57 protein-coding genes and 2 other annotated features (2 of these 59 cut by a window edge) are annotated in these 57,671 nt (G+C 39.6%); of the genes, 51 read left to right on the forward strand and 6 right to left on the reverse strand.

Features of this window, described 5'->3' with window-relative positions; translation table 11 throughout:
* Both lon and yihA read left to right on the forward strand, forming a co-directional pair.
* Positions 1-2,099: the 3' portion of an endopeptidase La gene (gene lon, locus AC3ANV_RS06645; protein ID WP_488312850.1), read on the forward strand. Its footprint begins 247 nt before the window's first position; the window shows 2,099 of its 2,346 coding nt (coding positions 248-2,346); its start codon lies beyond the left edge, outside the window; the stop codon is at positions 2,097-2,099.
* Positions 2,096-2,677, forward strand: a complete 582-nt coding sequence (gene yihA / locus AC3ANV_RS06650; protein WP_488312851.1) for a ribosome biogenesis GTP-binding protein YihA/YsxC — start codon at positions 2,096-2,098, stop codon at positions 2,675-2,677. Before lon ends, yihA begins: the two co-directional genes overlap by 4 nt.
* Positions 2,678-2,709: 32 nt before the next feature.
* Here the strand turns inward: yihA and AC3ANV_RS06655 are convergent, their stop codons facing one another.
* Positions 2,710-3,198 carry a LiaI-LiaF-like domain-containing protein gene (locus AC3ANV_RS06655; protein ID WP_488312852.1) on the reverse strand — a complete coding sequence of 163 codons (489 nt, stop codon included), beginning with the start codon at positions 3,196-3,198 and terminating at the stop codon, positions 2,710-2,712.
* A 223-nt stretch (positions 3,199-3,421) separates the two neighbouring features.
* Here AC3ANV_RS06655 and hemA point away from each other — a divergent pair, with 223 nt between their 5' ends.
* From hemA to ysxE, 9 genes are all read left to right on the forward strand, one after another.
* Complete coding sequence (hemA, locus tag AC3ANV_RS06660) at positions 3,422-4,765, forward strand: glutamyl-tRNA reductase (RefSeq protein WP_488312853.1); 1,344 nt, start codon at positions 3,422-3,424, stop codon at positions 4,763-4,765.
* Between the two features lie 12 nt (positions 4,766-4,777).
* Positions 4,778-5,611: a cytochrome C assembly family protein gene (locus tag AC3ANV_RS06665; protein WP_488312854.1), complete on the forward strand. Its 834-nt coding sequence runs from the start codon at positions 4,778-4,780 to the stop codon at positions 5,609-5,611.
* A gap of 16 nt (positions 5,612-5,627) precedes the next feature.
* Positions 5,628-6,563 (forward strand): hydroxymethylbilane synthase, encoded by a 936-nt coding sequence (gene hemC, locus AC3ANV_RS06670; RefSeq protein WP_488312855.1) that lies wholly within the window; start codon positions 5,628-5,630, stop codon positions 6,561-6,563.
* Positions 6,560-7,342 carry a uroporphyrinogen-III synthase gene (locus AC3ANV_RS06675; protein WP_488312856.1) on the forward strand — a complete coding sequence of 261 codons (783 nt, stop codon included), beginning with the start codon at positions 6,560-6,562 and terminating at the stop codon, positions 7,340-7,342. Before hemC ends, AC3ANV_RS06675 begins: the two co-directional genes overlap by 4 nt.
* The gene (gene hemB, locus AC3ANV_RS06680; protein WP_488312857.1) at positions 7,343-8,323 is read left to right on the forward strand and encodes a porphobilinogen synthase; all 981 of its coding nucleotides are present in this window, start codon (positions 7,343-7,345) and stop codon (positions 8,321-8,323) included.
* Between the two features lie 25 nt (positions 8,324-8,348).
* Positions 8,349-9,641 (forward strand): glutamate-1-semialdehyde 2,1-aminomutase, encoded by a 1,293-nt coding sequence (hemL, locus tag AC3ANV_RS06685; protein ID WP_488312858.1) that lies wholly within the window; start codon positions 8,349-8,351, stop codon positions 9,639-9,641.
* A gap of 373 nt (positions 9,642-10,014) precedes the next feature.
* The gene (locus tag AC3ANV_RS06690; RefSeq protein WP_488312859.1) at positions 10,015-11,178 is read left to right on the forward strand and encodes a serine hydrolase domain-containing protein; all 1,164 of its coding nucleotides are present in this window, start codon (positions 10,015-10,017) and stop codon (positions 11,176-11,178) included.
* A 197-nt stretch (positions 11,179-11,375) separates the two neighbouring features.
* Entirely contained in the window at positions 11,376-12,395 is a 1,020-nt protein-coding gene (spoVID, locus tag AC3ANV_RS06695) for a stage VI sporulation protein D (protein ID WP_488312860.1), read from the forward strand.
* Positions 12,396-12,488: 93 nt separating this feature from the next.
* On the forward strand, positions 12,489-13,529 hold the full coding sequence (gene ysxE, locus AC3ANV_RS06700) for a spore coat protein YsxE (protein ID WP_488312861.1): 1,041 nt from the start codon (positions 12,489-12,491) through the stop codon (positions 13,527-13,529).
* 9 nt (positions 13,530-13,538) lie between these two features.
* Here ysxE and AC3ANV_RS06705 read toward each other — a convergent pair whose 3' ends face one another.
* Complete coding sequence (locus tag AC3ANV_RS06705; RefSeq protein ID WP_488312862.1) at positions 13,539-13,730, reverse strand: hypothetical protein; 192 nt, start codon at positions 13,728-13,730, stop codon at positions 13,539-13,541.
* A 170-nt stretch (positions 13,731-13,900) separates the two neighbouring features.
* Positions 13,901-14,138 (forward strand) — a binding site (T-box leader).
* 67 nt (positions 14,139-14,205) lie between these two features.
* Between AC3ANV_RS06705 and AC3ANV_RS06710 the strand changes: the two genes are divergently transcribed.
* The 23 genes from AC3ANV_RS06710 to pheA all read left to right on the forward strand — a co-directional run bounded on the left by AC3ANV_RS06710 (position 14,206) and on the right by pheA (position 35,030).
* Positions 14,206-16,851: a valine--tRNA ligase gene (locus AC3ANV_RS06710; RefSeq protein WP_488312863.1), complete on the forward strand. Its 2,646-nt coding sequence runs from the start codon at positions 14,206-14,208 to the stop codon at positions 16,849-16,851.
* Between the two features lie 72 nt (positions 16,852-16,923).
* Positions 16,924-18,249 (forward strand): bifunctional folylpolyglutamate synthase/dihydrofolate synthase, encoded by a 1,326-nt coding sequence (locus tag AC3ANV_RS06715; protein ID WP_488312864.1) that lies wholly within the window; start codon positions 16,924-16,926, stop codon positions 18,247-18,249.
* 67 nt (positions 18,250-18,316) lie between these two features.
* Positions 18,317-18,484 carry a hypothetical protein gene (locus AC3ANV_RS06720; RefSeq protein ID WP_488312865.1) on the forward strand — a complete coding sequence of 56 codons (168 nt, stop codon included), beginning with the start codon at positions 18,317-18,319 and terminating at the stop codon, positions 18,482-18,484.
* 406 nt (positions 18,485-18,890) lie between these two features.
* Positions 18,891-19,055, forward strand: a complete 165-nt coding sequence (locus tag AC3ANV_RS06725) for a hypothetical protein (RefSeq protein WP_488312866.1) — start codon at positions 18,891-18,893, stop codon at positions 19,053-19,055.
* The gene (locus AC3ANV_RS06730) at positions 19,055-19,810 is read left to right on the forward strand and encodes a prepilin peptidase (protein WP_488312867.1); all 756 of its coding nucleotides are present in this window, start codon (positions 19,055-19,057) and stop codon (positions 19,808-19,810) included. Before AC3ANV_RS06725 ends, AC3ANV_RS06730 begins: the two co-directional genes overlap by 1 nt.
* A 179-nt stretch (positions 19,811-19,989) precedes the next feature.
* Complete coding sequence (locus AC3ANV_RS06735) at positions 19,990-21,081, forward strand: hypothetical protein (RefSeq protein WP_488312868.1); 1,092 nt, start codon at positions 19,990-19,992, stop codon at positions 21,079-21,081.
* A gap of 241 nt (positions 21,082-21,322) precedes the next feature.
* On the forward strand, positions 21,323-21,895 hold the full coding sequence (locus AC3ANV_RS06740; RefSeq protein ID WP_488312869.1) for a Maf family protein: 573 nt from the start codon (positions 21,323-21,325) through the stop codon (positions 21,893-21,895).
* Positions 21,896-21,939: 44 nt separating this feature from the next.
* The gene (gene radC / locus AC3ANV_RS06745) at positions 21,940-22,629 is read left to right on the forward strand and encodes a RadC family protein (RefSeq protein ID WP_488312870.1); all 690 of its coding nucleotides are present in this window, start codon (positions 21,940-21,942) and stop codon (positions 22,627-22,629) included.
* Between the two features lie 160 nt (positions 22,630-22,789).
* A complete protein-coding gene (locus AC3ANV_RS06750; protein WP_488312871.1) occupies positions 22,790-23,815 on the forward strand; it encodes a rod shape-determining protein in 1,026 nt (341 codons plus the stop codon).
* 30 nt (positions 23,816-23,845) lie between these two features.
* Positions 23,846-24,721 (forward strand): rod shape-determining protein MreC, encoded by an 876-nt coding sequence (gene mreC / locus AC3ANV_RS06755; RefSeq protein WP_488312872.1) that lies wholly within the window; start codon positions 23,846-23,848, stop codon positions 24,719-24,721.
* A gap of 2 nt (positions 24,722-24,723) precedes the next feature.
* On the forward strand, positions 24,724-25,236 hold the full coding sequence (gene mreD / locus AC3ANV_RS06760) for a rod shape-determining protein MreD (protein ID WP_488312873.1): 513 nt from the start codon (positions 24,724-24,726) through the stop codon (positions 25,234-25,236).
* 207 nt (positions 25,237-25,443) lie between these two features.
* Complete coding sequence (gene minC / locus AC3ANV_RS06765; protein ID WP_488312874.1) at positions 25,444-26,124, forward strand: septum site-determining protein MinC; 681 nt, start codon at positions 25,444-25,446, stop codon at positions 26,122-26,124.
* A 1-nt stretch (position 26,125) separates the two neighbouring features.
* Complete coding sequence (gene minD, locus AC3ANV_RS06770; RefSeq protein WP_307403874.1) at positions 26,126-26,929, forward strand: septum site-determining protein MinD; 804 nt, start codon at positions 26,126-26,128, stop codon at positions 26,927-26,929.
* A 130-nt stretch (positions 26,930-27,059) separates the two neighbouring features.
* On the forward strand, positions 27,060-27,842 hold the full coding sequence (locus tag AC3ANV_RS06775) for a peptidoglycan DD-metalloendopeptidase family protein (RefSeq protein ID WP_488312875.1): 783 nt from the start codon (positions 27,060-27,062) through the stop codon (positions 27,840-27,842).
* Positions 27,835-28,701, forward strand: coding sequence for a M50 family metallopeptidase (locus AC3ANV_RS06780; RefSeq protein ID WP_488312876.1), 867 nt, complete (start codon positions 27,835-27,837; stop codon positions 28,699-28,701). Before AC3ANV_RS06775 ends, AC3ANV_RS06780 begins: the two co-directional genes overlap by 8 nt.
* Before the next feature lie 44 nt (positions 28,702-28,745).
* A complete protein-coding gene (locus AC3ANV_RS06785; RefSeq protein WP_488312877.1) occupies positions 28,746-30,233 on the forward strand; it encodes an Rne/Rng family ribonuclease in 1,488 nt (495 codons plus the stop codon).
* A 47-nt stretch (positions 30,234-30,280) separates the two neighbouring features.
* Positions 30,281-30,362, forward strand: a sequence feature (ribosomal protein L21 leader region).
* Positions 30,363-30,375: 13 nt separating this feature from the next.
* Positions 30,376-30,684 (forward strand): 50S ribosomal protein L21, encoded by a 309-nt coding sequence (rplU, locus tag AC3ANV_RS06790; protein WP_307403881.1) that lies wholly within the window; start codon positions 30,376-30,378, stop codon positions 30,682-30,684.
* 15 nt (positions 30,685-30,699) lie between these two features.
* A complete protein-coding gene (locus tag AC3ANV_RS06795; RefSeq protein WP_488312878.1) occupies positions 30,700-31,044 on the forward strand; it encodes a ribosomal-processing cysteine protease Prp in 345 nt (114 codons plus the stop codon).
* Positions 31,045-31,338, forward strand: coding sequence for a 50S ribosomal protein L27 (gene rpmA, locus AC3ANV_RS06800; protein WP_307403885.1), 294 nt, complete (start codon positions 31,045-31,047; stop codon positions 31,336-31,338).
* A gap of 281 nt (positions 31,339-31,619) precedes the next feature.
* Entirely contained in the window at positions 31,620-32,171 is a 552-nt protein-coding gene (locus AC3ANV_RS06805; protein WP_488312879.1) for a Spo0B C-terminal domain-containing protein, read from the forward strand.
* Positions 32,172-32,314: 143 nt separating this feature from the next.
* A complete protein-coding gene (obgE, locus tag AC3ANV_RS06810; RefSeq protein WP_488312880.1) occupies positions 32,315-33,604 on the forward strand; it encodes a GTPase ObgE in 1,290 nt (429 codons plus the stop codon).
* Between the two features lie 31 nt (positions 33,605-33,635).
* Positions 33,636-34,091, forward strand: a complete 456-nt coding sequence (locus AC3ANV_RS06815) for an ACT domain-containing protein (protein ID WP_488312881.1) — start codon at positions 33,636-33,638, stop codon at positions 34,089-34,091.
* 87 nt (positions 34,092-34,178) lie between these two features.
* Positions 34,179-35,030 carry a prephenate dehydratase gene (gene pheA, locus AC3ANV_RS06820; protein ID WP_488312882.1) on the forward strand — a complete coding sequence of 284 codons (852 nt, stop codon included), beginning with the start codon at positions 34,179-34,181 and terminating at the stop codon, positions 35,028-35,030.
* 142 nt (positions 35,031-35,172) lie between these two features.
* Here pheA and AC3ANV_RS06825 read toward each other — a convergent pair whose 3' ends face one another.
* Both AC3ANV_RS06825 and AC3ANV_RS06830 read right to left on the reverse strand, forming a co-directional pair.
* The gene (locus tag AC3ANV_RS06825) at positions 35,173-35,712 is read right to left on the reverse strand and encodes a 3H domain-containing protein (protein ID WP_488312883.1); all 540 of its coding nucleotides are present in this window, start codon (positions 35,710-35,712) and stop codon (positions 35,173-35,175) included.
* A gap of 42 nt (positions 35,713-35,754) precedes the next feature.
* Positions 35,755-36,903 (reverse strand): IscS subfamily cysteine desulfurase, encoded by a 1,149-nt coding sequence (locus AC3ANV_RS06830; RefSeq protein WP_488312884.1) that lies wholly within the window; start codon positions 36,901-36,903, stop codon positions 35,755-35,757.
* Positions 36,904-37,014: 111 nt separating this feature from the next.
* Between AC3ANV_RS06830 and nadB the strand changes: the two genes are divergently transcribed.
* The 13 genes from nadB to yajC all read left to right on the forward strand — a co-directional run bounded on the left by nadB (position 37,015) and on the right by yajC (position 49,598).
* The gene (gene nadB / locus AC3ANV_RS06835) at positions 37,015-38,595 is read left to right on the forward strand and encodes an L-aspartate oxidase (protein ID WP_488312885.1); all 1,581 of its coding nucleotides are present in this window, start codon (positions 37,015-37,017) and stop codon (positions 38,593-38,595) included.
* Positions 38,564-39,412 (forward strand): carboxylating nicotinate-nucleotide diphosphorylase, encoded by an 849-nt coding sequence (nadC, locus tag AC3ANV_RS06840; protein WP_488312886.1) that lies wholly within the window; start codon positions 38,564-38,566, stop codon positions 39,410-39,412. Before nadB ends, nadC begins: the two co-directional genes overlap by 32 nt.
* 1 nt (position 39,413) lies before the next feature.
* Positions 39,414-40,517, forward strand: a complete 1,104-nt coding sequence (gene nadA, locus AC3ANV_RS06845; RefSeq protein WP_488312887.1) for a quinolinate synthase NadA — start codon at positions 39,414-39,416, stop codon at positions 40,515-40,517.
* 325 nt (positions 40,518-40,842) lie between these two features.
* Complete coding sequence (gene safA / locus AC3ANV_RS06850) at positions 40,843-42,564, forward strand: SafA/ExsA family spore coat assembly protein (protein WP_488312888.1); 1,722 nt, start codon at positions 40,843-40,845, stop codon at positions 42,562-42,564.
* Positions 42,548-43,528, forward strand: coding sequence for a phosphotransferase (locus AC3ANV_RS06855; protein ID WP_488312889.1), 981 nt, complete (start codon positions 42,548-42,550; stop codon positions 43,526-43,528). Before safA ends, AC3ANV_RS06855 begins: the two co-directional genes overlap by 17 nt.
* A gap of 102 nt (positions 43,529-43,630) precedes the next feature.
* The gene (locus AC3ANV_RS06860) at positions 43,631-44,311 is read left to right on the forward strand and encodes a YhcN/YlaJ family sporulation lipoprotein (RefSeq protein WP_488312890.1); all 681 of its coding nucleotides are present in this window, start codon (positions 43,631-43,633) and stop codon (positions 44,309-44,311) included.
* Positions 44,312-44,566: 255 nt separating this feature from the next.
* Positions 44,567-45,043, forward strand: a complete 477-nt coding sequence (locus AC3ANV_RS06865; protein WP_488312891.1) for a BofC C-terminal domain-containing protein — start codon at positions 44,567-44,569, stop codon at positions 45,041-45,043.
* 183 nt (positions 45,044-45,226) lie between these two features.
* Complete coding sequence (ruvA, locus tag AC3ANV_RS06870; protein ID WP_488314152.1) at positions 45,227-45,841, forward strand: Holliday junction branch migration protein RuvA; 615 nt, start codon at positions 45,227-45,229, stop codon at positions 45,839-45,841.
* Positions 45,842-45,852: 11 nt separating this feature from the next.
* Positions 45,853-46,854, forward strand: coding sequence for a Holliday junction branch migration DNA helicase RuvB (gene ruvB, locus AC3ANV_RS06875; protein WP_488312892.1), 1,002 nt, complete (start codon positions 45,853-45,855; stop codon positions 46,852-46,854).
* Entirely contained in the window at positions 46,851-47,057 is a 207-nt protein-coding gene (locus tag AC3ANV_RS06880) for a DUF2905 domain-containing protein (protein WP_488312893.1), read from the forward strand. The genes ruvB and AC3ANV_RS06880 overlap by 4 nt, the downstream gene beginning before the upstream one ends.
* An 18-nt stretch (positions 47,058-47,075) precedes the next feature.
* Positions 47,076-48,104, forward strand: a complete 1,029-nt coding sequence (gene queA, locus AC3ANV_RS06885) for a tRNA preQ1(34) S-adenosylmethionine ribosyltransferase-isomerase QueA (RefSeq protein ID WP_488312894.1) — start codon at positions 47,076-47,078, stop codon at positions 48,102-48,104.
* Positions 48,105-48,131: 27 nt separating this feature from the next.
* Positions 48,132-49,271, forward strand: a complete 1,140-nt coding sequence (gene tgt, locus AC3ANV_RS06890; protein ID WP_488312895.1) for a tRNA guanosine(34) transglycosylase Tgt — start codon at positions 48,132-48,134, stop codon at positions 49,269-49,271.
* A 30-nt stretch (positions 49,272-49,301) separates the two neighbouring features.
* The gene (yajC, locus tag AC3ANV_RS06895; protein ID WP_488312896.1) at positions 49,302-49,598 is read left to right on the forward strand and encodes a preprotein translocase subunit YajC; all 297 of its coding nucleotides are present in this window, start codon (positions 49,302-49,304) and stop codon (positions 49,596-49,598) included.
* 48 nt (positions 49,599-49,646) lie between these two features.
* On the opposite strand, the gene AC3ANV_RS06900 is transcribed toward yajC, so the two are convergent.
* Positions 49,647-50,006, reverse strand: coding sequence for a TIGR04086 family membrane protein (locus tag AC3ANV_RS06900; protein ID WP_488312897.1), 360 nt, complete (start codon positions 50,004-50,006; stop codon positions 49,647-49,649).
* 248 nt (positions 50,007-50,254) lie between these two features.
* Between AC3ANV_RS06900 and AC3ANV_RS06905 the strand changes: the two genes are divergently transcribed.
* Positions 50,255-50,914 carry a DUF421 domain-containing protein gene (locus AC3ANV_RS06905; RefSeq protein WP_488312898.1) on the forward strand — a complete coding sequence of 220 codons (660 nt, stop codon included), beginning with the start codon at positions 50,255-50,257 and terminating at the stop codon, positions 50,912-50,914.
* 318 nt (positions 50,915-51,232) lie between these two features.
* Here the strand turns inward: AC3ANV_RS06905 and spoVB are convergent, their stop codons facing one another.
* The gene (spoVB, locus tag AC3ANV_RS06910; protein WP_488312899.1) at positions 51,233-52,786 is read right to left on the reverse strand and encodes a stage V sporulation protein B; all 1,554 of its coding nucleotides are present in this window, start codon (positions 52,784-52,786) and stop codon (positions 51,233-51,235) included.
* A 147-nt stretch (positions 52,787-52,933) separates the two neighbouring features.
* Between spoVB and AC3ANV_RS06915 the strand changes: the two genes are divergently transcribed.
* The 3 genes from AC3ANV_RS06915 to recJ form a co-directional block, all read left to right on the forward strand.
* Complete coding sequence (locus AC3ANV_RS06915) at positions 52,934-53,230, forward strand: post-transcriptional regulator (protein ID WP_488312900.1); 297 nt, start codon at positions 52,934-52,936, stop codon at positions 53,228-53,230.
* A gap of 149 nt (positions 53,231-53,379) precedes the next feature.
* A complete protein-coding gene (gene secDF, locus AC3ANV_RS06920; protein WP_488312901.1) occupies positions 53,380-55,644 on the forward strand; it encodes a protein translocase subunit SecDF in 2,265 nt (754 codons plus the stop codon).
* A 94-nt stretch (positions 55,645-55,738) separates the two neighbouring features.
* Positions 55,739-57,671 carry the 5' portion of a single-stranded-DNA-specific exonuclease RecJ gene (recJ, locus tag AC3ANV_RS06925; RefSeq protein WP_488312902.1) on the forward strand. 431 nt of this gene lie beyond the right edge of the window, so 1,933 of the gene's 2,364 nt are visible here — the first part of the coding sequence; its start codon is at positions 55,739-55,741; its stop codon lies beyond the right edge, outside the window.

The following is a 57,671-nucleotide window of genomic DNA, read 5'->3' on the forward strand; positions in this document are numbered from 1 at the left end:
AAATGCTAAAACTACCTAATGGGACAATTAGAGTTTTGGTTGAAGGATTAAACAGAGCTGAAATCGTAACATTTCATGATGATGACGATTATTACTCCGTTACTATTAAAACGTACGAGGATCCCGATACAAAAGATGTCGAAGACCAAGCGTTGATGAGAACAATGCTTGAATATTTCGAGCAATACATAAAATTATCAAAAAAAATCTCAGCTGAAACGTTTGCATCCGTTACAGACATCGAGGAACCCGGGAGAATGGCTGATATCATCTCCTCTCATTTGCCGATTAAGCTGAAGGATAAACAGGAAATCCTAGAAACCATCGACGTTAAAGAGAGGGTAAACCGTGTCATTGATACCATTCATAATGAAAAAGAAGTATTAAATCTTGAAAAGAAAATTGGCCAACGTGTTAAACGGTCCATGGAAAGAACGCAAAAAGAGTATTATTTACGGGAACAAATGAAGGCCATTCAGAAGGAATTAGGCGATAAAGAAGGAAAAACAGGGGAAATTGCCGAACTAACAGAAAAAATTGAGCAAGCAGGCATGCCCGAACAAGTTCATCAAACCGCACTTAAAGAGCTGGACCGTTATGAAAAAGTCCCATCAAGCTCCGCAGAAAGTGCTGTAATCAGAAATTATATTGAATGGTTAATTACTTTACCATGGTCGAATAAGACTGAGGATGACATTGATATCCTCCGTGCCGAGAGAATTTTAGATCAAGATCATTATGGACTTGAAAAAGTAAAGGAACGTGTATTGGAATTTTTAGCTGTTCAAAAATTGACCAACTCCTTAAAAGGACCTATTCTATGTCTTGCCGGACCTCCGGGGGTCGGGAAAACAAGCCTTGCCAGGTCGATCGCGACATCCCTCAATCGTCATTTTGTTCGCGTTTCACTTGGCGGTGTTCGCGATGAGTCGGAAATTCGCGGCCATCGGAGAACATATGTTGGAGCGATGCCTGGCCGGATCATTCAGGGGATGAAAAAAGCAGGAACGATAAACCCTGTATTTTTATTAGATGAAATTGATAAAATGTCAAACGATTTCCGGGGAGACCCCTCCGCGGCAATGCTGGAAGTATTAGACCCGGAACAAAATCATAATTTTAGCGATCATTATATTGAAGAGCCGTACAATTTATCAAAAGTCATGTTCATTGCCACGGCCAATAACCTGTCAACCATTCCGGGACCGCTGTTAGACAGAATGGAGATTATTACTATTGCCGGCTATACAGAGCTGGAAAAAGTTCATATTACCAGAGATCATTTGTTGCCGAAGCAAATTAAAGAGAATGGACTGACAAAAGGAATTCTTCAAGTTCGTGAAGATGCAATTCTGAAAGTTGTCCGCTATTATACCCGCGAAGCAGGGGTCCGCAGCCTTGAGCGCCAGATGGCGACGATTTGCCGTAAAACGGCGAAGATTGTTGTTTCCGGAGAGAAAAAGCGGGTTGTCATCACAGAAAAGAACGTAGAGGAATTTTTAGGGAAACCAAAATTCCGCTATGGTCAAGCAGAAACCGAGAACCAGGTTGGGGTTGCAACAGGTTTAGCCTATACCACTGTCGGAGGAGACACACTGCAAATCGAAGTTTCGTTATCACCCGGCAGAGGTAAGCTTGTCTTAACAGGCAAGCTTGGAGATGTAATGAAGGAATCCGCTCAAGCTGCATTCAGTTATGTCCGTTCCAAAGCAAAGGAACTTGGAATTGAAGATAACTTCCACGAGAAATATGATATTCATATTCACGTTCCTGAAGGCGCTGTACCAAAGGATGGGCCTTCAGCGGGTATTACGATTGCGACTGCACTTGTATCGGCATTATCCGGAAGACCTATCCGCCGTGAAGTAGGAATGACAGGAGAAATCACGTTACGTGGCCGGGTCCTTCCAATTGGCGGATTAAAAGAGAAAACACTTAGTGCTCACCGTGCGGGGTTAACCAAGGTGATCCTTCCAAAGGATAATGAAATGGATATAGATGATATACCGGATAGCGTAAGAAATGAAATGGAGTTTGTACTTGTTTCTCATGTAGATGAAGTATTAAAACATGCCCTTTTAGAAGGTGGCGTGAAATGAAAGTAATAAGTTCAGAAATTGTCATCAGTGCAGTTAAGCCGGACCAGTACCCGGAAACGGATCTGCCTGAATTTGCATTAGCAGGTCGCTCGAATGTGGGCAAATCTTCGTTTATCAATAAAATGCTCAATCGAAAAGGTCTAGCCCGTATATCATCAAAGCCCGGGAAAACACAAACGCTTAATTTTTATGTTATTAATGAAGTTCTTCATTTTGTTGATGTACCAGGGTATGGATATGCAAAGGTATCTAAAAGTGAGCGTGCAGCCTGGGGGAAAATGATTGAAACGTATTTAACGACTCGGGAGCAATTAAAAGCCGTTATCCAAATTGTTGATTTACGGCATCCGCCAACCGAAGATGATGTAATGATGTATGATTTTCTTAAGCATTATGAAATCCCGTGTATCATTGTGGCGACAAAAGCTGATAAAATCCCTAAAGGGAAATGGCAGAAACATTTGAAGATAACTCGTGAAACACTTAATTTTGATAAAAATGACCATATGATTCTTTTCTCATCAGAAACAGGCTTGGGAAAAGATCAGGCATGGGCAATTCTAGAAAGTTATATGTAAAAAAATAAACGCCGTGGCTTAGCCGCGAGCGTTTATTTTTTCTTTTTTAACAAAAAATAAATACCAATAATAATGATGAGAGCGGGCCAAAATTTCAATATTTGTGACATGCCGTTTTGCACAATTCCAAGGTACCCGGCAATTTTATCATAAAATAAAAGCAATAATGCCCAGACTAAAAAGAGGAAAGCTTGAAATAATCCTGTTCCTGTTTTTTGGAAACGCAGGAAAAAACCAAGGGATAGGATTAATATAAATGGTCCAATATTATTATCAGGCCAAAAGGTTAAACGGCCCGCAATATGAAAATGAAGACCAAAACCAAGTAAAATAACACCGGGAAGAATGGCTTCGTAATCCTTTGCCACATAGCCTTGAGCTAAGAAAGCAATTCCCGTAATAATAATTAAGGTCGGCCAAGTATAAAAATTCTGAAACAAGGTAATGCCTGATTGCTGCAAAAAAAAGTAGGCGCCAAAGCCAATTAGAATAATACCGGGAAATATCCGCTGATTTTTCATCCAAAACACCACTTCCAGAAAGGTTCACTTGAATATATTCTCATTTTTTGATACTGTACATAAGGAAGTATTTGTCGATAATTATAACAAAACACTTTTCATTTTCTAATATTATCATAATAGTTTCATTATCTGGTCACATTTCTTAAGCGAAAATTAAAAAAGCCCATGGTATAATCAGACTAATTATTTATGTAATTTTTATTTGGGGGTGTTCTTTTCAATGCATATATTAGTGATCGGTCTAAATTATAAAACTGCCCCTGTTGAAATACGTGAGCGGTTGACCTTTAATGAATCCGATCTTTTGGATGCCATAAAAAAGTTAAACGCGAAAAAAAGCATCCTGGAAAATATCATTTTATCTACATGTAACCGTACAGAAATTTATGCGGTCGTCGATCAGTTACATACTGGCCGCTACTATATTAAAGAATTTCTATCAGAATGGTTCGGACTTGAACAAGCGGAGTTTTCTCCATATTTATTTGTATATGAAGAAGATGGCGCAGTTGAGCACCTGTTTAACGTGACTTGCGGACTCCATTCGATGGTATTAGGTGAAACACAAATTTTAGGTCAGGTCCGTTCCAGCTTTATCTTAGCTCAAGAAGAAGGTACTACCGGCACCGTGTTTAACCATTTATTTAAGCAGGCCATAACCTTGGCAAAACGAGGCCACTCCGAAACTGATATTGGTGCGAATGCTGTTTCTGTCAGCTATGCGGCAGTGGAATTAGCGAAGAAAATATTTGGTTCTCTTGACAATAAGCATGTTTTAATTTTTGGAGCGGGAAAAATGGGCGAGTTAGCAGCCCAAAACCTGCATGGCAACGGTGTTAAAAAAGTTACCGTGATTAATCGAACCTTTGAAAAAGCAAAAGAACTTGCGAATCGTTTTGGCGGAGATGCAAAAACAGCGGATGAACTGCAAAGATCTTTAGCGGATGCCGATATCCTCATAAGCTCGACAGGGGCGAAGGATTTTGTTATTTCAAAAGAGATGATGATACAAGTAGAAAAAATGCGCAAGGGCAAGCCATTATTTATGGTTGATATTGCAGTGCCACGCGACTTGGATCCGAAAATTGCAGAGATTGAAAACGTATTTTTATACGATATCGATGATTTAGAAGGGATTGTTGAGGCCAATCTGCAGGAGCGTAAGAAGGCCGCAGCTAAGATCAATCTCATGATTGAAAAAGAAATTGTTGAATTTAAGCAGTGGCTTGGAACGCTCGGAGTCGTCCCTGTGATTACGGCTCTTAGGGAAAAAGCCCTGGCAATCCAGTCGGAAACTATGGTCAGCCTTGAGCGCAAGCTTTCCCATTTATCCGACCGTGATTTAAAAGTCTTAAACAAGCACACAAAGAGTATTATAAATCAACTTTTAAAGGACCCTATTTTACAGGCAAAAGAATTGGCTGCCAGACCTGATGCGGAACAGGCATTGGACTTATTTATGAAGATATTTAATATTGAAGAACTTACCCGAGATCATTATTTGAAAGCAGCCGAAACCGATAAAATTATGGTTCATGTTCCGCAGGCTTCTTTTCAGCCGTAAGGGGTTGTGTCTATGTTTAGTATCCATGTGACACGGCTGCATGAACTAACAGTTGTTCTATATGCCTTTAGCGTGTTGTTATATTTTTTTGATTTTCTCAACCATAACCGGAAGGCAAACCGAATTGCCTTCTGGTTACTTGCATTTGTTTGGATTTTACAAACAGGATTTTTATTTTTGTATATGGTGAAAACAGGAAGGTTTCCTGTTCTGACCATTTTTGAGGGTCTTTATTTTTACGCATGGGTATTGGTCACTTTATCACTTGGGATCAATCGATTACTCAGAATTGACTTTATCGTCTTTTTTACGAATATACTCGGATTTATTGTTATGGTTATTCATACATTTGTTCCGGAACAATATGGTTCTCATGTTGTTGGCAAGCAGCTCGTTTCTGAACTATTGTTAATCCATATCACAATGGCGATTCTCTCATATGGAGCTTTTTCTCTCTCCTTTGTTTTTTCTCTATTATATCTTCTCCAATACGACTTATTGAAAAGGAAGAAATGGGGAAAAAGACTATTAAGGCTTGCCGATTTAAATAAGCTTGAGCGATCATCATACATATTGGCTGTTATTGGTGTTCCAATGCTGATACTAAGCCTGATTTTAGGCTTACAGTGGGCTTTTCTCAAAGTTCCCGGAATGCCCTGGTACGATATGAAAATCATTGGTTCCTTTCTGTTATTAACGGCCTATAGCATTTACTTGTATTTGCATATTGTCAAAGGGTTTGCAGGAAAGTCATTGGCATTATGGAATGTAGCTTCATTTTTAATCGTGTTAATTAATTTTTTCTTATTTGGTAAATTATCATCCTTTCATTTTTGGTACGGGTAAAACTTAGGAGGCAGTCATGAGAAAAATTATTGTAGGTTCCAGAAGAAGTAAGCTTGCTTTAACACAAACTAATTGGGTAATCGAACAGCTAAAAAAGCTTGGGGCTCCATTTGAATTTGAAGTAAAAGAAATTGTGACAAAAGGGGACAAAATTCAAGATGTAACCCTTTCAAAAGTAGGCGGTAAAGGGTTATTTGTTAAAGAAATCGAACAGGCCATGCTAAATAAAGAGATTGATATGGCTGTTCATAGTATGAAAGACATGCCTGCAGAATTGCCTGAGGGGTTAACGATCGGTTGTATTCCTTTCCGTGAGGACCATAGAGATGCTTTAATTTCCAGAGGCCATATTAAGTTAAAGGATTTAAAAAAGGGTGCAATTATTGGTACGAGCAGCCTGCGACGCAGTGCCCAGCTTTTAGTCCAGCGCCCGGATTTAGAGATTAAATGGATCCGCGGTAATGTTGATACAAGATTAGCTAAATTAGAAGAAGAAGAATACGATGCCATCATATTAGCCGCAGCAGGACTTTCCCGCCTTGGCTGGGCATCTGATGTAGTGACTGAATTTTTAGATGCGGATATTTGTATACCCGCTGTTGGTCAGGGAGCATTATCAATCGAATGCCGCGAGAACGACCGGGAGCTTTTAGAGGTTTTTGAAAAATTCACCTGTAAGAAAACGGAAAGAGCGGTAAAAGCGGAGCGGGCTTTCCTGCAAAAAATGGAAGGCGGCTGTCAGGTGCCAATTGCCGGTTTCGCTCATGTGGATGATAATGATGAAGTGGTTTTAAATGTTTTAGTCGCTTCCCCTGAAGGACAGGAGATTTACAAAGAGGAACTTAGGGGACAAAACCCGGAGGAGCTGGGGGTTAAGGCTGCAGATCTTTTAATTCAAAAAGGTGCTAAAGATCTGATTGAAAAGGTGAAACGGGAGCTTGAGGGTCAATGATCAAATCATTTCCTCTGCTGGAAAAAAAAGTTCTTGTTCCAAGGGGAGAAAATCAAGCGAAACCCTTTTCACAGCTCATTGAAAAATATGGAGGGATTCCGATTGAAATCCCTCTTATTGCCTTTCGCCCGATTGAGATAAATCAACGCCTTCAAACCATTTTGATGGCACTTAATACATATGACTGGATTATTTTTACTAGCAATGTAACGGTAGAAACATTTTTTTCTTTTTGTACAATCGCTGATTTGGAGACTTTTCCAAAGATCGCTGTGATTGGAAAAAAAACGGAAGAAGGACTGCTGGAGAAAGGATTAATGCCTGAGTTTGTACCATCGGCATATGTTGCCGAATCATTTGTCGAAGAGTTTTTGCCCAAAGTTAATAAAGGTTCGAAGATATTAATTCCAAAAGGGAATCTTGCCAGGGAATATATAGCGGCTTCTTTAATAGAATACGGAGCCCATGTTGATGAAGTAGTTATTTATGAAACGTTTATGCCCAACGAAAGCTGCGAGAAATTAGCTGGAATGCTTGTCAAAAAACAGCTTGATATTTTACTGTTTACAAGCCCGTCAACGGTTGATCACTTTATGGAAACGGTGTCTCGGTATAAGCTTGATAACCTTCTAAAAGATTGTATATTCGGCTGTATTGGACCATCTACCGAGAAAAAATTACGTGCATATGGATTACCCGTCCATGCTTCACCAAAAGAATATACAGTAAAAGAAATGGTTAAGAGTACGATTGCATACTTAGAAATGGAGGAATTATAAATGGAACTTCAATTTAAGCGTCATCGCCGTTTACGTTCAAGTGCAAGCATGCGTGCACTTGTCCGGGAAAATCACTTGAAAGCGGAAGACTTTATTTATCCGCTGTTTATTTATGAAGGTGAAAACATTCGAAATGAAGTCTCATCGATGCCAGGGGTATTCCAAGTATCCATGGACCATCTTCAAGCAGAAATGGAAGATATTGCAGAACACGGAATTAAGTCTGTTTTATTATTTGGGATTCCTTCCACCAAAGATGAGTGCGGTCAGCAAGCATATCATGATCATGGCATTGTACAAGTTGCGACCCGTTTTATAAAAGAAAAATTCCCGGAAATTATTGTTGTTGCGGATACATGCTTGTGTGAATATACAAGCCACGGTCACTGCGGGGTTGTTGAAGGCGAGAAAGTCTTAAACGATCAATCGCTTGATTTACTTGTGAAAACTGCGGTGGCGCAAGCTAGAGCAGGAGCAGATATTATTGCTCCTTCTAACATGATGGATGGCTTTGTTGCCGCCATTCGTGCAGGTTTAGATGAAGCCGGTTTTACTGAAGTGCCAATAATGTCATATGCGGTTAAATATGCTTCAGCTTTTTACGGTCCATTCCGTGAGGCAGCAGAAGGTGCGCCGCAGTTTGGCGATCGTAAGACCTATCAGATGGACCCGGCAAACCGGATGGAAGCATTTAGAGAAGCCGAATCCGATGTTGCGGAGGGAGCAGACTTTTTAATTGTAAAACCTGGTATGCCTTATCTTGATATCGTTCGGGATGTGAAAAATACCTTTAACCTTCCTGTTGTCGTGTATAACGTGAGCGGTGAATATTCAATGATAAAAGCAGCAGCAGGGAACGGCTGGATTGATGAGAAAAAAACTGTACTGGAAATGCTCGTAGGTATGAAGCGTGCAGGAGCAGATCTAATAATTACGTATGCTGCCAAAGACGCCATTCGCTGGTTAAAAGAAGAAGAATAATCATTAATGGAAAAGAGGGAATAGGATGCGTTCGTATACGAAATCGATTGAAGCATTTAAAGAAGCCCAAACCCTTATGCCAGGCGGAGTAAATAGCCCGGTTCGCGCCTTTAAATCCGTGAAAATGGATCCGATTTTTATGGAAAGAGGGAAAGGGTCCAAAATCTATGATATTGATGGAAATGAATATATTGACTATGTATTGTCATGGGGACCGCTAATCCTCGGGCATACAAATGACCGTGTGGTCGAAGCGATAAAGAAGGTAGCAGAGCTTGGAACGAGCTACGGTGCCCCAACTTTGATGGAAAATGAACTGGCAAAATTAGTAATTGAACGCGTGCCGTCGATTGAAATTGTCAGGATGGTATCATCTGGAACGGAAGCAACGATGAGTGCTCTTCGTTTAGCAAGAGGATATACAGGTCGAAACTTAATTTTGAAATTTGAAGGCTGCTACCATGGTCATGGTGATTCATTATTAATCAAAGCAGGCTCCGGCGTAGCCACACTTGGATTGCCTGACAGCCCCGGTGTACCGGAGGGGATAGCAAAAAATACCATTACTGTACAGTACAATGACCTTGACGGTGTGAAATATGCATTCGAGCAATTCGGTAAAGATATTGCAGGTGTTATTGTTGAACCGGTAGCTGGTAACATGGGAGTTGTTCCACCGCTGCCGGGATTTTTAGAAGGTCTCCGTGAAATTACAACTAAATACGGGGCTTTACTCATTTTTGATGAAGTGATGACGGGATTCCGTGTTGGTTATAATTGTGCACAAGGCTATTTCAATGTGACTCCTGACCTTACTTGTCTTGGAAAAGTAATTGGCGGAGGACTTCCTGTTGGTGCCTATGGCGGAAAAGCAGAAATCATGGAAAGAATTGCTCCAAGCGGTCCAATCTATCAAGCGGGTACTCTTTCAGGAAATCCACTTGCGATGACTGCAGGATACGAAACATTAAGCCAATTAACTCCTGAACATTACAGCGATTTTATCCGTAAAGGAGATTTGCTGGAAAAAGGATTAAAAGCTGCCGCTGATAAATATGACATTCCAATTACCGTTAACCGTGCGGGATCAATGATTGGCTTCTTCTTTACAAATGAAAAAGTTATTAATTATGAAACAGCAAAAACTTCAAATCTTGAATACTTTGCATCCTATTATCGGGAAATGGCTGAGCAGGGAGTATTTTTACCTCCTTCACAATTTGAAGGTCTTTTCCTTTCTACAGTACATTCCGATGAAGATATTGAAAAAACGATTCAAGCTGCGGAAATTGCTTTTTCTAAATTAAGGCTGTGTTAAAGGCCATTGTTGATTTCGTAACTTGTTGATTGGAGCGGAAGGCGCGAGACTCCTGCGGGAGAACGGTTCAGGGGAGACCCCACAGGCGCTTTAAGCGCCGAGGAGGCTCCCCGGACCGCCCGCGGAAAGCGAAGCGCCTGGAGCGCAAATCAACAGGCAAGTTTAACGCAGCCTAAATTAAAATAAAAGGAATAGCACACTCATCAAAAAACGGTGAGTGTGCTTTTTTATAATTGAAAAAATAGTAAAAAAGGGAAGTTTAAGTCCGGATCTATTCCAAAAGGTACTTATATTTGTCACATCTATATGCTATAATAATCCGAACAAATCGAGCATTTGTTAAAGGAAGATGAGTGAAAGTTGAGTGGCGGATATGAATTATAAGAAACTTGGATTGTTCTTACTAGTAGCTGTACTTGCTACCAATTTACTTGGATGTGAAAATCAGTTTTTCCAAAAAAGTAAAAGTATAACTAAAGAAACTGCCAAAGTAAAAGCCAACAAAGAAAATTTACAAACCGTAGAAAATCAAAAGAAAATAGAAATGCTTCGAAAAAATGAAGCCATATTGCAAAAAAAAATTAGAGACTATTTAGTTGCGAATAGCTATAGTGGCAGTTTTTTTGTGGAACAAAACAACCAAATTCTTTTTAAAGAGGGCGTTGGTTATGCCAATGTGGAGAAAAAGGTTTTAAACGAACCGTCAACTACGTATCCAATCGGTTCGATTACGAAAATATTTGTCGCAACAAGCATTATGAAACTGCAAGAACAACATAAATTAAATATTCAGGATCCGGTTTCTAAGTATATCCCAAATTTTCCTGACGGCAATAATATAAAGTTATATAATTTTTTAACGCATACATCAGGGATTGCAAAACCTCATTGGAGTAAGGGCGATACAACACCGCGGAGTCTGCTGAAAGATATTGAAAAAATGCCGTTGAAATTTAAGCCAGGTGAAAAATGGGATTATCAAGATGTAAACTATATCGTTCTTGGTAATATCGTGGAAAAGGTTACAGGAAAGCCGCTTCATGATTTTATCCGGAAGAATATTTTGGACAAGGTACCATTAGAGGAAACAGGATTTATTACTCACGAAGATCCTGTTCCATATACCTCAGTAGGTTATTTCACCAAGAACCAAAAGGTCCAAGAAACCAAATACCTAAGTACCAACTCCCTTTATGCATGTGGGGATATTTACGAAACAGCTTCGGATTTATCTAAATTTGATCAAGCTTTAATGGATGGAAAACTGGTTTCGAAAGATACTCTCCATCAAATGCTTACCTCGTCGGCCAAATCAACCTATGGACTGGGCCTTTATAATAATGGAAATGCAGTTTACAGTATTGGGGTACTAGGCGGTTGGATTACGATGCACTCTTATTATAATGATAAAACATCGATTGTCGTTTTTTTGAATGCCCGGGAAAAAGCAACCACACATATAGATACGATCTCTTCTGACATTTATCAAATGGTTAAAGATACCTTTAATCCTGTTGGAACATCGCCTAAATCTTAAATAATACACAATGATTCCACACTCATCAAAATGGTGAGTGTGTTTTTCTTGATACTTAATTGCTTTTTTATCATAAAAATTTCTGATTCCTCATAGAGTGTAAGTGACATAGTGATTTTGCGTGAAAGGAAACGAAAGGAGGAGTCGCTTTGTCTCAGGAAAATCAATCGTGCCTACGATTTTCCTTGGAGGAATCCTTGTGGTTTAGAAAAGGACAGGAAGTCGAAGAACTTGTCTCCATTTCTCTAGACCCGGATATCACCATCCAGGAAAACGATCAGTACGTAACCATACGAGGTTCGCTGGAATTAACCGGCGAATATAAAAGTTACGAAGCTAGCTATGAAAGTGAAGAAGAAAACGGTTCTACGCAAAAGTTTGTAGAAAGGGTAGAAGAGCAAGAAGCCGGAAGCTGTGAATTCTCACATCGTTTTCCAGTCGATATAACGATTCCTAATAATCGGATTCAGAGTATTTATGATATTGATGTCCTTGTGGAATCGTTTGATTATTCATTACTTGAGCGCAGCTGTTTGAAATTATCAGCAGAGCTGACCATTAGTGGTTTATATGGTGGCCAGCAGCAGGAAGAAACGTCAGAGCCTGAGCTTGAGCTTGAGGTACTTCATCGTGCTGAGACCGAGGAGGTTTTGGATGAATCTGAACAAAATCAATATGAAGATTCATTCTTGTTTGAGGCAGAAGCACGAAAACAGCAAGAAGAGGAAAACGTCGAGGTATTTCCGAAGTTCCCAACCTTCAACTATCAGGCTCAAGTTGACCATGAATATGAACAAGAGCCTTCGTGGCTCTTCCAGGAAGCAAGAAGTGAAGAAAACAAGCCAATCGAGTTTGCAAGCGAGCAGGAAGAGACCGTCGGAGAATTGCCGGACGATCAGATCCATTTCGAAGAGGATGTAAAGGCAGTCGATGAAAGCTCCTCCTCATCTGAAGCAGCACCAAAGCCGGAAAAGAAGAAGAAACCTGCGAAAAAGAAAAGCATGACACTGACAGAGTTTTTTGCCCGTAAGGAAGAAAATGCAGAACAGGCGAAATTAAAGGTATGTATCGTTCAAAAAGGAGATACCATTGACAGTCTTGCCGAACGGTACGATGTAACAATCCAAAATCTCCTTCGCGTGAACCATCTGGAAATCAATCAAGACGTTTATGAAGGTCAAGTATTATATATCCCGGTTATATTCGCAAAAAAATAACAGTCTAAAAAAAGAAGATGAGCGGGTTTTCATACCTGCTCACCTTTCTTTCTAATGTTTTTTCTTTCCTTTGAAAGAGAGTTGAGTTTTATTATGAGTGATTCGAACCGTTTGGCAGAAGTAACACCTATTTTAAAAAATTATCTCGTTGAACCTTTTTTTGTTGAAGATTATGGCAGCATTCAAAAAATTTATTCGAACAAGGGAACTTTTGCGTTGAAAAAAATTGTTCCCGCGACAGGAACGGATTTTATTCGCCATGTTCATCATTTATACCAAAAAGGCTATAATCGCATTGTACCCATTTATCCAACCATGGATGGCAGGTATGCAGTCCTCAGTGATAAAGACCTATATTATTTGATGCCGTGGATGCCAAATGAAATTAAAGAAGAACGGCAGCATAAAAACCAACAGTTAATCAGAGAGTTGGCGAGACTACACACTCTTTCCGCCAAAGAAATCACTGTAAATAAAGAAGAACGTACTGAGCATTATGAAAAAACTATCCAGCAATTGGAAAAACATCAGGAATTTCTCGATGGTTTCGTCGATGAATGTGAAAAAAGGACCTATATGTCTCCATTCGAATTGCTATACTGCATGTATTATAATGAAATAAGTCAGGCATTACGCTTTTCAAAAACTAAATTAGAAGAATGGTATGAAAACACGAAAGAAAATGATAAGGCACGGATGGTGATCACTCACGGGAAATTATCTTCTGAACATTTTCTTTATGATGAAAGAGGGTACGGGTATTTTATCAATTTTGAAAATGCTCGATATGGGTCACCGATTCATGATTTATTGCCATTTTTATCGCGCACATTAAATACGAATCCGAAGAGAAATGATGAAGCCGTAGATTGGATTTATCATTATCATAAATACTTCCCGTTCAAGCAGGATGAAAAGTTGTTGTTTTATAGCTATTTAGCTTATCCGATTCCAATTATCCAAGTAGCAGAAAATTATTATCGCAAACAACAGACAAAAAATGAATTAAAATTTGTTCGTCAGCTGCAGCGGAAATATTGGCATTTAAAAAACAATGAATATGTGGTCATGAAAATGGTTGAAATGGATGCACAAAAGCAAGCAAAAGAAGGAGCCCAGCAGCAATCAAGCTAGATGGGCTCCTTAAATTATTTCAAAAAAAAGAGATATGGCGATTATAAAGAAAAATGTTAGTAAGAGAACATCGAAGAAGGTGGGTAATAGAATGGTTCGAATCAGTTGAAAGATTAAAAACGGAATAATGAATTGCGCGCATACCCTCCTGCAGCTTCTATACCAGGGATGGTAGGAGTATTTTTTGAACTTTCCTTTCATCTAATCCTCTCCCTTTCCAAAATAACATTTATTTATATATATTCGTTATCTCCTATGTATTCCCCTAAATTATGAACCATTTTTTCAGGACGTGTATAAAATATAAAAAAAAAGGTTATCATTATTGACGACAATCCCCTTATTGGGTAGTATAACTATATAATTTAATGAACAAAGCATTGACAGGGAAGAGTACGGTGTCAGCCTGCTTTAAGAGAGGGAAATCAAAAGCTGGAAGATTTCCTAAGCAGAACGCCGGAATGTCGCCCTTGAGCTTCTTCTGCAAAAGGATAGAGATGTCCGATTAGTTGAAGACGGACCCGAATCCGTTATCCTATTTGAGAGCCAACTATATTTAATGGTTGGAAAAAAGGTGGTACCGCGAAGCAAACTCCATTCGTCCTTTTATGGCGAATGGGGTTTTTTATTTTTTTAGCTGCCTTGGATTACAAATAAATAAAGGAGGAACACTTAGATGGAAACGAAAGAATTAACAATGCCGACCAAATATGACCCGCAAAGTATTGAACAGGGCCGTTATGACTGGTGGTTAAAAGGAAAGTTTTTTGAAGCAAAAGATGATGAGGGGAAACAACCGTACACGATCGTCATTCCTCCGCCAAACGTAACAGGAAAACTGCATTTAGGGCATGCATGGGATACCACTTTGCAGGATATTCTTACCCGTATGAAACGGATGCAGGGCTATGATGTTCTCTGGTTACCCGGTATGGACCATGCAGGAATCGCAACGCAAGCGAAAGTAGAAGAAAAGCTTCGCAGTGAAGGAATAAGCCGTTACAATTTAGGCAGAGAAAAATTCGTTGAGGAAACATGGAAATGGAAGGAACAGTATGCGTCCCATATTCGCGGTCAGTGGGCAAAGCTTGGCTTAGGCCTTGATTACAGCCGTGAGCGCTTTACTCTTGATAAGGGTTTATCCGATGCTGTTCGTGAGGTATTTGTTACTCTTTATAAAAAAGGTCTTATTTACCGCGGAGAATATATTATAAACTGGGATCCGTCCACAAAGACGGCATTATCCGATATCGAAGTTATTTATAAGGATGTTCAAGGCGCTTTTTACCATATGAAGTATCCGCTTTCCGATGGTTCCGGCCATATTGAAGTTGCCACTACTCGACCGGAAACGATGCTCGGCGATACGGCAGTTGCGGTACACCCGGAGGATGAACGCTACAAGCATTTAATTGGGAAAACAGTCATTTTGCCAATCGTTGGCCGCAAAATTCCGATTGTTGCTGATGATTATGTTGATATTGAATTTGGTTCAGGTGCTGTAAAAATTACGCCAGCGCATGACCCGAACGATTTTGAACTTGGAAACCGCCATAATCTTGAACGAATTCTCGTTATGAATGAAGACGGCTCAATGAATGAGAAAGCTGGTAAATATCAAGGTCTGGACCGCTTCGAATGCCGTAAGCAAATTGTAAAAGACCTACAGGAACAAGGGGTTCTTTTCAAAATTGAAGAGCATCTGCATTCAGTTGGCCATTCGGAACGAAGCGGTGCTGTTGTTGAACCATATCTTTCAACACAATGGTTTGTTAAAATGCAGCCGCTCGCAGACGAAGCTATTGCTTTGCAAAATAAAGAGGAAAAAGTGAATTTCGTTCCTGACCGCTTTGAAAAAACATACTTGCACTGGATGGAAAATATCCGTGACTGGTGTATTTCCAGACAGCTATGGTGGGGCCACCGCATTCCTGCTTGGTACCACAAGGAAACCGGTAAGGTTTACGTCGATCATGAGCCCCCTGCAGATCTTGAGAATTGGGAACAGGATACGGATGTTTTAGATACTTGGTTCAGCTCTGCGCTTTGGCCGTTCTCAACAATGGGGTGGCCAGATAAAGAAGCAGCTGATTTTAAACGCTACTTCCCGACCGATGCACTTGTAACCGGGTATGATATTATCTTTTTCTGGGTATCAAGAATGATCTTCCAAAGCATTGAATTTACCGGTGAACGTCCATTTAAAGATGTTCTCATTCATGGCCTCGTTCGTGATGCGCAGGGGCGTAAAATGAGTAAATCATTAGGCAATGGTGTCGACCCAATGGATGTAATCGAAAAATATGGAGCAGATTCACTCCGCTATTTCCTATCTACCGGAAGTTCGCCAGGACAGGATTTACGTTATAGTACGGAAAAAGTGGAAGCAACCTGGAACTTTGCGAATAAAATTTGGAATGCATCCCGTTTCGCATTAATGAATATGGACGGTATGACCTTTGAAGAAATTGATTTTAGCGGTGAAAAATCAGTTGCCGATAAGTGGATTCTAACAAGATTAAATGAAACCATAGAAAATGTAACAAGACTATCAGCCCGCTACGAGTTTGGTGAAGTGGGCCGGGCACTGTATAACTTCATTTGGGATGATTTCTGTGATTGGTATATTGAAATGGCGAAGCTTCCACTATATGGTGAAGATGAGGCAGCGAAGAAAACGACCCGCTCGATTCTAGCTTATGTGTTAGATCAAACAATGCGCCTGTTACATCCGTTTATGCCTTTTATTACAGAGGAAATTTGGCAAAACCTTCCTCACAAAGGGGAATCGATTACAACTGCAAAGTGGCCGGAAGTAAATCCTCAGCTTTCAGATGAGCAAGCGGCACAGGATATGAAGCTGCTAATGGAAATGATTCGTTCGGTACGGAATATCAGAGCTGAAGTAAACACACCAATGAGTAAAAAAATCAAAATGATTGTTAAAGCCAAGGATGAATCCGTTCTAAATGCAGTTGAAAAGAATCGTGCCTTTATTGAAAAGTTCTGTAATCCTGAAGAATTACAGCTTGGAATTAATATTGACGCTCCCGAAAAAGCAATGACGGCTGTAATCACGGGATTGGAAATCATTCTTCCGCTGGAAGGCTTAATTAACATTGAAGAAGAGATTGCCCGTTTAGAAAAAGAATTTGATAAATTAAATAAAGAAGTCGAAAGAGTTCAAAAGAAATTGGGCAATGAAGGCTTTATGAAAAAGGCCCCGGAAAATGTAGTGGCTGAAGAACGTGCAAAAGAAAATGATTATCGCGAAAAGAGATCAGTAGTCGAAGCAAGGATTAAGGAATTAAAAGGTATATAATAATGCAAGGCGAATCCATTAAACGGGTTCGTCTTACCCATTTTAAATAACAATAAAGACGGGGTGGCATGAATGTTTTCATCATATAAAGAAGCCCTTGAATGGATCCATGCAAGGTTAAGACTTGGTATCAAGCCCGGTTTAAAGCGGATGGAATGGATGATGGAGAAACTCGGAAACCCGGAAGCGAACTTAAAAGCTGTCCATATTGGCGGAACGAATGGTAAAGGATCGACAGTAACCTTCCTTCGGTCAATTTTACAGGCAGCAGGATACACGGTTGGGACCTTTACTTCTCCTTATATCGAACAGTTTAACGAGCGAATCAGTGTTAATGGGAAATCGATTAGTGATGAAGAGGTACTCCGTTTAGCAAATATCATTCGCCCGCTTGCTGATGAATTAGAGGAAACCGAGCTTGGAGGACCAACTGAATTTGAAGTGATCACAGCGATGAGTTTCTATTATTTCGCTGAAGTCAACAAGGTTAATATGGTTCTTTTTGAAGTCGGGCTGGGCGGAAGATTTGATTCCACCAATATTATTCAACCAATAGCTTCGATCATCACGAACATCGGGCTTGACCATACAAATATTTTAGGTCATTCCTATGAAGAAATTGCCTTTGAAAAAGCGGGAATTATAAAGGATAGGACACCGATTTTTACAGCTGTTAAGCAGTCTGAAGCACTAAAAGTCATTGAGAAACAGGCAAAAAAAAGACATGCCCCGCTTTCACGGATAAATCAGGAATTTTCGATTACCTGTAACAGATCGCTTGAAAAAGGTGAAATGTTTACACTAAAAACCGGGCTTCAAACAATAGATCAATTAGAAATTTGCATGATTGGCAAGCATCAAACAGAAAATGCCTCACTAGCTGTTATAGCAGCACAATATTTAAATCAACAAGGCTCTATTGTTCTTTCAGATCAAGCTATACGATCCGGTTTGAAAAATGCCTATTGGCCCGGCAGGTTTGAAATCCTCTCTGAAAATCCGCTCATCATTATTGATGGGGCTCACAATGATGAAGGTATTACAGCACTGGTACACGAATTGTCAACGCGTTATGCTGATCGTTATATTCATATTGTATTTGCTGCTTTGAAAGATAAAAAACTGGATCAAATGATTTCCAAACTGGACGACCTGGCCAATCAAATCTCATTTGTCTCGTTTGATTTTCCACGCGCGGCTGATGCGAAGGATTTGTTTGCGTTGAGCAGTTCAGAAAATAAAATAGCGGTTGAAGATGGTTGGAAAGCTTATTTAAATGAAGCAATTAAAACCATGGAACCGAACGGTGTTCTTGTCATTACCGGTTCACTTTATTTTATTTCTGAAGTAAAACCGTATTTATTCAAATTTCTAAAAAACACCATAATAAGTTTATGACAAGCCCATTTATATTTGCTAAAATTGTTTTATTATTATATTAATTAAAGATGGGGAGGGGAGTTTGATGGGTGTTAGACCACAGGTGAAAAGTGCTTTATTTCTTGTCTGGATTTTAATTGTACCAGGCGGAATGTGGTTAACCTATAACGCTTTTTCTCATCAAACTCCGGCAATTGGGTGGACATGGATTACACATATCCTTCAAGTAGTTGATGATAACGAACATACCTAATACGCAGAATTGAAGTCAGAGAGGTAATGACTGTTGGAATTCCGCATTAAAATTAATGAAGGCATAGCGGCTTAGTTAGGTCAAGGATAAAGTCCATTTTATTTAAAGCAAAGAAGGAATGGAGCCATATTACAAAGGGGTATCTTCCGTGTGATAAAGGGCTGGAAGAATTCGGGTGGCGGAGTATTCAAAATAAATCCATTATTGCTGTAAAGAAACCAATCTCCATTTGAACTTGATTAATTTCTATAATTAATGGATAAATTTGTGAATTGGTAATTAAAAATCTACAATAATGTAAATGAAGAGACAAAACTCACTTTAATTCTCTTTTTAATTTAGTATGATTATTATAATCTCATAGATAAATAATAATAGATTAAAAGAACCAAAAGGAGATTGGAAAATGGTAAATACATTAAGATTAAAGTTAAAAGAACCAAAGGGTTTTACTTTAATTAAATTATTGGCTTTAGGTAATTACTCTTATGATTTAGGTGGTGTACATCTATCTATACCTTTAAATCTTTCATCCATTTCTGAACAAGACCTTATTACTGCAGTTCAATAATGATTTATACCCTATTGTTTGTTTACGGTGTAGTTCTCGGCTCCTTTTATAATGTAGTTGGTTTTCGTGTTCCCATAAATAAATCAATTGTCACACCTAGATCTGCTTGTTCTACATGCGGGCATCAGTTAAAAAATTACGAACTCATCCCAATTGTTTCTTATATAATTCAAGGGGCAAAATGCCGCGGCTGTCATTCGAAGATTTCTCCTATATACCCGATTATGGAATTGCTTACAGGAATTCTTTTTGTAACAGCACCGCTGATTGTTGGATGGACTGGAGAATTATTGGTTTCATTGTCATTGATTTCACTGTTTATCATTATTGTAGTTTCCGATATTCGATATATGATCATCCCTGATAAAATTTTAATCTGGTTTACGGGGATTTTTTTATTGGAACGAATCATTTGGCCGTTAACGCCATGGTGGGACAGCCTATTAGGTGCTTTAAGCGGGTTTATTCTCCTTCTTATCATCGCTTTTGTCAGCAATGGCGGGATGGGCGGCGGTGATGTGAAGTTGTACGCACTGCTTGGAATGGTGTTAGGTTTTAAACTTGTCTTACTTTCATTCTTTCTGTCCACATTATACGGTGCTGTTCTTGGTGGACTTACCCTTCTTTTTAAAATTGTAAAAAGACGTCAGCCGATACCATTTGGACCGTATATTGCTGCAGGAACGCTTTCAGCCTATTATTGGGGATCGGAAATAATCGATTTATATATACGTTTTCTTAATCACGGATTTTAATTAAGGGGTTTGTAATATTGCTTTTAGATATATCAACAAAGTCTAATTAACCTCATGCGAAGGAACGATTAATTTGGCGAAATCATTCGATAACAAGACGACAAAAGTCTTGTTATTTTTTTTTGCCGTTATGATAGGATTAAACAAATTAGCCGTCTTAAGAGAAAGGAGTACGTAACTTGGACAAGCCAAAAAACGGCAATACGATTACAATTAAATTAAATGGTGAAAAACAGACTTTCGTAGATGAGTCTAAGGAAAAGGATCTGGAAACTGCCGGCAATCAATATCCAACTGTGATCATCGATTCCAACTCTTTAGATCAGGAAGGATTATTAGAAACGGCGGCTGCAAAGGAATCTGTTGATGAAAGCTTTGACTGGATTATTCCTGAATCATCCGAAAATGATATAGAGGAATATAAAATTGTTAGCAGCGAAAGCCAGAAATCCTCTAAAAAGGGGAAAGTTAATATATCCTCTTTTTCTACAAAATCATTAAAGGCCAATGGCAGTGCATTAAAATCCAGCGTTTTTTCAGTGATTTTTGCTATTATACTTGGAATTGGTTTCGGCTTTCTGATGCTAAAACTTGTCATAAATGGTCACAGCCCTAAAACGGCGGCAACAGCCACCAATCCTAATGTAGCCGTACAAACCAATACAGAAAATAATAATACAGATAAAACGGAGACAAACTCTAGCACTAAAACAATAAAACCGATGAGCTTCTTTGTGGTACAGGGCGGATTTTTTTCAACAAAGGATTCGGCCAACGGGACAGTAGAGAAAATGACAGGTCAAGGTATCCCTGCTGAAACCTTGGGAATGAACGGCAAGGAATATTTGTTCTTAGGTGTTGCCGAGTCCATTGATGCAGCCAAACAACTGGTTAGTTATTATAGAGATAAAGGACTTGATGACCCTTTTGCTAAAACAATAACATCAAAAGAGAAAACTGTATCCCATCTAACCGAAGAGGAGACAAGCTTTTTAGAAGCATCTCTCGATGTGTATCAAGACCTTTCAAAAGTAACAGCTGCTGCAATTTTAACGAAAACGCTAGAAAGCGATACGGTTAAAAACGCTGAGGATCACCTTAATAATATCGAAGATAAGAAAATTAAGAATGACAATGTAAAAAAGCTAAAAAACGATTTGGTATCTGCGGTTGATAAAATAAAAGCCTATCAAAAATCGAAAAGCACCAAAAGCCTTACAGAGGCACAGCAGAAACTATTAAATTTTCTTTCCACCTATTATTCCATGTGAGTAGGCGACAAAAAGGAACATCATTCGGTATTTTCCGGGAAATACAAATCTAATCAGGCCTGCCTGAAAAATGGGCAGGCTTTTATTATGCTTGTATATTATTTTCGGTAACAAAACAGAACTTTAGAATAATTTGTCATATTTAATCAAACTTTAATTATATAAAAATTGTTTGAATCGACAATTTCTGATACGATTAACATGTATCTCCCTAATGAAAGCAAAAAGGTAAGGTGATAGAATGCAGAACCTCATTTTAGCCTCTTCTTCTCCGCGGCGAAAAGAACTTCTAGAAAACCTCCGTTTAACATTCGAGATTTCAAGCAGTGAAGTAGATGAAAGCTTTGACCCGGGTCTTTCACCTGAGGAAGTAGTTATGGAGCTTGCTGATCGCAAAGCGCAGGTTATTTTTCAGGAAAATCCGCAAGCTTTTGTGATTGGAGCTGACACCATTGTTGTGGCTAATGGTCAAATCTTAGGTAAGCCGACGAATGAGGCAGACGCCATAGGCATGCTAAAAATGCTTTCCGGAAAAAAGCATGATGTTTATACAGGTGTTTCAATTATGAATCCAACAGGTTCTACCCGTTTTTACGAAAAAACTGAAGTTTGGTTTTGGGAGTTAACGGACGAGGACATAAGAGCCTATGTGCAAAGTGGTGAACCGCTTGATAAGGCAGGTTCATATGGAATTCAACAGCTCGGAAGCATGCTTGTCAAGAAAATTAATGGAGATTACTTTGCGGTTGTCGGTCTGCCCGTAGCGAGGACGGTTCGGGAATTAAAAAGGGCAGGTTACCAATTACCCTATTAGTGCTCATTCTTAGTTCTTAACTCCCGATAAAGGGAGGATAAAGAGTGTCCACAAATACATTAATGATCCGTGATTTCCCTCAAGACGAACGCCCTAGAGAGAGATTTATTCAACACGGTCCCCAGAGTTTATCGAATCATGAACTCATTGCAATTCTGCTGCGAACCGGGACAAAAGAAGAATCGGTTCTTCAATTATCTAACCGGTTACTGACTCATTTTGAAGGATTACGCCTTTTAAAAGCGGCAACCTTAGAGGAGATTACTTCCATTAAAGGGATTGGGTCAGCAAAGGCAATTCAAATCCTTGCAGCTGTAGAAATAGGGAGAAGGATTGCCAATTTAAATTATAATGATCGGTATGTGATCCGTTCCCCTGAAGACGGAGCCAATTATGTGATGAACGATATGCGATTTTTGTCTCAAGAGCATTTCGTTTGCCTGTATTTAAACACCAAAAATCAAGTGATCCATAAACAAACCGTTTTTATCGGCAGTTTGAATGCCTCTATCGTCCATCCGCGGGAAGTCTATCGCGAAGCATTAAAGCGTTCAGCAGCTTCCATCATCGCCATCCACAATCATCCCTCGGGAGATCCCTCACCAAGCCGTGAGGATATAGAGGTGACAAAGAGGCTTATGGAATGCGGTAAAATAATTGGCATCGATTTGCTTGATCATCTGATTATTGGTGAAAATAAATTTGTTAGTTTAAAGGAAAAAGGATATTTATAACACTATGTTTTTATTTGACGTTAGGATATAATATTGGTTATGATTTTTTAGGATTGCTATCGAATTTACTAGTTAAAATAGCATAAAAATTACACAATAAAAGGTAATGACTTTACCTTAAGGAATGATTGCATTTCGTATCAGAAAGGGAGATACACGTATGTTTGGAATTGGTGCCAGAGACCTTGGGATTGACCTGGGGACAGCTAATACGCTTGTTTTTGTTAAAGGAAAAGGAATTGTTTTAAGAGAGCCATCTGTTGTGGCAATGCAAACTGATACAAAAAGTATTGTTGCAGTTGGCAACGATGCAAAAAATATGATTGGCCGGACACCGGGGAATGTTGTTGCCCTTCGGCCAATGAAGGATGGCGTAATTGCTGATTTTGAAACAACTGCTGCGATGATGAAATACCATATCCGTATGGCTACGAAAAACAACAAAGGTCTTTTCTCAGGAAAACCGCATGTAATGGTTTGTGTTCCTTCAGGAATTACGGCGGTGGAGGAAAGAGCCGTAATTGATGCCACCCGTCAAGCCGGAGCAAAGGATGCATATACAATAGAAGAACCCTTTGCGGCGGCAATTGGTGCCAATCTGCCTGTTTGGGAGCCAACCGGAAGTATGGTTGTTGATATTGGCGGCGGAACTACCGAGGTGGCAATTATTTCTCTAGGCGGGATTGTTACCAGCCAATCGATTCGGGTTGCCGGTGATGAAATGGATGAATCCATTATCTCCTATATTCGAAAAACGTATAATTTAATGATTGGTGAGCGCACATCAGAAACGATTAAAGTAGAAATCGGTTCAGCCGGTGATTCTGAAGGTATTGAGAATATGGAAATTCGCGGCCGGGATTTATTGACCGGGTTGCCAAAAACAATTGAAATCGCAGCAAAAGAAATAGCAACGGCCTTACATGACACAGTTTATGCGATCGTCGAAGCTGTTAAAAATACACTTGAAAAAACACCTCCTGAACTTGCGGCTGATATCATGGACCGCGGGATCGTTTTAACAGGAGGAGGGGCGCTGCTTCGAAATTTGGACAAGGTTATTAGTGAAGAAACAAAAATGCCGGTCCTTATTGCGGAAAACCCGCTTGACTGCGTAGCAATTGGCACAGGAAAAGCATTAGAGCATATTCATTTATTTAAAAACAAAGCAAAAGATTCCAGATAAAACAATTAGAAAAAATAGAGGTGTATAATCATGCCACAGTTCTTTTTGAATAAACGACTGATTATCTTGCTTGTCAGCATTATCGTTCTCGTGGCATTGATTGGGTTTTCTTTAAGGGAGAGAAGTAAACTATCCTGGCCGGAGCAGTTTGTAAAAGACACAACCGGCTGGGTTCAATCCCTGGTATCAAAGCCTGCCCATTTGGTTGCAGGTTTTTTTGGAAGTCTCCAGGATTTACAAAATACATATCAAGAGAATAAAGAATTAAAATCGCGTATCGAAAATCTCGTTAGCCTTGAAGCTCAAGTTCAAGAGTTAAAAAAAGACAACAAAGATTTGCGTAACATTCTTGGTGAAAAAAAGACTCTGGCAGACTCTAAACCATTACCGGCTACTGTTATTGGCAGAAACCCTGATCGTTGGCATGAAATGATTATTATCGATAAAGGTAAAATAAATGGCATTAAACAAAATATGGCTGTTGTCACGGCAAATGGACTCATTGGAAAAGTAAAAAATGTGAACCAATTTAGTTCGACCGTTCAATTATTGAGTTCAATGGATCCGAAAAATCGAATTTCTGCAGTCATTCAAGGCGATACCAATGTTTACGGCCTTGTTGAAGGCTATGATAAAGATAAAAAAGAGCTGCAAATAAAGGCTATTCCTTCCAGTGCAAAGATTCAAAAAGGACAAACAGTGATTACCTCCGGATTAGGTGGTTTTTTCCCAAGTGGTCTCTTGATTGGAAAAGTAGTAGATGTGAAGCCTGATCAATACGGTTTAAATCAGACAGCCCTGGTCAAACCAGGAGCAGACTTTTATGATATTCAAAATGTTATGGTTATCCAAAGAAATATGATGCAGCCGGATACGAGTGCACTAAGTGATAGTAAGGGGGAGTGATTGTGAAAAAATTCCTTCTTCCTCTTTTATTTTTGATACTTTTTCTTTTGGAAAGTCTTTTTGCTCAGTATTTACCTGATGATATATTTGGAAAAACGTGTGTCCCTCATTTTCTTTTTACCGGCCTCCTCTTTTTAACAATTTATGTTGGTAGGAAACAAGGTATCATCTATGGCGTTATCTTTGGAATTTTGTTTGACATAGTCAATACAGAAATTATCGGTATTTACATGTTCTTGTTCCCTTTTGTTGCCTATCTTGTTTCAAAAATGATGAACGTGATGCAGGCAAATTTCATCACTGTCTTTCTTGCTTCCCTTATCGGCATAGGATTATTAGAAGTTGGTGTTTATGAAATGAACGTTTTAATCCATGTGACCGACATGGATTATATGAGCTTTTTCAAAATGCGTTTCTATCCAACCCTAATACTTAATGCGATTTTTATCATCCTGGCAGGCTACCCTTTGAAAAGACAAATTGAAAAAATTGCTGCTTCACTAAAAGAAGATTAATCCGGTTGGCTTTCTTTTAAAAAGAGGAGAATGAACGGAACGTGTCGAATTCTTTTAAGAAGGTGTCTAATTTTTTTCGGGATAAGTATGAGGACATACGGTTTTGTTCCCTATCGTAGTGGTTGGTGATAGGAAATATTTACCCATGGTCTCATACTTGCTCCGAAATTGATTCCGCTTTTCTTATTTTAGAGGTGAAAATTCTCCATGAAAAAACGGCAAAATGTTACAATAAAAGGAACAAAGGATGGAATTGTCCTTCATCTTGATGATAGCTGTTCCTTTCTGGAATTAACAAAAGAGCTAGATGAAAAACTATCCGAAAACTCAGGAACACAGGATGAACGCCATTTAACTCCTGTTAAAGTTGAAATAGGAAATCGGTTTTTAAATGAGGAACAGAAAGAAGAATTAAAAGAACTGATTCGGCAAAAAAAGAATTTATTAGTTGATGATATTGAATCAAATGTGATTACGAAAAAAGAAGCAGAACGACTGAAAGCCGAAGCGGAAGTGGTGACTGTTTCCAGAATCATTCGTTCCGGACAAGTATTGGAGGTCCCGGGTGATTTGTTATTGATTGGTGATGTAAATCCCGGTGGAACCGTAATAGCCGGAGGAAATATTTTTATTATGGGTACACTTAAAGGCGTGGCCCATGCGGGATACTATGGGAATGATGAAGCGGTTATCGCCGCATCAAACATGAAACCGTCACAGCTAAGAATCAACGATTGCTTAAATCGGGCTCCTGACATTGTTCCAAATAATGAAAAACGTGAAATGGAATGCGCATACATAGACGAAAATCGTCAAATTATTGTTGATAGATTGCAAGTTTTAATTCATTTAAGGCCTAATTTAACGAGATTAGAAGGGGGACATTAGTGTGGGAGAAGCAATTGTAATAACATCCGGTAAGGGCGGCGTCGGCAAAACCACGACTTCCGCTAATATTGGTACAGCGTTGGCCCTTCAAGGAAAGAAAGTCTGCTTGGTAGATACAGATATTGGCCTTCGAAATTTGGATGTTGTCATGGGGCTTGAAAATAGAATTATTTATGATCTTGTTGATGTAGTGGAAAAAAGGTGTAAGGTTCATCAGGCGTTGGTAAAGGATAAAAGATTTGAGGATTTATTGTACTTGCTCCCGGCTGCACAAACCGTTGATAAATCTGCGGTTAAACCGGAGCAAATGAAGGAGCTTATTGAAGATTTAAAACAAGACTATGATTATATCATAATAGATTGTCCTGCAGGAATTGAACAGGGCTATAAAAACGCTGTGGCCGGTGCTGATAAAGCCATTGTCGTTACAACTCCTGAAGTCTCTGCCGTGCGGGATGCGGACCGCATCATTGGTTTGCTTGAAAAAGAAAAAAACATGGAACCGCCAAGATTAATTATTAACCGGATCAGAAATCACATGATGAAAAACGGCGACATGCTTGAAATTGAAGAGATTACCCACCATTTATCCATTGAGTTGGTCGGAATTGTAGCTGACGATGAAGAGGTAATTCGTGCCTCAAATCACGGCGAACCTATTGCTTTGAATCCAAACAGCAAAGCTTCCATTGCCTATCGGAATATTGCGAGAAGAATTCTCGGAGAATCAATTCCGCTTCAGCCGCTTGAGGAAGCAAACCAAGGGGTATTTACAAAAATTAAAAAGTTTTTTGGCGTTAAGTAATAATAGGTCTGTCCTCTAAACTTGGGGACAGACTTTTTATTTTTCCATCGTCCAACTTTAAAATGTAAAGTCATACTCTATAAGTTCTGCTCATAAACTTGTACAAAAAGCGGGAAAAGGGTTGATGGGTATGGCACGGTCTACACCGGAAGAAATACGGCGACGAATCGCCAAAAGGAAAGGAACGCCGGGAAAAAGTCCAAATAATAATATGTTATTGCCCGGTGATGAAGAAAAGTACGGATATAATCCACTATCATCCTTTGAAAGCGAACATGATGATGGTGGGCATCCATTATTTAAAAAAGAGGTATTTCTATTTAAAATCTTGGCTTCAGTCTGTCTTTTCTTAATCATTGCTATTTTATTTCGTAATCATTCTTCGACATTTGCCCCTGCGAGAACGTGGGTTTTAAAATCAATGGATACAGATTTTAAATTTGCTGCAGTTTCAAAGTGGTACGAGGATAAATTCGGAAAACCATTGGCTCTCCTTCCTTTTACAGAAAAAGATAAAACAGGTACGAGTTCAGTAACTAAGACACAGCAAGGCTTGGCTGTTCCGGCTTCAGGAAAAATCCTCGAGAACTTTGAAAAAACCGGGCAGGGGATCATGATTGAAACAGGAAAAGGAGAATCTGTTGAAGCGATGAATGGAGGAATTGTTCAGTTTGCAGGAGTAAAAGACGGATTGGGAAAAACGGTCATTATTCAGCATGCCGACCAAACCGAATCCTGGTACGGGAATCTTGATGAAATCAAGGTTAACCTATATGAATATGTGGATAAAAGTAAAGTGGTAGGTACTGTTTCAGCCTCAACAGGTGAGGATAAAACAAAGGGAAAATATTATTTTGCCATTAAAAAAGGCGACTCTTTTATCGACCCGAATCAGGTGATCCGCTTTGACTAGAGTGAAATATTTACTGCAACATGTCCACATCCATCCGCTGTTATGGATTGTTATCGCAATTTCTATTGCCACAGCACATTTTCTTGAGGTCTGTTTCCTTTTAGCCATTATTTTTATACATGAGATGGGGCATGCAGCAGCGGCTTCATTTTTTTCATGGAGGATAAAAAAAATCACCCTGCTGCCGTTCGGCGGTGTTGCTGAAATGGATGAACATGGAAATCGGCCGTTAAAGGAAGAAGCAATTGTTGTTATTGCGGGGCCGCTTCAGCATATTTGGATGATGGGGCTGGCATATGTATTGAATTCCTTGAATTTAATACCTGAAACTTTATTTGCATTATTTATTAATTACAACATTATGATCTTACTATTTAATCTCTTTCCGGTTTGGCCTCTTGATGGCGGAAAATTGATTTTCCTGTTGTTTTCATTGCAAAAATCATTTCCGGAAGCACATCGGCTGACCTTAATTATTTCGTTTTTTAGTCTCAGTATCTTTTCTCTTTTAATTTTAGTAACGGCACCTGCACATTTAAACGTCTGGGTTGTAATTGCCTTTTTGTATTTCTCTCTCTATCACGAATGGAAACAGCGCCGCTTTATTTTTATGAGATTTTTATTAGAACGATATTATGGGAAAAAAGCTGACCTTGGTCAGTTAAAACCGATTCAGGCGAATGAACAGGATTTGCTCATCGATGTTTTAGAAAAATTCCAAAGGGGCTGCAAGCATCCCATTATTATTGAAAGCAATGGCAAAGAAAAAGGCATGTTAGATGAAAATGAATTACTTCACGCCTATTTTTCCGAAAAACGATTAACCGATAAAATCAGTGACCTTCTCTTTTCATATTGAAGAGGTATAATAGAATCAAATCAATAAAAGTGAGGAAACCGGTTTTGGAAACATTGATTATTAATTATTCTTCAAGAGAAAAAAGATTTGCCTTCCTAAGGGATCAGCAGGTAGAAAAAATCCATTTTGACCGACCGGAACATCGTTCTCTGGTCGGTAATATTTATTATGGGACTGTTACGAAAGTATTACCCGGGATGAATGCCGTATTCATCGATATCGGCGAAGAGAAAAATGCTTACTTGCATCGTGATGTGCTTTCATCATTTGTTCTATCAGCTGAAAACCCGCAAGAAAGAGAGATAAAGAACATCACTAACTTTGTTCATCAAGGGGAGAAATTACTTGTACAGGTGGACAAGGATGCCACAGGCACAAAAGGTCCGCGACTAACAGGAATTATTGAGGTTCAAGGAACAAACCTCATTTACATGCCGCAAGGGCGCTATATAGCAATCTCCAAAAAAATAGCTGATGAAAAGCAAAAAGCATCCCTCCGCAGTCTGGGAAATCGATTGAAAGAAGCAGATGAAGGAATGATTTTTCGAACCTCCAGCATTTCTTGCACTGAGGAGGAAATTCTACAAGAACTTAATGATCTGCGCAAGCAATGTGAAGGAATTCTCCAAAAAGCTGCTTCGTTGAAAAAGCCCGGTCTACTTTTTCAGAAAGATACCTTTCTCAATACGATTCTCGAAATGGTTGCCAACCTGCACACCGGAGAAGTGATCGTTGATGATTTAGCTTTAAAAAAATGGCTCGAACAAAGCAGTGTGCTGAATAAAAAAGTCAACCTAACCTTTTATAGCGGGAAAGAGAATATTTTTTCCGTAAATAGAGTAGAACATGAGATTGAAAAAGCGCTCAAAAGAGTGGTATGGCTTGATAATGGGTCCTATCTTATTTTTGATGAAACGGAAGCGTTAACGATCATTGATGTGAATACCGGTAAGTATTCCGGAAAAAGCGACTATCAGGACACTGTCCTAAAGACGAATCTGCTTGCGGCCCGGGAAATAGTTCGTCAGCTGCGGCTCCGTGATATTGGCGGTATCGTTCTGATCGATTTTATCGATATGAAACGGGAAAAAGACAGGCTATTTATTTTGGATACAGTTGAAACGGAATTAAAGAAGGATGAAAAAAGAACGAAAATCATTGGTTTTACACCGCTTGGGATTCTCCAGCTAACGAGGAAAAAAACGAAGGTCACTATATCAGAGGTTTTACAGGAGAAATGTCCTGTTTGCCATGGGACCGGGAAAATCATGAGTGCTGAAACAATTGGCTTTAGGCTCGAGCGTGAGTTAATCGAGCATAGGCATTCTGAATATGAAGCAGTCCTAATCGAAACAACTGAAGAGGTAAAAGCGGAGTTTTCCGGTCCAAATCAAAGCCATAAGGAAGCAATCGAAGAATTGGTCCATTTAAAAATATATTTTTCAGTGATTCCTTCTGTTGAGCCTTATTATATATTGAAACAATTTGGAGATGAAAGTGAGATATCCCAAAAATCCGGCGAATTCTATTGACACTATGATCGATCTTATGGTAGGATTTTAATGTTATGTTTGTAGCACCCGTGCTACAACCGCACAGACCAGGTAGTAAGTTTTGTGCAAAAGCATAAACGCCTGTCACTGGCGAGTCTGAGTTTATAAGGAGGTGCAGTTCATGTACGCAATTATCGAAACTGGCGGTAAACAACTTAAAGTCGAAGAAGGCCAAGCTATCTACATTGAAAAGCTAAATGCAGAAGCTGGTGAAACAGTTACTTTTGACAAGGTTCTTTTCGTTGGCGGTGAAAATGTAAAAGTAGGAAGCCCTGTTGTTTCTGGTGCTACTGTTACAGCTAAAGTTGAAAAGCAAGGCCGTCAAAAGAAAATCATCGTTTTCAAGTATAAAGCGAAGAAAAACAACCGTAAGAAGCAAGGTCATCGTCAACCTTACACTAAAGTAATCATCGAAAAAATCAACGCGTAAGGTGTTGGATTATAGATGATTGACATTAGAATTAATCGTACTGAATCCGATTCTATTCTGTCATTTGAAATTAGCGGTCATGCTTTTTTTGCCAATCGCGGACAGGATATCGTCTGTGCCGGCGTATCCGCAGTAACCGTTGGGACAATCAATGCAGTGCATGCCCTAACAGGTGTCACTCCACTGATTGAACATCGTGAAGACGGTTTTCTCCGCTGCGAGCTTCCGAATGATCTTTCGGAAAACGTTTATGAGAAAATCCAGCTTCTTCTCGAAGGTATGGTCGTTTCATTACGAACGATTGAAGAAGAGTACGGAAAGCACATAAAAATTACCTTCAAAAAGCAGGAGGTGGAATAAATGTTATTAAAATTAGATCTTCAGTTGTTTGCATCTAAAAAGGGAGTAGGTTCTACAAAGAACGGACGTGACTCTATCGCTAAGCGCCTTGGTGCTAAGCGTGCAGACGGACAATTTGTAACCGGTGGTTCAATCCTTTACCGTCAACGCGGTACAAAGATTTACCCGGGTGAAAACGTTGGCCGCGGCGGTGACGACACTCTTTTTGCTAAAATCGACGGCGTTGTGAAATTCGAACGTTTTGGTCGTGATCGTAAAAAAGTGAGCGTTTATCCAGCAGCTCAAGAAGCTTAATAGGCAATCGGAAACTCTAACCTGACCGGTTAGAGTTTCTTTTTGCTAAAGGAATGGAAATTTTTCCAAATGGGTAAGATACCCGGAGTTTTTTTGTTGTTTTGTTGAATTTAAGTATAAAACAAGGAGTTTGCGGATTGCTCCAGAGGTAATTCCCTCCAAAAAGCCTCTTAATTTACCTCTTAAAAAACAACATTCTCATAAAAAAGGCTTACTCATGCTGGCTTTTTTGATATACTATCAGCAAACAGTTTTTAAGGCACTTGGGTAGGAGTGTAGGTATGAATAAAGAATGGGATATCGTGGAAGTGCTCAGGCACTCACGGCATGATTGGTTAAATAGATTACAATTAATAAAAGGAAACTTGGATCTAAATAGATTTGACCGGGCAAAAGAAGTGATTGATGAAATTGTGATTGAGGCTCAGCATGAGTCAAAGCTATCCAATTTAAACTGCCCATTGTTCGCCTCATTACTCTTAAAATCAAATTGGGAGGGCCATTCCTTTCAACTTGAATATGAGGTCCTTCAAGAGTCCGAATCCTTAACAATTAACGATTTAGTTCTAACAAATTGGACAAACTCACTTTTTGTATGTTTGAATTCGGCGATAGAGCCGTTCCAAGAAAACCATTTGTCGATCACAATTGACTTGCAAAAAGATGGTGTTCGTTTCTTTTTTGATTTTAGCGGGATAATAATTAAAAATGAACTGATTGAACAATTCCTTAACGATCCACAACCAAATAAGATGGATATTGCGGTCAAGGAATTCTTTGAAAACGAACTCGCATTAGAAGTTTTTATGCCTTTTATAATAAGAAAAGGGTAAAGCTGCGATTCTCGTCGTGACATCAGTTAATTTAATGGATGCAGTAGAAGTGTGTTACTTTATTTATGTTTAGCTTCAGCGCCTGGCGAATATGTACTTCGCTAAACAAGCGCTTACGCTTTTCTATTGACGGGAGGAATTAAATGTTTGTCGATCAAGTTAAGATATATGTAAAAGGTGGAGATGGCGGCAATGGAATGGTCGCGTTTCGCCGTGAAAAATATGTTCCGAATGGCGGACCCGCAGGCGGTGACGGCGGAAAAGGCGCCAATGTGATTTTTGAAGTTAACGAGGGTTTACGTACTTTGATGGATTTCCGTTATCAGCGGCATTTTAAAGCACCTCGTGGTGAACATGGAATGTCAAAAGGCATGCATGGGAAAAATTCAAAGGATATGATTGTCAAAGTGCCGCCTGGAACGGTTGTCATTGATGCCAATACCCAGGAAGTCATTGCTGACTTGGTTGAAGATGGCCAGCGCGCGGTTATTGCAAAAGGCGGTCGTGGCGGAAGAGGAAATACCCGATTTGCCACTCCTTCTAATCCCGCACCGGAGATTTCGGAAAATGGAGAGCCGGGACAAGAACGTGATGTCGTTCTTGAATTAAAGCTCCTAGCGGATGTTGGCCTTGTCGGATTTCCGAGTGTTGGAAAATCCACTTTATTATCGGTAGTTTCATCAGCAAAGCCGAAAATAGCCGAATACCATTTTACGACGATCGTTCCGAACCTTGGGATGGTTGAAACCGAGGATGGCAGGAGCTTCGTTATGGCGGATCTTCCCGGACTGATTGAAGGGGCTCACGCGGGTGTCGGTCTTGGACATCAATTTTTACGTCATATTGAGCGGACAAGAGTCATTGTTCATGTTATAGATATGGCGGCAACAGAAGGCAGAGATCCATTTGAGGATTACCTGACGATTAATAAAGAATTAAAAGAGTATAATCTGCGCTTGACGGAGCGTCCGCAGATTATTGTTGCAAATAAAATGGATATGCCTGATGCGGAAGAAAATTTGCAGAAATTTAAAGAACAGCTTCAAGAGGATTATCCCATTTTTCCAATCTCGGCAGTTACACGAAAAGGATTGCGTGAGCTATTGTTTGCAGTTACGGATAAGTTGGAGGAGACACCTGAATTCCCGCTTGAACACGAGGAAGAGGAAGCAGGAGTACATCGAGTTCTTTATAAACACGAAGCAGATCCGGAAGCATTTACGATTACAAGAGACCCGGATGGTTCATATGTAATCTCCGGTGAAAAGCTTGAGAAATTATTTAAGATGACAGACTTCTCAAGAGAAGAATCCGTCAGACGTTTTTCAAGGCAGCTTCGCGGGCTTGGTGTTGACGATGCTTTAAGGCAAAGAGGAGCAAAAGACGGGGATATCGTTAAATTACTAGACTTTGAATTCGAATTTATTGAGTAGCCTTCCCTGGATCCGGAGGTAGAGTACAAAGATGAAAATGGATAAATCAGATAAAAAATTTTACTTGGTCCGTGAGGATGTTTTACCGGAAGCGATGAAAAAAACGCTTGAAGTAAAAGAAATGCTTGAAAGAGGTAAGGTAGAATCTGTTTGGGAAGCTGTCCGCCAGGTTGATTTAAGCAGAAGTGCTTTTTATAAATACCGGGATACAGTTTTTCCGTTCTCGACGATCAAAAAGGAACGATTGGTCTCACTTTTTTTCCATCTGGAGGACCGCTCAGGGACATTGTCTAAATTGCTGGGTGTTGTTGCTTCGTCAGGATGTAATGTACTGACCATTCACCAAACGATCCCATTACAAGGAAGAGCGAACGTAACACTTTCGTTAAATACATCCGATATCCATATGGAAATTGAGGATTTACTTAATGAATTAAGAAAACTGGAGTTTGTAGAAAAAGTGGAGGTGCTGGGAACAGGTGCATAAAGAACAGAAATGTTCAATATGCCCGGCTGGTCTCAGCTTTCTTTTTTGAGATGTTATATATAGAGTATATAGAGAGTGGGGAGAGCAATGAAAGTCGGATATTTAGGGCCAAAGGCTACATTCACTGAATTAGCGGTGAAGCGGGTTTTTCCGGAATTAGAGTTTGAACCGTATCGAACAATACCGGAATGCATAGATGCTGTTGTGGAAAAACAGGTGGAACTGGCAGTTGTTCCCGTAGAAAATGCTCTTGAAGGTTCCGTTAATATAACGCTTGATTATTTGACACATGAGGTTCAAATTCCAATTATTGGTGAAATCACAATCCCAATACGACAGCATCTAATGGTTCATCCATCAAATAAGGAAGATTGGCGGAATGTGAGTAAGGTGTATAGTCATTCACATGCGATTGCCCAGTGCCATAAATTTTTACATACTCAGTTTAAAGGAATTCCCTTTGAAAGTGTGAGTTCAACAGCTGCGGCTGCTCAAATGGTAACGGATCATCCTGAAATGAAAACAGCTGCGATTGCTAATGAATTAGCAGCAAATGAATACGGGCTAACTATCGTTCAAAGAGACATACATGATTTTGATTATAACCATACTCGATTTTTAATTCTATCCGGACAAAAGGTAGATTTTCCATCAATAAGTTCCAGAGGTTATAAAACAACTTTGATGATTACACTTCCTTCGGACCATCCGGGAGCTCTTCATCAAGTATTATCAGCCTTTGCCTGGAGAAAATTAAACATGTCAAAAATCGAATCAAGGCCGATGAAAACAGGAATTGGCAATTATTTTTTCATTATTGATTTGGAAATGAAGCTTGATGATGTTTTAATCCCGGGAACAGTTGCCGAACTGGAAGCATTAGGCTGCGGCGTGAAATTATTAGGAAGCTATCCTTCCTTTATGTTGGATTTAAACTAAAAAGGACCCCATTGGGTCCTTTATTTCAATAACTGTCCGGCTCCACAAGAGTAAGCTTCGGAAGCGCTAAACGGGCGCTTGCGCTTTCCTATTTCGCATAAGTGCAACTACGCTTCTGCCTTCGCCCTTAGGCGATTTTTCTTTATGTTTCCATCAATATTCCTTCTGCCTTAAGAGCTTCTTCTGCATGATCAAGAATTTTCTCGCTCGCTGCCGTAATGGTATGAAGATGGATCCCCTCTGTTAATTCCGATAAAAATGAGGCTTTGGAGGTTTGAATATTTTCCATAAACTGTTTCACTTCCTGCCGATTCGAAACCATTATCGAAGCAGTCAAATCTCCATAAACCGCATGTTCAATTCTAACATCCTTCACCATTACCCCGTGATCAACTAATAAATTAAGCTCCTTTTCGGTATCTTCCGGTTTATGGCGACAGGCAATCGTCCTTTGGAAAAGTGGAGCACCGGTATTCTGTTTTAAATACATATAGCCTTGGCTCGTTGCAAGAATAGGTTCACTTTTTGCCTTAAGAAGTGTAATATCGCCAACAATCACTTGTCTGCTTACATTTGTTCTTGTTGCTAATTCACTTCCGGTAATAGGAACAGGGCTTTCTTTTAGCTGCTGTAAAATTAAATTCCTCCTTTCTTCTCCTAATATTTTTTTCTGCTCTGTCATAGGAACCCTCCTTCTGTTTTTTATTCTAGCAAATAATGATTTTTAAATAACCGAATTGGCCTTATATTCTTTAACAACATTCACTATATTTTGGCCGAGCTTCAGAACATCATCCATAGTGGTTGTTCTGCCAAATGAGATACGGATAAATTCTTTTGCTTCCCTGATGTCTAAATCCATTGCTTGCATTGCTTTTGCAGGGGATTGCATACCTACTTGGCAGGCGCTTCCTGTTGAAATCGCGAAGCCCAACCGATTGCATTCCAGCATCATCCATTGACCCTCGATGCCTGCAATCCGCATCCCAATGATCTGAGGAAGCTGAGAGCTTTCGTCAGCCTGAAATAGTTGAACCCACTTTTTTATTGGGGCAATTGTCTCAATAAAAGCTTTCCGAAGGTGGAGAAATTTGTTTTTTTCCTCATGTATTTGGTTGCATATTTTTTGTGCGGCAACCGTCATCGCAGCAATAGCAGGGACGTTAATTGTGCCCGGTCTAAGACCTTTTTCATGTGAGCCCCCCGGGAAAAAAGGGCTCCAGGAAATGGCGGGGTCAATAAAAAGGCCGCCAATCCCTTTTGGACCATATATTTTATGACCCGAAAAAGAAAAGCTACTAACTAAAGGAGCAAGGTTTGTTAGATCAATTTTTCCAAAAGATTGGACAAAATCGCTATGAAAATGAATATGATTGGCTTTGCAAATACCGGCTATGTTTTCGATTGGTTGGATAGTGCCAATTTCAGAATTAACATGTTGAATCGAAACGAGAATGGTTTCAGGTGTTATCAAATTAACCAATTTCTCCTGATCAATCATGCCTGAAGAATTAAACGGTACCCGAGTAACACGATAACCTGCATTTTCTAATCTTTTAATCGTACCGTGTACGGAGGAATGTTCTGCCATTCCCATTATAATATGGTTTCCTTTTCTTTTCGGAGCAGAAAGTAGGGCTTCGATCGCCAAAAAGTTTCCCTCAGAACCACCACTCGTAAAGAACAGCCCTTTTTTATCAACTCCTAATAGACTTGATAATTCTTCACGGCAATTTTCAAGCAAGGCAGAGGATTGTCCTCCAATGTCATGGAGGCTGCTTGAATTTCCAAAGTATTCAGTTGCTATTTTCACATATACATTTGCTGCTTCGGAATCTAACGGAGTGGTTGCCGCAAAATCAAAATATATCATCCTGCATTTCTCCAATTCTCATATTTTTATTGCGAAAAAAATACTTGTAATTAGTTTAATTCTATGTAAATATAGATGTCAAGACACCTGTTAATCCTGGAGGGCCAGAATATGACAAATAGTGATGTGTTAATAATTGGAAGTGGAGTAGCTGCGTTACAACTGGCTGTTCTCTTAAATAAGGATGTAAATGTGAGAATTCTCACAAAGTCAAATTTAAGGACAGCGAATTCCTATTTGGCTCAAGGCGGAATTGCAGCTGCCATTGGCTCACATGACCACCCTTCAAAACATTTTGTCGATACTCTTGAAGCAGGAAGATACCAAAATAACCGTGAAGTAGTTGAGCAAATCATTAATGAAGCGCCAACGCTCATAAAGGATATATCCGGCAATGGTAATCTTTTTGATAAAAATCAAAATGGCGACTTGCTCCTTGGGATGGAAGGCGCCCATAGTGAAAAGAGAATCGTTCACGGTGGCGGAGATGCAACAGGAAAGAATTTAATGGAATTCCTGATAAGCCAGCTAAGCGAAAATGTGATTATCGAAGAAAATACATTTGCCTTTGAATTGATTGTTAATAAAGTAAAAAATCGCTGTACGGGTGTAAAGGTGAAAAAACCTGATGGCACGATTCAAATCCATTACGGGACACATATTATTATTGCAACCGGCGGTTGCGGTCAATTATACAGCTATACTTCAAACGCAAACACGGTAAGCGGTGATGGGATTGCAATGGCTTACTTAGCCGGTGCTGAAATCATGGACATGGAATTTATTCAATTTCATCCAACACTTTTGTATATTGATGGTGAAACAAAGGGATTAATTTCTGAAGCTGTTCGCGGAGAGGGTGCCATTCTGATAACGTCAGATGGAACTCCAATCATGGAAGGAGTTCACCCCTATAAAGACCTTGCCCCAAGGCATGTGGTTTCGCAAACAATCTATGAATATATAAAAAATGGAAATAAAGTTTACTTAGATATTAGTAAAATTGAAAACTTTCATATACGATTTCCTTCAATTACCTCTCTTTGTGAAGAAAATGGAATTCATTTAGCGGAGGGCAGGCTTCCGGTTGCCCCGGGATGTCATTTCTTAATGGGGGGAATTAAAACAGATTTAATCGGGAGAACTTCCATTGACGGGCTTTTTGCAATTGGTGAAGCAGCCTGCACCGGTTTGCATGGTGCAAACCGGTTAGCGAGCAATTCCTTATTAGAGGGATTGTATCAAGGGAAAAAGCTATCGGAATGGATAAATTCAGCCATGTTAAAATCTTTAAATTTTGAACGAATAACAGTAAATATTTCTCTTAATAAAAATAATGTAATGTTGCCGGATATTGAGTTATTAAAGAGTTTGATGATGGAAAGAGTAGGAATTGTACGGAGCGGGTTAGCTCTCCAAAAACAAAAAAACTGGCTTGAACAATTTAAGGTTCAAGAAATAAATGAATGGGATTCATTTACTGTTTCTGAACTATCAAAACTATTCATGCTGATTATCGCTCAACTCATCACAGAATCCGCATTGAAACGGACTGAAAGCCGCGGTGGACACTTTAGAAGTGATTATCCGTTTGAAGATGATCGTAATTGGTTAAGGAAATCAATCATCCATAAACATAACAGGGAAACGGAGAAGACAAATGAACACATTGAAACTGCGCTCGCTAATTGAGAATTTTTTTATCGAAGATATAGGTGAACAGGATATCACCACTGATTTGATTTTTTCAGAAGATACGAATGGGGAAATTGTTTTTTTAGCTAAAGAGGCTGGTGTTTTTTGTGGAGAAGCAATCATAAAAAACGGTTTTCATTTGTTAAATAATCAAATTAGCGCCAGGGTTTTTGTAAAAGATGGAGAATCCTTTGAAATCGGCCAAAAGCTTGCCATCGTTTCAGGGAAAATCGCTGACCTGCTAAAAGGAGAAAGAGTCATCCTAAATCTAATTCAAAGGATGAGCGGGATTGCAACACTTACTCAAAAAGCGGTAACCACCTTGAACAGCGACTATACGAAAATATGCGATACCCGGAAAACGACTCCCGGACTTCGGATGCTGGAAAAATATGCGGTTCGCTGCGGTGGAGGCTTTAATCACCGATTTGGATTGTATGACGGCGTCATGATTAAGGATAATCATATTTCGTTTGCAGGATCGATAACAAGTGCCGTTGACGCCGTTCGTCAAAATGCCGGACATATGGTGAAGATTGAAGTTGAAGTTGAGACAGAAGAACAGGTCATTGAGGCAGTTCAGGCCGGTGCTGATGTCATTATGTTTGATAATCGTACCCCGGAAGAGATCAAGGAATTCATTAAATTGGTACCGTCACATATCATTACTGAAGCTTCGGGCGGTATCCAATTAAGTAATCTTGCTGACTATCGTGAAACGGGAGTTCACTATATTTCCCTTGGCTTTTTAACTCACTCTTATAAAGCACTTGACCTTAGTGTGAAAGTGTTATGGAACAAAGGAGAGGAATAAAATGAACATTTTGGCTTCCTTGCAAAAAACTATCATGATTCCTGAAAAATATCGGCAAATGTCGAGAGAAGAGCTAGAGTCTCGCGTAATCGAAGTGAAGGAAAGATTAGGAAATCGGCTTTTTATCCCCGGTCATCATTATCAAAAGGATGAAGTCATTCAATTTGCTGATGCAACTGGTGATTCGTTAAAATTGGCGCAGTTATCTGCGGAAAACACTGAAGCTGAATTTATCGTTTTTTGCGGTGTCCATTTTATGGCAGAAACGGCTGATATTCTTACAAGTGAGAATCAGAAGGTATTTTTACCGGATATGCGTGCCGGCTGTTCGATGGCAGACATGGCAGATATTCAGCAAACAGAAAGAGCATGGGAGAAATTGCAGGCGATTTTTGGAGATACCATCCTTCCGTTAACCTATGTCAATTCCACTGCCGCCATTAAAGCTTTTGTGGGTGCCAAGGGTGGAGCTACAGTAACCTCCTCCAATGCCGAGACAATGGTTAAATGGGCATTCGGCCAGAAAGAACGTATTTTATTCTTACCGGATCAGCATCTTGGAAGAAATACGGCTGCTGATTTAGGAATTCCGCTAGATGAAATGGCTATCTGGAATCCAATTAGCAACTCGCTGGAGTACGAAGGCGATTTTTCAAAAATAAAAGTTATATTATGGAAGGGCCACTGCTCCGTACATGAAAATTTCACGGTACAGAATGTTATTGAAACAAGAAACCAATATCCAAATATGAAAATTATTGTCCATCCCGAATGTCGCCGTGAGGTTGTGGAATTAGCGGATGAAGCAGGTTCTACAAGCTATATTATCAACGCAATTGAAAAGGCAAAACCTGGTTCTGAGTGGGCTATCGGGACCGAAATGAACCTTGTTAAACGCTTGATAAACAATCATCCGGAACAGAATATTATTTCTTTAAATCCCCATATGTGTCCATGTCTGACCATGAATCGGATTGATTTGCCACATTTAGTGTGGAGCTTGGATACACTAGAAGAAAACAGCAATCATAATCTTATTAAGGTTAATGATGAAATTGCCCATGATGCTAAATTAGCTTTAGAAAGAATGTTGATTAATTCTTAAAAAACAGTGATGGTAGATGCAATTTTACAGTTGCATCTATTTTTTTTTGGCTATGGTAAAACTCATTGTTGATTTAGCTCACTATGTTGTTGGAGCGAAAATCAACATACAAGTTTAACATAGCTTTTTTTAAAATGTAAATTTGTACTGAAGAAAAGCCCTGGTACTAAAGGAGGAAAGTAGTTCCTGTAAGCGCCGGCAAATAAATCATCAGAGTCTGATTCATATTTTTTCGAAAAAAAGCATAAGTTTTTGTGAAGTATATTAGCACTTTGCCCATTTTCACATACACTATATGGACTTATGCCATAGGAGGGAAATCAGAGTGAAGATCCATATCGTACAGAAAGGGGATACTCTTTGGAAGATCGCCAAGAAGTACGGCGTGAATTTTGAAGAGCTGAAAAAGATGAATTCACAGCTCAGCAACCCTGATATGATTATGCCCGGTATGAAAGTAAAAGTCCCAACATCTGGTGGAACAATAAAGAAAGAAATACCAATGGGGACTAAACCGGAAGCTGCCATCAATTTAGGAGTCAAGAAAGAAATGCCGATTGCTGAGCATCCGTTTGCAAAAGAGAAGCCTAAAGAAATGCCAATTGTTGAAGCTCCCAAAAAGGAAGTTCCAATAAAGGAAGCTCCAATAAAGGAAGTTCCAATTGCAAAAGAAGCACCGAAAGTACCTTATACTCCTAAAATGCCTCTACAAATTGTCCCAGAAATTGATATTAACAATTATTATACGATGAACATGCAAAATATGACTGTTCAACAGCCGCAGCTTCCGCCTAAACCAGCAAATATACTTCCTGAGGTAAAAGAAGTTCCAATGAAAGAAGTACCAAAGCCAGTGGTGGAAGCACCAGTTGAAGCACCGGCACCTGTACCTGTTGAACAACCACAATATTGTGTTCCGGTTACACCGGTAATGCCGGGACCTGGATTTTGCCCGCCATTTGAACCATTCATGCCATATCCACATGTTCCGGGCGCTGCTTTTCCAGCGGGTCCGGGATTCATGCCAACAGCACCTGGGTATATGCCGACAGCACCGGAGTATATGCCAACAGCACCGGGATATGTGCCAACAACGCCTGGGTATGTGCCAACAGCACCGGGAGTCGCCCCAGCTGCCGCTGGCACATCATACATTCCGCCGCATTTTGGTGATGAATCATCATCGTTTATGCCGCAAATGCCTATGATGAGCCATGGGTATAATCCTGGAGCTGCAATGGGAAGCCCGGTTGTACAACAACCGATACAAACACCATATATGGACCCTGCAGCCCAATATCCGATGGGTGGATACCAGCCCGGTTCCCCTGGAGTAGCACCTGCAGGTTACCCTGAAGGCTACCCTGGAGCAGCGCCAACGGGTTATCCGGGAGGCTACCCCGGAGCAGCGCCAACGGGTTATCCGGGAGGCTACCCTGGAGCAGCGCCAACGGGTTATCCGGGAGGCTACCCTGGAGCAGCGCCAACGGGTTATCCGGGAGGTTACCCTGGAGCAGCACCAACGGGTTATCCGGGAAGTTATCCGGGAACAGCGCCAATGGGCTACCCGGGAATGGCATCAGGAGGATATCCACCGGCGCAATATCCGGCTGAATATGCCCCTTCTGCTCCTGTTCATGGGTACAATACAGGGATGACTGCGCCTCATGGGCAATATCCATATGGGTACCCACAAATGGAGGGTCATGTAATGGGAGCGGAATTTGAATCACCGGAATATTCCGGACCGGCAGTCGGGACACAAATGCCGTATATGCAGCAGCCATTCCCGCAAGGACTTCCGGTAGGAACTGGAGCATTAGGTGATTGCGGTTGCGGAGGACCTGTGCCAACTCAGATGCCGGTCACTAATCAGGTGCCAACTCCTACCTATGTACCAACAACTCCACCGGTTTACAGTGCACCCTATACTGCACCGGTGAATGTGGCACAGCCTCCTTTTATGAATCCTTATGGAATGGGTCCGGGAGAATCTCCGTACAGTATGCCGCGGTACCAAGATGAAAGCAATGAATACAGCGGTTAACCAAAAAGGAGACGATGATTTTTTTGATCGTCTCCTCTCTTATTTTAGGTCCCAATTTTTCGAAAAAATAATTGAGTTTGTTCCGATTCGAAAGTCGGTTTTTTTGCTAAAAACAGAAAAAAATACTTACATCATCAAAGGCTATCACATGTATAGCAAACTTAGACTTCAAGAAGCTTTTACGGCTACCTTAAGAAAAGAAGGATTCTCCAATACTTACCTGTTTGTTACTCCTCCCGTAAAAGAACAGCTCTTTTTTGAAGGATTGCATTTTGGTTGTATGGAATACCTTGAACCGAATAAAATACCTTTTTCCTTTCATTCTCATAAAAATCGCCAGGAAGGAATGGAATTATTAGAGCAATTTCATCAAATTACATCATCCTTTGAGGCACGGTACCGTACCTTGCTCCCAAAAGGCCATCTTCTTGAAAAATGGAAAGAAAGATTAACTCTTTTTTTGAAAAATTTACCGGTTATGAGGTATTTTATCAATGAGAAGTTTCTTTCAGAAATGGTTTCATGGGCAAATTGGTCCTTGAAGGGGATGGAGAAGAACCGGCTCTTTTTTTTAAAGGAACCATTTGTCATCCTTCATGGTGATGTGGCACATCATAATTTTTTGCGTAACAAAGCGGGAAATTTACAATTAATCGATTTTGATTTAATTAGTATTGGCCCTAATTCTTTAGATTATTTACAATATGCAAATCGAATCCTTCCTTATATGGATTGGTCTTTTAACCAACTTTCACAAATGCAGCAAATCCAATCCTTCTTAAATGAAAATGCATTTCTTTATGCTTTAGCCTTTCCTGCTGATATTTTTCGGGAATGGAACCGAATCATAAGGGAACAAACTTATAAAGACCATACAAAATTTAAGCAGGTAATGGAAATGACGATTGGTCAATTTTATTTGAGAAAACAATTCATTAATCAAGTTAAAAATTTAATTCTTTGATGATGCATTGGTCGTTTCTGGCAGTATGAAATCCTCGTCAAGGTAACAACCTAATAAAGAGCATTTTACAATGCTCAGGATGTTACCAAGGGGGTTTTTCGCTTGAATAGAAAGCAGTGGATGATTCCTCTTTCAGCTGTGATTGTGGTCGGACTGGCGGGTTGTGGAACGAACAATCGAGCAGGCGTCAATAATAATGAAAATCCTGCACGTCCAATGGGATATTACTCAAATGAAAAACATCCAATAGGAACCTATACGGGATTCAATGACAATGATGGCCCATTAACAGAAATGATGGACCATAATCTTGGGGCAGAGGGCAAATTTCAAAAGGATCAAAATCGAAGGCTATTGCAGACAAGAGACAAAAATGGAAATCCTCCAAACCCAACAAAACCGCTCGCGAGCTATGACCGAAATTTTTTTCAACGTGATAATCGCTTTAGCACAAGTGATGTGAATTATCATGGCCATTTGAATCAAAATATAGCAAATACCGGCTATGCCACTGATTACGGAGTTAATAAAAAAGTATCCGATAAAATCAGAAAAAAAGCCGAATCGGTTAAAAACGTTCAGGATGTCCATTCCGTTATCTATGGTAATTCAGTTTTAATTTCCGTTGATTTAATCGATAAAAACCGGGCAAAAGAAACGAAAAAAGCCGTCCGGGAAGCGGTGAAGCCTTACGTTAATGGGAAATCGGTAACTGTAATTATAGATGAAGGTACGTTTAGCCGTGACCGTAACATCAACTTTGATCTTCAAGGGGCTAGGTAAAATCATCCATATTTTAAGGGCAGGGCTTTCGGGCTTTGCCCTTCTTATTATGGATAAGTGCAATTTAGGATTCTTTCACTCTAATATCTTTTAGGATAAAAAGGCAATAAAAGGCTAAACTATGAATGTAAGAGCTGATCGATTTTTAACCATAAGAGGTGATTATGCATGAGGTTCAATTGGATAGCATTGTCTCGGTATTGTTTAACCGTACTTACATGTTTACTCTTCATATTATTAGGAAAAGCCCCGGGAATGCTTTTGAACGGCTCCGCCGCGCAACAGGATAACCATCACTACCTGCAAAAGACGGAACCTCTGCACATTACTGTTTTATTAGAAAGAATGTATTTAGATGGAGAAATCAGTCAAGAAGTTGTTCAAGAGACTTGCTGGTCATTAGAAAATTTTTGGGCCAAGTATGATCAATGGCAGCTAAAAGATATAGATGAATCCCAAATGGTATTTAGGAAAAAAATCGATGATATTTCGCCGTTACTTAAGGCAAATGGATATTTTGGAATTACCGATGAAGGTGTGTTAACTATTTTTAATGGCAGACCTGACCGATCAAGAATTATTCAATCCTTTTTTCAAATAGATGTTAAGAAATTAGAAAGCAAGAAACAAGAAGAACTGCTGCAAGGGATTCCCATTAAAACAAAAGATCGCTATGTGGAAGTATTAGAAACATTTAAGCACTATTCCAAAAAGGACGTGCAAGCAAATTAAATCAACCGAAATACAAATCAGACTGATTTCATATCAGCCTGGTTTTTTGTTTTTCTTCATACACCCTAAAATTTTATGATAGAATGGAGTACAGTGCGTAAAAAAGTATCCATGAATTTACCATTTAGCTGCTTCTTGCATAAGCTTTCTGAGATGGGGATAACGTTAGAGGAGAGAATGGCATTGTATGAATTTATCAAAGGGACCGTAGAGTTTGTCGGGCCTGAATATATTGTTATCGAGAATAATGGGATTGGCTATCAAATTTCAACACCAAATCCATTTGTATATTCCGGTAAAATGGAACATAAGGTTACGGTATTTACCTATCATTACGTTCGTGAGGATATAATGGCACTGTACGGATTCGATTCGAGAGAAGAAAAGAAACTATTTACTAAATTATTAAATGTTTCCGGTATTGGGCCAAAAGGCGCACTGGCGATTTTGGCATCGGGTGAGGTACAGCAGGTGGTCTCAGCAATTGAAAATGAGGATGAAGGGTTCCTAATAAAATTCCCGGGAGTTGGAAAAAAAACGGCAAGACAAATGATTCTCGATTTAAAGGGAAAATTACAGGATATTGTACCCGACTTTTTTCCGAATCTATTTAATGCTGATTCCTTTACAGTTGAAGCAAAATCTATATCAAATATGGCCTTTGAAGAAGCGATTCTCGCTTTGAAAGCCCTTGGTTATTCAGATAAAGAAATTAAAAAGATTTCACCTGAATTACGTAATGAAAAGTTAACCACAGATCAATACATTAAAAAAGCCCTACAGCGGCTATTAAAATAAGGTGATGATTCATGGAAGACAGGATTATTTCTGGTGAAGCGAACCAGAACGAGGTAACCATTGAACAAAGTCTCCGGCCACAAACCTTAAAACAATATATCGGCCAAGATACTGTGAAGGAAAATCTTGGGATTTTCATTGAAGCAGCAAGACTACGCGGGGAGACGTTAGACCATGTCCTTCTTTACGGGCCACCGGGATTAGGGAAGACTACGCTTGCGGTCATCATTGCAAATGAAATGGGTGTCAATATCCGAACCACCTCCGGGCCGGCAATCGAACGGCCCGGTGATTTGGCGGCAATTTTGACTGCACTTGAGCCTGGGGATGTTTTATTTATCGATGAAATACATCGTCTGCCAAGAACAATTGAAGAAGTCCTTTACCCGGCGATGGAGGATTTTTGCCTTGATATCGTCATTGGGAAAGGCCCAAGCGCCCGTTCCGTCCGCCTTGACCTTCCTCCATTCACGTTAGTCGGAGCTACAACAAGAGCCGGCTCGTTATCAGCACCGTTAAGGGACAGATTTGGAGTTTTGAGCCGTCTCGAGTATTATAAGGAAGACCAGCTAAAAAATATTGTGAAGAGAACCGCTGAGTTATTCGAAACCAAAATTGATGATCCATCTGCTGCTGAAATTGCCAGAAGAGCAAGGGGAACCCCAAGAATTGCGAATCGGTTGCTGCGAAGGGTTCGAGATTTCGCTCAAGTTAAAAGCAATGGTGAAATTGATCTTGTCCTAGCAAAGGAAGCTTTAGAGCTGTTGCAGGTCGACCGGTTAGGTCTCGATCATATTGACCATAAATTACTTAAAGGAATTATTGAAAAATTCCGCGGCGGCCCGGTGGGGCTTGATACAATTGCAGCTTCTATCGGTGAAGAAGCAGAAACTATTGAAGATGTATATGAACCATATTTGCTGCAGATTGGCTTTTTACAAAGAACTCCCCGTGGCAGAGTGGTAACTGGTGCGGTTTATCACCATTTTGGTATGGAGGTGCCGGCACCGTGACGCATATTTCAAAAACGCTTATGATTGTTGGTGCGGTTATTTTTATCATCGGATTTCTGATGCCGTTTTTGCATTTTGGAAAACTGCCTGGGGATATCGTGATTAAAAAGGGAAATGCCACTTTTTATTTTCCGATTGTCACCTCGATTGCAGTAAGTATCATTTTATCTATCATTTTTTATTTGATAGGACGATTTCGATAAAGTAGGGATGTTATTTTTATGAAAGTAGATTTGTTTGATTTTCATTTGCCTGAAGAATTAATTGCTCAAGTCCCTTTAAAAAAGCGGACAGATAGCCGTTTGATGGTTTTGAATAAAGAATCAGGCGAGATAAACCATGATATTTTTAAAAATATTACCGAGTATTTGCGTGAAGGGGACTGCCTTGTGTTAAATGATACTAAGGTTCTTCCTGCACGCCTTTTTGGCGTCAAAAAAGATACAGGGGCAAAAATTGAAGTGTTACTTTTAAAACAGTTGGAAGGCGACCAGTGGGAAACGCTTGTTAAGCCGGCCAAACGAGTGAAAGAAGGAACAGAAATTGATTTCGGTGAAGGCCTTCTTACCGCGGTTTGCACAGGGACTTCCGAACATGGCGGCAGAATATTCGATTTCAAATATGAGGGGATTTTCTACGAGGTCCTGGATCAATTAGGTGAAATGCCGCTCCCCCCTTATATTAAAGAGCAATTAGATGATCGTGACCGCTATCAGACGGTTTTTGCCCGCGAGCCTGGTTCAGCGGCTGCTCCAACTGCCGGTCTTCACTTTACTGAAGAATTATTAAATGAAGTAAGGGAAAAAGGTGTTCATATTGCATTTATCACGCTCCATGTAGGTCTTGGTACGTTTAGGCCGGTAAGTGTTGATGATGTTTTAGAGCATGATATGCATTCAGAGTTTTACATAGTAACTGAAGGAACTGCGCGTTTGCTGAATGAAGTTAAAAGCAAGGGGGGCAGAATTATTACTGTCGGTACAACCTCCACAAGGACATTGGAGACGATTGCCGCTGAAAATGATGGTTTGTTTATTGAAGGCAGCGGCTGGACAAATATTTTTATCTATCCCGGGTATAACTTTAAGGCAATCGATGGCATGATTACCAATTTCCACTTGCCAAAATCAACCCTAATTATGCTCGTTAGCGCCTTGGCTGGAAGAGAAAATATTTTGCATGCCTATAACACAGCTGTAGAGGAGCGCTACCGCTTTTTCAGCTTTGGCGATGCAATGTTGATCATCTAGGTTTAGACATAGGAAGGAGTAAATGGATTGAGTGCGATTCGGTATGAATTAATTAAAACATGTAAACAAACAGGTGCCAGGCTTGGAAGGGTCCATACACCACATGGTTCTTTTGACACCCCGGCATTTATGCCTGTTGGAACTCTTGCCACTGTAAAAACAATGGCTCCAGAGGATTTAAAAGAAATGGGCGCAGGGATTATTTTAAGTAACACCTATCATTTGTGGCTTCGTCCCGGCCATGAGATTATTAAGGAAGCTGGCGGTCTTCATAAATTTATGAATTGGGATCGGGCGATTTTAACGGACTCCGGCGGCTTCCAGGTTTTCAGTTTAAGCGAATTCCGCAAAATTGAAGAAGAAGGTGTTCATTTCCGCAATCATATGAGTGGTGAAAAATTATTTTTATCACCTGAAAAAGCGATGGATATTCAAAATGCGCTTGGATCTGATATCATGATGGCCTTTGATGAATGTCCGCCATATCCGGCTACTTTTGAATATATGCAAAAATCAGTGGAGCGGACCTCAAGATGGGCGGAACGGTGTTTAAATGCCCATCAGCGACCTGAAGACCAAGGTTTATTTGGAATCGTACAAGGAGGAGAATATGAGGAGCTCCGGAAGCTAAGTGCTAAAGACCTTACTTCCCTCGATTTTCCGGGGTATGCTGTCGGAGGATTATCGGTTGGTGAGCCAAAGGATGTAATGAATCGGGTGCTCGAGTTCACTACACCGCTTTTACCATCCAATAAACCACGCTATTTAATGGGTGTCGGTTCCCCGGATTCGTTAATCGATGGTTCCATTCGCGGAATTGATATGTTTGACTGTGTACTGCCCACAAGGATTGCCCGAAATGGCACGTTGATGACAAGTACCGGCCGGTTGGTTGTCAAAAATGCAAAATTTGCCCGGGATTTTGGCCCGCTTGATGAAAATTGCGACTGCTATACTTGCCGAAACTACAGCAGGGCCTACATTCGCCATCTGATTCGCTGTGATGAAACATTTGGAATTCGATTAACGTCTTACCATAATCTCTATTTTCTGTTAAGATTAATGGAGCAAGTCAGACAAGCCATTATGGAAGACAGACTTGGTGATTTTCGAGAAGAGTTTTTTGAACGTTATGGCTTTAATAAGCCAAACGCGAAAAATTTCTAATAGATATTTTTGGAAAGGAGGGAAACAAGAATGGGACAAATTGGTACAATCATTCCGTTAATATTAATGTTTGTGTTGTTTTATTTTCTATTAATTCGCCCGCAGCAAAAACGCCAAAAATCGGTTTCACAAATGCAAAGCTCATTAAAAAAGGGTGATAAGATTGTTACGATTGGCGGGCTACATGGTTTTGTAGATTCGATTGACGATAGTAAGGTGGTAATTAAATGTGGAGACGGAAGCCGTCTTACATATGACCGCTCAGCTATTCGGGAAGTAACTGAACCAAGTAAGGAAGCTACAAAAGAAGTAAACCTTGAAAAATAAAACCATACAAAAAAGGAAGCCAAATGTAAATGGCTTCCTTTTTAATTATTAAATAGAACGAGTATTATTCGACGAAACATTTACTCCTAATATTCCACCCATCATCGCAATTAATGTGTAGCAGGTATGATAGATTAATTGATGAGCAGAAAACAAGCGATCATATCCCAAGTATTGAAACAAAAAGATAATAAGTGTGTAAATTAATCCTGTTACTCCCCCAATTAGCCAACCTTTTTCTTTACGTTTACCACCGGATAAAAACCCGCCACCGAAAAGCGCAATAAATGATACGGCAGTGATAATATATTGTACGGACGTTTCACGAGCGGACGTAAATCTAAGAATGAAAGCAAAAATTAAGCTGCAAACTCCTGCAAATAAGAAGATAAAGATTAATCCGTACAAAATTGATGTACCAAAACTTTTTGATTCGATGGTTCTCTCCCCCTTCAATTGCCTTTTAGACAGAATTATTTACTTTAAGTATCAAACTTAAGGAAAACAGTATCTTCCCTAGTACAAGCATATTCTTGCTTAGATCATTGTAGAATTGAAATTTCATCTGTTATTAGTGTATTTTGGAAGATAATTCCGATTATGTTTTAATTCAGAATGCCAACAATATATTTGAATGGAAAAAAAGGGGCGACAATATGGGAATATATTTGAGTATAATGTTTCGAACATTAATTTTATATTTACTAATGCTTGTAATTTTCCGTTTAATGGGTAAAAGAGAAATTGGAGAGTTAAGCATCCTTGATCTTGTTGTCTTTATTATGATAGGTGAGATGGCGGTTATCTCAATTGAAAATACAAAAGACCCTCTTACACATACGCTCGTTCCTATGGTTTTATTAATGATTATTCAAATCACACTGGCAATCGTTTCTTTAAAAAGTAAAAAATTTCGTAATCTCGTCGACGGTCAGCCAAGTATCATTATTAATCGTGGAAAAATAGATGAGAGTGCCATGAGAAAGCAACGCTACAATTTTGATGACTTAATGTCCCAATTAAGAGAAAAGGACATTCGCAGTATAGCGGATGTTGAATTTGCTATATTAGAGTCTTCAGGGCGATTATCTGTGATTGAAAAATTAAAGGACCCTAAAAAACCGCAAAAGAATGGAGATATTACGATCCCTTTGATTATGGACGGTGCCATTGAAGAGGAAAATTTGAAACGGATTAACAAAACGAATCTTTGGCTGCGGCAGGAATTGAAGAAAAAGGGATACAAGGATATTAAAAAGATTTCATTCTGCAGCTTTGAAAATGGCAAGTTCTTTATTGATTTGGAAGATGAATAATAACAAGGAAGACACGCTATTAGCGTGTCTTCAGATTGTCGAGAAAGGGTATTTTTCTCTGCAATTTTTTATTTTGTCAGAATCTAAATACCAAATTTATTGATTCTCCCTCTAATGTGCCTGTTGATTTCCGCTCCGGGCACTCGCTTTCCGCGGGGAGGTCCTGGAGCGCCAATCAACAGACATGTTGAAACCGATATACTAATAATATGGTAACAAATTAACGCGGTGAATTATTATAGTAATTGAATAAAATAATTGGCTGCCGAGGGTTTTTCGACAGCCTGAAGACACGCTATTAGCGTGTCTTCTTAATCGCTATCGAAAAGCCCAAAATCGGCGAATCCACGGAATTCGTTTTAACTCGTCTTTCTTAATCAGTGCAAACAACAGCAATAAAACTACATAAGAGACCGACATTCCCACTGTAGAAGCTAATACTCGAACGGCTAAATGCTCATTTAAGAGGATGTTTTCAAAAAGCCAATTGCCCAGCCAGCCTGACGCACCCATAACAAGAAATGCTTTTAAATAATCCCGTATATAGAAGGAAAAAGCTATTTTCTTTAGTACCGTGGCAAAATGAAGGACCGTAACTAAAACAAATCCTACGATAATCCCCAAAGCAGCACCCGTAATCCCGAAGGCCGGTTGGGAAGCTAATAGAAAGATAACTGCGGTTTTAACGATTGCACCGATTAAGCTATTAATCATCGCTGCCCGTGCAAGATTTAATGCCTGTAATACAGCCTGAAGGGGACCTTGATAGTAATAAAATAAAAAGAACGGTGCCATTAAACGAATAAAATAGGACCCTTTTGCAGATCCGTACATTAATTGCATGAGCGGATTGGCCAAGACGTATAGGACAATCACTGCTAGTCCACCGGTTAAAAAGGCAAAGCGTAATGCCTGCTGTAATCGATATTCTATCAATTTCTGGTTATTTTGGGTATTGGCTTCACTGATGGCAGGGACCAGAGATGTTGCTAACGAAAAAGTTACAAATGATGGCAGCATTAAAAGCGGCAGAGCATAACCGGTTAAGGCTCCATACTGTTTTGTAGCCTCGATTGCAGCAACGCCGGCTAGGGCCAGACTGTGGGCAACGACAATCGGTTCAAAAAACCAAGCTACTGAACCAATCATCCGACTCCCCATGGTTGGCATCGCTATATCCATTAAATCTTTAAATGTCTTCTTGCCTTTTTGGACAAATTGAAAAAAATCTTTCCTGAGCCTAAAACGTTTTTTTAATTTAAAAGCTGTCATTAAATACACCAGTGAAACCAATTCCCCAATTACAGATGCAACCATAGCTGCAGCAGCAGCATATTCGATTCCATAAGGAAGGAACGCTTTTGTCATTACAGCGATTAATGTGATTCTAACAAGTTGTTCCAATATTTGTGAGTTGGCAGCAGGCCGCATGTTCTGTCTTCCTTGGAAGTATCCTCTTAACACCGAAGAAACAGCAATTACAGGAACAACAGGTGCAATTGCTACTAAAGGGTAGTATGTTCGAGGATCGGTAAACAGTGTTGTTGACAGGAGTGGCGCAAGTAGAATTAATGCCGGTGTAAAAATAATTGAAAGAGTCAAGGTTGTTGCAAGTGCTACGACAAGTATTTTTTTTATTTCAGCATGGTCCCCTCTTGCCTCAGCTTCTGCTATATTTTTGGAGATAGCCACGGGCAGTCCAAGTTGGGTTATCGTTACAACTAGGATAAATGTGGGGAAGGCCATCATGTACAAGCCAACGCCTTCTTCTCCGATGCTTCGAGCAATGACAATACGGTTAATAAAACCGAGAATTCTTGTGAAAAATCCTGCAATTAACAGGATGAAAGTCCCTTTTAAAAACTTCGACATTCTACTTCCCACCTTCTCAAAAAAGAAGAATTCATATACAATTAACTATATGCAGATGGGTGGACAAAGCATGACAACAAAGCAGGTTGCTTTTTATAAAGAAAAAATTAAAATGGCACAAACATATGTCCTTAGGAGGCAGTTACAATGGAGACAAGCCACGAATACAATCATTTTCGCACCCAGGTTCAACCCGCTTTAGCAAGTAAACTATCGGAATTTCGATTGCTCGGTTATGATTATGTTTCAGAAGATGGGCTTTGGGAATTTTTGATTATGAAGAAATGGAAAAAGGTAAATGAAGAAATCAGATTATATGAAATTATCCAAGATATTTTGGGTGTTAAGGTAAGTGATTATATGAGCTTTACAACCATTCAAACCTATAAAACATCCGAGTTCTCATTGGATGAAGAAAACGACTGGAAAGAGCTATTGAAATAGGTATACCGGATTCTGTCCTTTTCACTTTTTGTAAATTGACAGCTTTTCCATCTTATTTCATAATGTAGGCAATGACATATTTTATTATTTTTGTATAAGGACAAAACGTCTCTTGCTTTTGCTTAAACCCTAAGGAGGAACAATACATAATGGTTAAACGCAGTAGAATCGTTGCTTTCCTACTTGTTATCTTACTTGTTGCAAGTACCATGGGAGTTACAACAAAAAACATTATCAACAAAATTAAGCTTGGTCTAGACCTTCAGGGCGGCTTTGAGGTTTTGTATGAGGTTCAACCAGCCAAAAAAGGACAAAAAATTGACAAAAATGTGTTGGCGAGTACTGCACAGGCACTTGATAAGCGGATCAATGTCCTTGGTGTAAGTGAACCGAGTATTCAAATCGAAGGAAATAATCGAATTCGCGTTCAGCTTGCCGGTGTAAGTGACCAAAATAAAGCACGCGAAATTTTGTCTACCCAGGCAAACCTTACGTTCCGTGATTATAATGATAAGTTAATGATGGATGGAACGGATTTACAACAAGGCGGTGCCAAGCAAACATTTGATGAAAACGGAAAACCAAGTGTTTCATTAACATTAAAGAGTGCCAGTAAATTTGCTAAAGTAACACAGGACATTGTCAACAAGGCTCCAAATAATGTTCTTGTTATCTGGCTTGACTTTGTTCAAGGAAAAGACTCATTTAAAAACGAAATAACAAAGCAAAAACCAAAATATTTATCCGCACCGTCTGTTAAGCAAGTATTTAACCAAAATACGGTGTCTATTGTAGGGAACTTCACTGCGACAGAAGCACAAACATTGGCATCGCTTTTAAATGCCGGAGCTCTTCCTGTTAAACTTAAGGAAGTTTACTCAACTTCCGTAGGAGCAAAATTTGGAGCACAGGCCTTGCATGATACTGTATTGGCAGGTCTGATCGGTATTGCAATCATCTATCTATTTATGCTTGTCTATTACCGTTTCCCGGGTTTGATTGCCGTTGTATCATTAAGCATCTATATTTATTTAATTTTGTTAATTTTTGACTGGATGAATGGTGTCCTGACACTGCCGGGCATTGCCGCATTGATTCTCGGTGTCGGTATGGCCGTGGATGCGAATATTATAACTTACGAACGAATTAAAGAAGAGATTAAAGTTGGTAAGTCTATTAAATCAGCGTTTCAGGCCGGAGAAAAAAATGCCTTTACAGCGATTCTGGATTCCAACTTGAATACCATTTTGACAGCTTCAGTTTTATTCTTTTATGGGACTAGCTCTGTAAAAGGGTTTGCAACAATGCTTATTTTGAGTGTTGTCATGAGCTTTTTAACTGCCGTTTACGGTTCACGATTATTACTCGGACTATGGGTCCACAGCCGTTTCTTAAATAAAAAGCCAAGCTGGTTCGGTGTGAAACAAGCAGATATTAAAGATATTTCGGAAAATTATGATACACTTGATCTTCCGACGAAATTTGACAACATTGATTTTGTTAAGAACAGAAAGAAATTCTTCTGGATTTCAGGTACTCTTCTCACAATTGGATTAATTTTGCTCATTATTTTCCGTTTAAATCTTGCTATTGATTTTACGAGCGGTACTCGAGTAGAAGTCCTATCGAAATCACCGGTTACGGTAGAACAAATAAAAAGTTCATTTAATAAATTGAATCTAAAAACTGATGATGTTGTCCTTTCAGGTAAGAACAATGAAATTGGGGCAGCCCGTTTGATTGGCGTTTTATCAAAAAATGAAATTGCTAATTTAAAGACATCCTTTAAAAAGGAATATGGGTCAGAGCCAAACGTAAGTACTGTTTCACCAACAGTAGGAAAAGAGCTGGCAAAAAATGCTATAATTGCTGTTTTAATCGCTTCAATTGGGATCATTATTTATTTAACTATCCGTTTTGAAATTTATATGGCAATCGCTGCAATTGCCGCAATGCTGCATGATGCATTCTTTATGATAGCCTTTTTCAGTATTACAAGGTTGGAAGTAGACTTGAACTTTATTGCTGCCGTTTTAACGATTGTTGGGTATTCAATCCATGATACGATTGTTACCTTTGACCGGATGCGTGAAAATATGCAAAAGAAAAAGCGGCTTAAAACCTTTAAGGATATTGCGGATGTTGTTAATACCAGTATCCACCAAACATTAACCCGTTCCTTAAATACTGTTTTGATGGTTTTAATTACTGTTATTTCACTGTTAGTTTTTGGTAGTCCGGCAATCCGCAACTTCTCGTTTGCATTGCTCATCGGCCTTTTAGTAGGTGTATATTCATCGGTTTGGATTGCATCTTCCTTATGGGTTGTCTTGAAAGCTAGAGAGTTAAAGAAAAAAGGCGTTATTAAAACAGTGAAAGAAAAGAAACGATACTCTGATCAGCCTCAAGTGTAATCAAAAGAAAAACCGCAGCTATGCGGTTTTTCTTTTGATTGAAAGCACAGGTCCCTCTCCTGTATAATAGTAAAGGTCTAAAGAGGTGAAAGGCATGTTAAAGTCGAAAACAAAATGGATTGTTAATAAAACTGATGTGCAATTAGTCAAAGTCCTGGAAAATGAATTGAAAATTACGCCTCTTGTAGCATCGTTGCTTGTCAACCGCGGATTAGATACCGTCGATTCTGCACGGTATTTTTTATTTGGGAAGGAAAAATTCCACGACCCTTACCTTTTAAAAGGAATGGATATTGCGGTAAAGAGAATACATGAAGCTATTAACAATCAGGAGCCAATCCTGATTTATGGGGATTATGATGCGGACGGAGTTAGCAGTACCTCGGTGCTAATGATCACGCTTCGTGAATTAGGTGCCAATGTAAATTTTTATATTCCTAATCGCTTTACAGAAGGATACGGACCAAATGAAGCGGCATTCCGCAAGGCGGCTGAAAATGGAATAAAATTGATCATTACTGTAGATACAGGGATTTCTGCTGTACACGAAGCAGCAATTGCAAAGGAACTGGGACTGGAATTAATTATTACCGATCACCATGAACCGGGACCTGTTTTGCCTGAAGCACTTGCTATTATTCACCCGAAGCTTCCGGATAGCATTTATCCATTTCGTGAGCTTGCAGGTGTAGGTGTCGCTTTCAAACTGGCACATGCACTTTATGGAGAGCTTCCTGAGCATTTGTTTGAAATTGCAGTAATCGGGACAATCGCTGATTTAGTCTCATTAAAAGATGAGAATCGTCTGATTGCCAAAAAAGGTTTGGAAATGTTAAAGGTAACAAAAAACATTGGTCTTAAAGCCATTTTAAAATTGGCTGGAGTCGATTCAAAATCTATAAATGAAGAAACCATTGGTTTTACCCTTGCTCCAAGAATTAATGCTGTTGGGCGTTTGGAAAATGCTGACTTAGCCGTTCAACTCATTCTAACAGATGATCCAATGGAAGCTGCAAGTTTGGCGGAAGAAATGGATGCTTTAAATAAAACCAGGCAATCGATTGTTAATACGATTACTGCAGAAGCAATTGAAGAGGTCGAGAAGAACTATCCAATTGAATCAAATAGCGTGCTTGTTATTGGCAAGGAAGGCTGGAATGCGGGAGTAATTGGAATTGTTGCTTCAAGGTTGGTTGAAAAATACTACCGGCCAACGATTGTCTTGAGTTTTGATCAGAATAAAGGGGTAGCTAAGGGCTCAGCCCGAAGCATTTCGGGATATGACCTTTTTCAGAATCTATCAACATGCCGGGATATTTTGCCGCACTTTGGCGGTCACACAATGGCTGCAGGTATGACACTTAAACTTGAGGATGTCTCAGAGCTTCGCACGAGATTGAATAAGCTTGCAAATGAGCAGCTAACGGATGAACATTTTATTCCTGTAACCTTGCTTGACGAGGAAATTCGACTCGAGGATGTAAACTTAGCAACTTTAGAAGAAATGAATCTCCTTTCCCCATTTGGAATGGACAACCCTAAACCGAAAGTATTAATTAATAATGTTGAAGTTGCATCCATGAGAAAAATTGGCAGCGAACAAAACCATTTAAAGGTATTGATCAATGATAAGGAAGCGAATCTTGATGGTGTAGGATTCGGATTAGGACCTTTAGTTGACCATATTTCTCCATCATCAAAAATTTCATTAATTGGAGAATTATCTGTTAATGAATGGAACAATATACGTAAACCACAAATTTTCATTCAAGATATTTCCGTCAGTTCATGGCAATTATTTGATTTTCGCGGAGTAAAGCGGATAAACAATATTGCCGAAACGATTCCACTTGAAAATCGAAAATTAGTAATTTTTAACAAAGAGCTGTCTGAAAAAGTCATACCTGCTCAGATGAACGAACTGATCTTTATTCGTGATGCAGAAGAAGCAAAGTCAGTTAATATAACAGATGCAAATGTTGTACTAGTGGATCTTCCCCCTTCAAAGGAAATACTTTTCCATTTAA

This window comes from Neobacillus sp. DFD-2R, assembly GCF_057747865.1.

What these genes read in the sequence shown, in the direction of transcription:
- yihA (WP_488312851.1), top strand. Translation starts at nt 2,096, where the DNA reads ATGAAAGTAATAAGTTCAGAAATTGTCATCAGTGCAGTTAAGCCGGAC.
- AC3ANV_RS06655 (WP_488312852.1), bottom strand. Translation starts at nt 3,198, where the DNA reads ATGAAAAATCAGCGGATATTTCCCGGTATTATTCTAATTGGCTTTGGC.
- hemA (WP_488312853.1), top strand. Translation starts at nt 3,422, where the DNA reads ATGCATATATTAGTGATCGGTCTAAATTATAAAACTGCCCCTGTTGAA.
- AC3ANV_RS06665 (WP_488312854.1), top strand. Translation starts at nt 4,778, where the DNA reads ATGTTTAGTATCCATGTGACACGGCTGCATGAACTAACAGTTGTTCTA.
- hemC (WP_488312855.1), top strand. Translation starts at nt 5,628, where the DNA reads ATGAGAAAAATTATTGTAGGTTCCAGAAGAAGTAAGCTTGCTTTAACA.
- AC3ANV_RS06675 (WP_488312856.1), top strand. Translation starts at nt 6,560, where the DNA reads ATGATCAAATCATTTCCTCTGCTGGAAAAAAAAGTTCTTGTTCCAAGG.
- hemB (WP_488312857.1), top strand. Translation starts at nt 7,343, where the DNA reads ATGGAACTTCAATTTAAGCGTCATCGCCGTTTACGTTCAAGTGCAAGC.
- hemL (WP_488312858.1), top strand. Translation starts at nt 8,349, where the DNA reads ATGCGTTCGTATACGAAATCGATTGAAGCATTTAAAGAAGCCCAAACC.
- AC3ANV_RS06690 (WP_488312859.1), top strand. Translation starts at nt 10,015, where the DNA reads ATGAATTATAAGAAACTTGGATTGTTCTTACTAGTAGCTGTACTTGCT.
- ysxE (WP_488312861.1), top strand. Translation starts at nt 12,489, where the DNA reads ATGAGTGATTCGAACCGTTTGGCAGAAGTAACACCTATTTTAAAAAAT.
- AC3ANV_RS06705 (WP_488312862.1), bottom strand. Translation starts at nt 13,730, where the DNA reads ATGAAAGGAAAGTTCAAAAAATACTCCTACCATCCCTGGTATAGAAGC.
- AC3ANV_RS06710 (WP_488312863.1), top strand. Translation starts at nt 14,206, where the DNA reads ATGGAAACGAAAGAATTAACAATGCCGACCAAATATGACCCGCAAAGT.
- AC3ANV_RS06715 (WP_488312864.1), top strand. Translation starts at nt 16,924, where the DNA reads ATGTTTTCATCATATAAAGAAGCCCTTGAATGGATCCATGCAAGGTTA.
- AC3ANV_RS06720 (WP_488312865.1), top strand. Translation starts at nt 18,317, where the DNA reads ATGGGTGTTAGACCACAGGTGAAAAGTGCTTTATTTCTTGTCTGGATT.
- AC3ANV_RS06725 (WP_488312866.1), top strand. Translation starts at nt 18,891, where the DNA reads ATGGTAAATACATTAAGATTAAAGTTAAAAGAACCAAAGGGTTTTACT.
- AC3ANV_RS06730 (WP_488312867.1), top strand. Translation starts at nt 19,055, where the DNA reads ATGATTTATACCCTATTGTTTGTTTACGGTGTAGTTCTCGGCTCCTTT.
- AC3ANV_RS06740 (WP_488312869.1), top strand. Translation starts at nt 21,323, where the DNA reads ATGCAGAACCTCATTTTAGCCTCTTCTTCTCCGCGGCGAAAAGAACTT.
- AC3ANV_RS06750 (WP_488312871.1), top strand. Translation starts at nt 22,790, where the DNA reads ATGTTTGGAATTGGTGCCAGAGACCTTGGGATTGACCTGGGGACAGCT.
- mreC (WP_488312872.1), top strand. Translation starts at nt 23,846, where the DNA reads ATGCCACAGTTCTTTTTGAATAAACGACTGATTATCTTGCTTGTCAGC.
- minC (WP_488312874.1), top strand. Translation starts at nt 25,444, where the DNA reads ATGAAAAAACGGCAAAATGTTACAATAAAAGGAACAAAGGATGGAATT.
- AC3ANV_RS06775 (WP_488312875.1), top strand. Translation starts at nt 27,060, where the DNA reads ATGGCACGGTCTACACCGGAAGAAATACGGCGACGAATCGCCAAAAGG.
- rplU (WP_307403881.1), top strand. Translation starts at nt 30,376, where the DNA reads ATGTACGCAATTATCGAAACTGGCGGTAAACAACTTAAAGTCGAAGAA.
- AC3ANV_RS06795 (WP_488312878.1), top strand. Translation starts at nt 30,700, where the DNA reads ATGATTGACATTAGAATTAATCGTACTGAATCCGATTCTATTCTGTCA.
- rpmA (WP_307403885.1), top strand. Translation starts at nt 31,045, where the DNA reads ATGTTATTAAAATTAGATCTTCAGTTGTTTGCATCTAAAAAGGGAGTA.
- AC3ANV_RS06805 (WP_488312879.1), top strand. Translation starts at nt 31,620, where the DNA reads ATGAATAAAGAATGGGATATCGTGGAAGTGCTCAGGCACTCACGGCAT.
- obgE (WP_488312880.1), top strand. Translation starts at nt 32,315, where the DNA reads ATGTTTGTCGATCAAGTTAAGATATATGTAAAAGGTGGAGATGGCGGC.
- AC3ANV_RS06815 (WP_488312881.1), top strand. Translation starts at nt 33,636, where the DNA reads ATGAAAATGGATAAATCAGATAAAAAATTTTACTTGGTCCGTGAGGAT.
- pheA (WP_488312882.1), top strand. Translation starts at nt 34,179, where the DNA reads ATGAAAGTCGGATATTTAGGGCCAAAGGCTACATTCACTGAATTAGCG.
- AC3ANV_RS06825 (WP_488312883.1), bottom strand. Translation starts at nt 35,712, where the DNA reads ATGACAGAGCAGAAAAAAATATTAGGAGAAGAAAGGAGGAATTTAATT.
- AC3ANV_RS06830 (WP_488312884.1), bottom strand. Translation starts at nt 36,903, where the DNA reads ATGATATATTTTGATTTTGCGGCAACCACTCCGTTAGATTCCGAAGCA.
- nadB (WP_488312885.1), top strand. Translation starts at nt 37,015, where the DNA reads ATGACAAATAGTGATGTGTTAATAATTGGAAGTGGAGTAGCTGCGTTA.
- nadC (WP_488312886.1), top strand. Translation starts at nt 38,564, where the DNA reads ATGAACACATTGAAACTGCGCTCGCTAATTGAGAATTTTTTTATCGAA.
- nadA (WP_488312887.1), top strand. Translation starts at nt 39,414, where the DNA reads ATGAACATTTTGGCTTCCTTGCAAAAAACTATCATGATTCCTGAAAAA.
- AC3ANV_RS06855 (WP_488312889.1), top strand. Translation starts at nt 42,548, where the DNA reads ATGAATACAGCGGTTAACCAAAAAGGAGACGATGATTTTTTTGATCGT.
- AC3ANV_RS06865 (WP_488312891.1), top strand. Translation starts at nt 44,567, where the DNA reads ATGCTTTTGAACGGCTCCGCCGCGCAACAGGATAACCATCACTACCTG.
- ruvB (WP_488312892.1), top strand. Translation starts at nt 45,853, where the DNA reads ATGGAAGACAGGATTATTTCTGGTGAAGCGAACCAGAACGAGGTAACC.
- queA (WP_488312894.1), top strand. Translation starts at nt 47,076, where the DNA reads ATGAAAGTAGATTTGTTTGATTTTCATTTGCCTGAAGAATTAATTGCT.
- yajC (WP_488312896.1), top strand. Translation starts at nt 49,302, where the DNA reads ATGGGACAAATTGGTACAATCATTCCGTTAATATTAATGTTTGTGTTG.
- AC3ANV_RS06905 (WP_488312898.1), top strand. Translation starts at nt 50,255, where the DNA reads ATGGGAATATATTTGAGTATAATGTTTCGAACATTAATTTTATATTTA.
- spoVB (WP_488312899.1), bottom strand. Translation starts at nt 52,786, where the DNA reads ATGTCGAAGTTTTTAAAAGGGACTTTCATCCTGTTAATTGCAGGATTT.
- AC3ANV_RS06915 (WP_488312900.1), top strand. Translation starts at nt 52,934, where the DNA reads ATGGAGACAAGCCACGAATACAATCATTTTCGCACCCAGGTTCAACCC.
- secDF (WP_488312901.1), top strand. Translation starts at nt 53,380, where the DNA reads ATGGTTAAACGCAGTAGAATCGTTGCTTTCCTACTTGTTATCTTACTT.